The organism is Ramlibacter sp. (assembly GCF_041916345.1).
GTDB lineage: Bacteria > Pseudomonadota > Gammaproteobacteria > Burkholderiales > Burkholderiaceae_C > Ramlibacter.
The window spans coordinates 1-41495 of record NZ_JAYRZR010000033.1 but is presented as its reverse complement, the minus strand read 5'-3'; the positions used below and the strand labels follow the sequence as shown (position 1 = coordinate 41495).

Sequence of the window (41495 nt, the reverse complement as noted above, 5' to 3'; positions counted from 1 at the left end):
GTCCTTTTGCTGGCGTCCACCGTGGAGTTGCTCATGAGGTCCTCGAGGATCTTGTGTTGTGTCGCTGGATCAGGGTCAACCCGCGATTGTAGCGGAGCGGTCAAGCCCTCCATGAAGCACGAGACCTTGCCGCATACTCGGCGGCATCTCAACTCGTACCAAGGACTGTGGCCATGGGCATGCTCCAGGAATTCCGGCAATTCGCCGTCAAGGGCAACGTGATGGACCTGGCGGTCGGCGTCATCATCGGCGCGGCCTTCGGCAAGATCGTGGACTCCCTCGTCGGCGACGTGGTGATGCCGACGATCGGCGCCGTCATCGGCAAGCTCGACTTCTCGCAGTTCTTCGTCGTGCTCGGCAACGTGCCCCCGGGCACCGCCATGACGCTCGACGCCCTCAAGAAGGCCGGCGTGCCGGTGCTGGCCTGGGGCAGCTTCCTGACCGTGCTGGTCAACTTCGTCATTCTGGCGTTCGTCATCTTCCTCATGGTGCGGCAGGTCAACCGCCTGCGCAGCGAGACCCCGGCCGAGCCGCCGGCCGCGCCGCCGCCCCCGGCGGAGGACGTGCTGCTGCTGCGCGAGATCCGCGACGCCCTGCGCAAGCAGTGAACCGCCGGCGGGCGTCTCAGCCGCCCGCCAGGCGACGCGCCATCCGGATGGCGGCCAGCAGGCTGGCCGCATCGGCCACGCCGCGACCCGCGATGTCGTAGGCCGTGCCGTGGTCCGGGCTGGTGCGCACCAGGGGCAGGCCCAGGGTGACGTTCACGCCCTGCTCCACCCCCAGGTACTTCACCGGGATCAGCCCCTGGTCGTGGTACATCGCCACCACCACGTCGAACTCGCCCCGCCGCGCCCGCATGAAGACGGTGTCCGGCGCGAACGGGCCGTGCACGTCGCCGCCGGCGGCCCGCGCCGCCGCCACGGCCGGCCCGATCACCGTTTGCTCCTCGTCACCGAACAGGCCGTCCTCGCCGGCATGCGGGTTGAGGCCCGCCACCGCGATGCGGGGCGCGCGGCCGAGCAGCCGCCCGAGGGCCGCCTGGGTGATGCGGAGCGTGGTCGCCACGTTGTCGGGTGTCACTGCCTCGATCGCCTGGCGCAGCGACAGGTGGATGCTCACCAGCACGGTCCGCAGCTCGTCATTGGCGAGCATCATGCGAACCGGCATGTCCGCGACCGGCACGCCAGCCTGCGCGGCGGCCTCGGCCTGCAGCAGCTCGGTGTGGCCTGGATAGGCCACACCGGCGGCCGCCAGCGCCGACTTGTTCAGCGGCGCGGTCACCAGCCCGGCGATGTCGCCGGCCAGCGCGGCACGCGCGGCCCACACCACCGCCTCCGCCGCCAGTGCCCCACCCCGCGCGCTGGCCACGCCGATGGCGGGCAACTCCGAAGAGCGTGCCAGCGGCCCCGGTTCCAGCACTGGCAGGCAGCGAGGCGGCACCTGCGACAGATCGGCCACCGAGTCGATCCGTGCCACCGGCAGCGCCATGCCAGCCTCGGCCACCCAGGCGGCAGCGCGCCGCAGGCTGGCCACCTGGCCCACGACGAAGCAGCCCGCCACATCCGCCGGCGCCGACTGGAAGGCGCGCGCGATGATCTCGGGGCCGATGCCGGCCGGGTCGCCCAGGGAGATGGCCAGCGGCCGCCGGGGGGAAGCCATGGCGTCAGGCCGGGTTGTCGACGTCGACGAAGACGTGCTCGAGGCCGAAGCGCTCGGCCACGTGGGCGGCCACGGCCTGTACGCCGTAGCGCTCGGTGGCGTGGTGCCCGCAGGCGAGGAACGCGACGCCGCTCTCGCGCGCATAGTGCGCCTGGGGCTCCGAGATCTCGCCGGTGAGGAACGCGTCGACGCCGGCGGCGATGGCCGCCTCGAAGTACGACTGCGCGCCGCCGGTGCACCAGGCGACGCGACGGATCGGCCCGCCGGCGCCGGGCACGCAGATCACCGGGCGGCCCAGCGCGGCCTCGGCGTGGCGCGCGAGTGCGGCGGCATCGGCGAAGGCCGCGCCGCCCGCGGGTTCGCCCAGGCAGGCCAGATCCTGATCGCCGAAGCGGCCGGTCACGGCCAGTCCCAGCACGCGCGCCAGGCAGGCGTTGTTACCCAGCTCCGGGTGCGCGTCCAGCGGCAGGTGGTAGGCGAACAGGTTGATGTCGTGGGCCAGCAGCAAGGCCAGGCGCCGCTTCATCCAGCCGGTGACGCGGCCGTCCTGGCCACGCCAGAACAGGCCGTGATGCACCAGCACGGCGTCGGCACGCTCGGCGACGGCCGCCTCGATCAGCGCCAGGCTGGCCGTGACACCGGAGACGATGCGGTGGATCGCCGGCCGGCCCTCGACCTGCAGGCCGTTCGGGCCGTAGTCGCGGAAGCGCTCCGGCTGCAGCAGCTCGTCGAGCGCCTGCTGGAGTTGGGGCCTGGTCGTCATGGTTCGGCGCGTTCGGTGGGCGAAGCGTCGATTCTCCTACGGGTCGGCCCTATGCCGGGGCCGCCGCGCGCCGCAATAATGGGCTGCGGCCGGCCGTGGGCCCGCCGCCATCGGAAAGGGTGCATGAGCGCGCTGGAACTGGTGATCTGGAGCATGGCGCTGGGGGCGATCGCCACCGTCGGCGTGGCGCGCCTGGCCGACCTGCTGGTGCGACCCAGCGAGGCGCAGGTGCGTGCCGTGGCCTTCCACGCCACCGTCTTCCTGGTCGTGCTCGTGCTGTCCGGCGTGCTGGGCCACCTGGCCCAGTCAGCCGCCGAACGCCTGCATGTGCTGCAGGTGCTGGCCGGTCCGCTGGGGGTGGGCCTGGCGAACTTCTGGATCCGCGGCTGGCTGTCGGCGCACCAGCGCGATCGCCTCATGTCCATCGGCCTGCGCGTGGCGGCGCTGCTGCTGCCGCTGGGTGGCGTGGGCGCCGTGCTGCTGCTGCCTCGCGAGCTGCAGCTGCCGGCGGCCGCGGGCCTTTCGCTGGTGGGCAGCAGCATGACGCTGTGGCTCACCTTCCGCGGCTGGCTGATGGGCGACCGTCTCGCGCTGGTGATGGCCATCGGCTGCCTGCTCACCTTGCCGGCCATCGGCGGCATGTACGCGCTCGCGATGAACCTGTCCGACATCGGCCCGGCCTGGCAGGCGGTGTTCGCGCTGTGCGCCGCGCTCAGCAACGGGCTGGCCGGCTTCGTCCTCTGGCGGCGCGACCGCCACGAGTGGAAGGCGCGCCGCAACGAGAACGCCGAGCTGCCGATCGACCCGGTCACCAAGCTCCTGGGCGGCAAGGAGCTGGTGCGCAAGCTCATCGTCGCCCAGCGCCGGCGGCGCCGCACCCGGCGCGACGGCGCCGTGCTGGCCATCCTCATCTTCGACCTCGACCGCATCAGTGCGCAGGTGGGCAGCGCGGGCGTGCACGAGATGCTCATCACCATCGGCGGCCGCATCCAGCGGCAGGTGGGCGTGGTCAACCCGGTGGGCCGCTACTGGGAACGCTGCTTCGTGACGCTGGTGGAGGCGATCCATTCGCCGGCCTGGCTGCGCACGCTGGGCCTGCGCGTGGCCACCAGCCTGCGGCAGCCGGTGGAGGTGGCCGGGCTCGATGGCCAGCGCGTCAAGATCCGGCTCGACATCGGCGTGGGCGTCGTCCACCTGGTGCCCGGCCCGCTGGAGGTGGAGGACGTCCTGCACGACGCGGAGCAGATGGCAGAGGCCGCGCGCGGCATGCGGTCGCGCGCCGCGATCATGGACCCCACCACCGGCAAGGTGGTGCCGGTGGAGGTGGCCAACCTCGGCCCGCGGCGGCATCGCCACGGCGCCGCCGCGCACGCTGACGCCGTGCCGCATGCCGTACCGGGCGCGCACCGGCCCGCGCGCGGCTGAAGGCCGCCGGTCTACACTCGGCTTTTCCCGGTGCGGGCAACATGAAACGTCTCTGGCTGGTCTTCTCGCAGGCGGTCACGGTGCTGCTGGCGGCCTATTTCGTGGTCGCCACGCTCAAGCCCGACTGGCTGGGTCGGCGCCCCTCGCTGCCCGCGGCGGGCAACGTCTCCCTGATCGAGGCACCCGCGCCGGCGCCGGGCACGGTACCGCCCGGCAGCCTGCGTGCCGCCGCACAGCGCGCCGCCGCCGCGGTGGTCAGCATCAGCACCAGCAAGACCACCCGCCATCCCGGCTCCAACGACCCCTGGTTCCGCTTCTTCTTCGGCGACCAGGGCTCGGTGCCGCAGACCGGCCTGGGCAGCGGCGTGATCATCAGCGCCGAGGGCTTCATCCTCACCAACAACCACGTCATCGAGGGCGCGACCGAGATCGAGGTGGCCCTCAACGACAGCCGCAAGGCGCAGGCGCGGGTGATCGGCACCGACCCCGAGACCGATCTCGCCATCCTCAAGATCCAGCTCGACCGGCTGCCGGTCATCACCCTGGGCAACTCCGACGCGCTGCAGGTGGGTGACCAGGTGCTGGCCATCGGCAACCCGTTCGGCGTGGGTCAGACGGTCACCAGCGGCATCGTCAGCGCGCTGGGGCGCAGCCAGCTGGGCATCAACACCTTTGAGAACTTCATCCAGACCGACGCGGCCATCAACCCCGGCAACTCCGGCGGCGCCCTGGTGGACGTGAACGGCCACCTGATGGGCATCAACACCGCGATCTACTCGCGCTCGGGCGGCAGCATGGGCATCGGCTTCGCCATCCCCGTCTCCACGGCGAAGCTGGTGCTCGACGGCATCGTGCGCAACGGCGTGGTCACCCGCGGCTGGATCGGGGTGGAGCCGGCGGAGCTGTCCCCGGAGCTGATGGAGACCTTCGGCGTGAAGGCGCGCAAGGGCGTGCTGATCACCGGCGTGCTGCAGAACGGCCCGGCGGCCCAGGCCGGCATGCGCCCGGGTGACGTGGTGCTGCAGGTGGCAGGCCAGGAAACGGGCAATGTGTCCGAACTGCTGACCGCCGTGGCCTCCCTCAAGCCGGGCGTGCCGGCCACCTTCAGCGTGCAGCGACGCGAGGAATCCGTCGCGCTGACCGTCACCCCCGGCCAGCGGCCCAAGCCCCGCCAGGCCGCGCCGCGCTAGCGGCCGCGCCGCGACCGACCGCCCTTCGTCAGCTCTTGGGGTCGGCCTCGCCGGCCTGGGCGTCCTCGGGGGCCTTGGTGTGCTTGATGAAGAGCTGCGCCGCCCAGATGCCCACCTCGTACAGGATGCACATGGGAATGGCCAGCGCAAGTTGCGACACCACGTCCGGCGGGGTGATGATGGCCGCGATGATGAAGGCCAGCACGATGAAGTAGCCGCGGAACTCCTTGAGCTTCTCCACCGGCACCAGGCCCATGCGCGCCAGCACCACCACCACCACCGGCACCTCGAACGCGGCGCCGAAGGCGATGAACATGGTGAGCACGAAGGTCAGGTAGGCCTCGATGTCCGGCGCGGCGGTGATGCTCTTGGGCGCGAAGCTCTGGATGAAGGCGAACACCTGCCCGAAGACGAAGAAGTAGCAGAACGCCACGCCGATGAAGAACAGCACGGTGCTGGACACCACCAGCGGCATCACCAGCTTCTTCTCGTGCGAGTAGAGGCCGGGCGCCACGAAGGCCCAGACCTGGTAGAGCACCACCGGCAGCGCGATCAGGAAGGCCGCCATCAGCAGGATCTTCAGCGGCACGATGAACGGCGAGATCACCGAAGTGGCGATCAGCGTCGCGCCCTTGGGCAGGTGCGCGACCAGCGGCGCCGCGAGGATGTCGTACAGCGCGCCGGGGCCGGGATACAGCGCCAGCACCCCGGCCACCACGGCCACGGCGATGATCGCCTTGATCAGCCGGTCACGCAGCTCGACCAGGTGGGCGACGAATGGCTGCTCGGTGCCGGCCAGCTCGTCTTCCGGGTCTTTCGGGGATGTGGACATAGGGGGGCGGCCCGCGGCGCGGCGGACCGCGGCAGGGCGAGGCTCAGTTCAGCTTCTGCGGACGGTACTTTGCCACACGGGCCGCGCCGGACAGCGCGCGGGTGCGCACGCCGCTGCGGGCCTTGTACCAGTTGGGAACGGCGCCCTGCTTCACGCGCCACTTCTTCTTCGGGTGCCGGTACTCGGGGAACGCGGCCGGCTCCGGCAGGGCGGTGGCGGCAGAAGAGGCGGTCTCGGTCGCCTCCTGCCATTGCTTCTCGAAATCGGTGGTGGCCGACTGCACGGAGGACTCGACGTCGCGCGCGGCGGACTCCACCGAATCCTTCATCTTGCGCAGCTCGTCCAGCTCCATCGAGCGGTTCACCTCGGCCTTGACGTCGGCCACGTAGCGCTGTGCCTTGCCCAGCAGCGTGCCCACCGTGCGGGCCACGCGCGGCAGCTTCTCGGGGCCGATGACGATCAGCGCCACGGCGCCGATCAGCGCCATCTTGGACAAGCCCAGGTCGATCACGGGCGGCTCAGGACTTGGTCTTCGCCTCGACGTCGATGGTGGTCTTCTCGGGCGTCTGCGCGGCGGCCGTCACCTGGCCGGCCGGCGGCGTGGCCGCGTCGGCCTGAGGACTGGAGCCGTCCTTCATGCCGTCCTTGAAGCCCTTGACCGCGCCGCCGAGGTCGGAGCCGATGTTCTTCAGCTTCTTGGTGCCGAAGACCAGCACCACGATGAGCAGCACCACGAGCCAGTGCCAGATGGAAAACGAACCCATGGATTTCTCCTGTGACTGAAGGCGGATTCTAGACGCGCGGCCCGTGGCCGGCGGCCAGCGGGGGCATGGGCCGGCCGGCGGCTCAGCCCTTCTTCCAGGGACGCGGGCCGCCGATCACGTGCACGTGCAGGTGCTGCACCTCCTGCAGGCCGTCGTCGCCGGTGTTCACCACCACCCGGAAGCCGCCCTGCGGATAGGGGCGGCAGCCCTCCTGCAGCGCCAGCCGCGGGATCAGCGTCATCAGCCGGCCCATCAGGCCGGCGTGGCCCTCGTCGAGCTGGGCCATGGAGGCGATGTGCACCTTGGGAATGAGCAGGAAGTGCACCGGCCCCCAGGGGTTGATGTCGTGGAAGGCCAGGATCTCGTCGTCCTCGTGGACCTTGCGCGAGGGGATCGCGCCCTGGACGATCTTGCAGAAGATGCAGTTCGGGTCGTGCGTCATGGGAAAGGCAGGGCCAGCCGCTCAGCGCGGCGGGCGGTTGTCGTTGAAGCGCAGCCAGCCGCGGATGCAACGGTACAGGTACCAGATGCCCACGGCGGTGAAGGGCACCCAGGCCAGCGGAATGAGCAGGATGGTCAGCACCATCGCCATGGTGAGCATGCCGGCCAGCGCCAGCCACAGCAGCGTCCACCAGAAGGTGACGATCATGTAGGTGTGGTGGCTGGCGTAGAGGGCGTCCAGCTCGTCGGAGCGCTTGATGTAGTTCACGATCAGGGCAATGATCGCCAGCGTCCAGGCCGAGAAGGGCGCGATGGTGTGCAAGCCGTACAGCACGTGCATGACCGTGCGGTCCCCGGAGGTCTTGGCGTCCAGCGCGGCGTAGTCGGTCTCGGCCATGTGTCGTCCTTTCGTCCTGGCGTCGTTGCGCCCTGGCGTCTACAGGCTGCCGGCCTCGCGCTCGCGCGCGCGCCGCAGGGCTTTCTCTTCCAGGCCGCTCAGGCCTTCGCGCCGCTCCAGCTCGGCCACCACGTCGGCCGGCGCCAGGCCGTACTGGGCCAGCGCGATCATGCTGTGGAACCACAGGTCGGCCACTTCGCCCACCAGGCGCGCGGGGTCGCCGCCGTGCTCGGCGTCCTTGGCGGCCATCACCACCTCGGTCGCCTCCTCGCCGATCTTCTTGAGGATGGCGTCCGGCCCCTTGTGGAACAGGCGGGCGACGTAGCTCGCCTGCGGGTCGCCGCCGTGCGCCGGCTTTCGGCTCTCGATGACAGCGGCCAGCCGCGCCAGGGAATCGGTGTCGGACATGAGCGCTATCTGTAGATGGAAGCCGGATCCTTCAAGACCGGCTCGGCGGCGTGCCACGCGCCCTGCTCCAGGCGCTGGAAGAAGCAGCTGTGGCGGCCGGTGTGACAGGCGATCGACGGGTCGTGCCCGCGCTGGGTGACCTTCAGCAGCAGGACGTCGTTGTCGCAGTCCATGCGGATGTCGTGCACCTCCTGCACGTGGCCCGACTCCTCGCCCTTGAACCACAGGCGGCCGCGCGAGCGGCTGAAGTAGACGGCGCGGCCCAGCTCGGCCGTTCGGGCCAGGGCTTCGCGGTTCATCCAGGCGAACATCAGCACGTCACCGGTGGCGGCCTCCTGCGCGATCACGGGCACCAGGCCCTGCGCATCCCACTTGACTTCGTCCAGCCATTGCATGGCCGGATTGTCGCCCGAAACCGCGGGCGCGGCCTCACTGGCGCACGGGAATGCCGCGCTCGGCCATGCGGGCCTTGGCCTGGGCCACGGTGTACTCGCCGTAGTGGAAGATGCTGGCCGCCAGCACGGCGTCGGCACCGCCTTGCTGGATGCCGTCGGCCAGGTGATCCAGGTTGCCGACGCCGCCCGAGGCGATCACCGGCACCGGCACCGCGTCGCTCACGGCGCGGGTGAGCGCGAGGTCGAAGCCAGCCTTGGTGCCGTCACGGTCCATGCTGGTGAGCAGGATCTCGCCGGCGCCACGGCGCGCCATCTCGGTGGCCCAGGCCACCGCGTCGAGCCCGGTGTTGCGCCGGCCGCCGTGGCTGTACACGTCCCAGCCCGGGCCGCGCGCGGCCTCTTCCTCGGGCGTGCGGCGCTTGGCGTCGATCGCGACCACGATGCACTGGGCGCCGTACTTGGCCGAGGCGGCATCGATCACGGCCGGGTTGGCGATGGCCGCGGAGTTGAAGCTGGTCTTGTCGGCGCCCGCATTGAGCAGGCGGCGCACGTCTTCCACCGTTCGCACGCCGCCGCCCACCGTGAGCGGAATGAACACCTGCGAGGCCACGGCCTCGATGATGTGCAGGATGAGATCGCGGTCGTCGCTGGTGGCGGTGATGTCCAGGAAGGTCAGCTCGTCGGCGCCCTGCTCGTTGTAGCGGGCGGCGATCTCCACCGGGTCGCCGGCGTCGCGCAGTTCGACGAAGTTGACGCCCTTGACGACGCGGCCGCCGGTGACGTCCAGGCAGGGGATGATGCGCTTGGCGAGCAAGGGGGAGCCTCAGGCGGGGCGCAGCTCGTCGGCAAGCCGCTGGGCCTGCTCGAAGTCGAGTGCGCCGGAATAGACCGCGCGGCCGCAGATGACGCCTTCGATGCCTTCATCTTCCACCGCGCACAGGTTCTCGATGTCGGCGAGGGAGCCCAGGCCGCCGGACGCAATGACCGGGATGGTGAGCGACTGCGCGAGCTTGACCGTGGCCTCGATGTTGATGCCGGTCAGCATGCCGTCGCGGCCGATGTCGGTGTAGATGATCGACTCGACGCCCCAGTCCTGGAACTTGCGGGCGAGATCGACCACCTCGTGGCCGGTGAGCTTGCTCCAGCCGTCGGTGGCGACCTTGCCGTCCTTGGCGTCGAGGCCCACGATGACATGGCCGCCGAAGGCGGTGCAGGCGTCCTTCAGGAAACCGGGGTTCTTCACCGCGGCCGTGCCGATGATCACGTAGCGCAGGCCGGCATCGATGTACTTCTCGATGGTGTCGAGGTCGCGGATGCCACCGCCCAGCTGCACCGGGATGTCGTCGCCCACGGCCTTCAGGATGGACTTGATCGCCACCAGGTTCTGCGGCTTGCCGGCGAAGGCGCCGTTCAGGTCCACCAGGTGCAGGCGGCGGGCGCCGCGCGCCAGCCAGGTGCGCGCCATGGCGGCGGGGTCCTCGCTGAAGGTGGTGGCCTGGTCCATGTCGCCTTGTTTCAGGCGGACGCAGTGACCGTCTTTCAGGTCGATGGCGGGAATCAGGAGCATGGCGGCGAGACGCTCGTCACGTGGTGCGCGGCTGGTGGGGGCACCCTGGCCTCAGGGTGCCCAGTGCAGGAAGTTGCGATAGAGGTGGAGCCCCTGGTCAGCGCTCTTCTCAGGGTGGAACTGGGTCGCAAAAATATTATCGCGGGCGATGGCGGCGGTAAAGCGCACGCCGTAATCGGATTCCCCCACGCTGTGGCGCCCATCCGACGGACTGGCATAGAAGCTGTGCACGAAATAGAAGTAGCTGCCGTCGGGAACGCCCTCCCACAGGGCATGCGGCTGGCTCTGCCAGACCCGGTTCCAGCCCATCTGGGGCACCTTGAAGCGGCTGCCGTCGGGCTGCAGGCGCCCGGTGAGATCGAAGCGGCGCACCTCGCCATGGATCAGGCCCAGGCCGTCGGTGGGGCCTTCGGCGCTGCGGTCCAGCAGCATCTGCATGCCCACGCAGACACCGAAAAGGGGCTTGGAGGTCGCCGCCTCCAGCACGGACTCCAGCAGGCCGGACTCACGCAGTTCGCGCATGCAGTCGGGCATGGCCCCCTGGCCGGGCAGCACCACGCGCTCGGCCGCGCGCACCTCTTCCGGGCGGGAGGTGACGATCGCATGCAGGCCGCTGGCGGCCGCGACATGCTCGACAGCCTGCGAGACCGAGCGCAGGTTGCCCATGCCGTAGTCCACGACGGCGACGGTTCGGTTGCTCATGCCGGATGGGTCAGGTTCAGACGGGGCCGCGCAGCCTCAGAGGCTGCCCTTGGTGGAGGGGATCATGCCAGCCGAGCGCGGATCCGGCTCGGCGGCCGCGCGCAGGGCGCGCGCAAAGGCCTTGAACACGGTCTCGCACTGGTGATGCGCATTCTCGCCGCGCAGGTTGTCGATGTGCAGGGTGACGAACGCATGGTTGACGAAACCCTGGAAGAACTCGTGCGCGAGCTGGGTGTCGAAGGTGCCGATCATGCCGCTCTTGAAGGGCACGTTCATCACCAGGCCCGGGCGGCCCGAAAAGTCGATCACCACGCGCGAGAGCGCCTCGTCCAGGGGCACATAGGCGTGGCCGTAGCGGCGGATGCCCTTCTTGTCGCCGATGGCCTGCGCCACCGCCTGGCCCAGCGTGATGCCCACATCCTCCACCGTGTGGTGGCCGTCGATGTGCAGGTCGCCGTCGGCCAGGATCTCCAGGTCGATCAGGCCATGCCGGGCGATCTGGTCGAGCATGTGGTCGAAGAAGCCGATGCCGGTGGCCAGGCGCGACTGGCCGCTGCCGTCGAGATCGACCCGCACGGTGACGCGGGTCTCCGCGGTGTTGCGGACCACCTCGGCCTGGCGGCGCGCGGGCGCGGGGTTGTGCTGGGGAACGGGAAGGTGGCTCATAGGGCGGCCTGCAGGGCGGCCAGCATGCGCTCGTTCTCGGCGGCGGTGCCGACGGTCAGGCGCAGGCAGTTGGCCAGCAGTGGGTGCATTCTAGAAACGTTCTTGACCAGCACGCCGCGCTCGCGCATGCCGGCGAACGCGCGGTCGGCGTCGGGCACGCGCACCAGGATCATGTTGGCCTCGCTCGGCCAGGCCTTCACCTGCGGCATGGCGGCCAGCACGGTCTGGATCACGCCGCGCTGGCGCCGGATGTCCTCGGCCTGGCTCGCGAAGGTCTCCTGGTGGCCCAGGCAGAACAGCGCCGCCTCGGCGTTGAGCACCGAGATGTTGTAGGGCGGACGCACCTTGTCGATCTCGGCGATCAGCTCGCGCGGCCCCATGAGGTAGCCGATGCGCACGCCGGCCAGACCGAACTTGCTCATCGTGCGCATGAGCAGCACATGGCGGTGGCGGGCCAGGCGGCCGATCCAGCTGCGCGCGGCAAAGGGCTGGTAGGCCTCGTCGACCACCACGAAGCCCGGCGCAGCCTCGATCACGCGCTCGATCACCGCCTCGTCCCACAGGTTGGCAGTGGGGTTGTTCGGATAGGCCAGGTAGATGATCGCCGGCTGCTCGCGCTCGATCGCGGCCAGCATGGCGGCCTCATCGAGCTCGAAGTCGGGCGTGAGGTCGACGCCGGTGAACTTCAGGCCCTGCAGCTGGGCGCTCATCGCGTACATCACGAAGCCCGGCAGCGGCGCCAGGATGCCCGCGCCCGGCACGTCGCAGGCCATGGCCAGCAGCGAGATCAGCTCGTCGGAGCCGTTGCCCAGCATCAGGTCGTAGCCCTCGGGCAGGCCGGCGTGCGCGGCCAGCGCGCGCTTCAGGTCGGCCACGCGCTCGCCGGGGTAGCGGTTGAGCGCCACCTCGCCCAGGCGCTCGCCGAGCTGACGGCGCAGCTCGGGCGGCAGGGCATGCGGGTTCTCCATCGCGTCGAGCTTGATCAGGCCGCGGGCGTCCTGCACGGCATAGGCGTGCATCGACTGCACGTCCTGGCGGATCCATCGTCGGGGGTCGGTCATGGGGAGGTGAGGATGTCGGGGCCGGTCACGAAGGGGTTGAGGACCTGCACGCCGCCGAAGCGCTGGCCATGCTGGAGGTCTTCACTGAGCAGGTAGGCGCAACCGAGGTGCTGTGCCGAGGCAACGATCAGGCTGTCCCAGAAGTGCAGGCCGAAGCGCGCTTCCAGGGCCCAGGCGGACTCGACCGTCGCGGCGTCCACGTGCCAGGGATTCCACCCGATGAAGCGGCGCACCTTGGCACGGGCGTCCCCCATCGGCATGGGTGGCGCGATCTTGCGGGTGACGTTGACGTAGAACTCGTTGAGCACCTGGGTGCTCAGGCGCCCGGCCCGCTGCTCCCAGAGGACCTTGAGCCAATTGACCGCAGCGAGCTGCTTGTCACCCTGGGCCGGATCCTCCGCGTAGATGAGGACGTTGGAGTCCACGAAGACCGTGGTCGCCACGGCGTCAGGCCCCACCAGCGGGACCACGCTGGTAGAGGTCCTCGCGCCGCGGATAGGGCTTGCCGTCGGAGCGCCAGCTGCGTTCGTCGTTCAACCAGGCCTGGAAGGCTCGCTGGTAGGCGTCTTCATGGCGCATCTTCTCGGCCAGCATGTCTCCCACCAGGCGCGAGACGCTGGAGTTGCGCTTGGCCGCCTCCACCCGCACCCATTCGAGCACGGGCTCTTCCACGGTGATGGTGACGTTCTTCATGCCGCCGATCCTACACGAAATTCGTGGAACACGAACTTCGTGTAGAACTACGGCTTGGGCGGCAGGCGCATTTCGGCCGCGCGCGCATGGGCCTGCAGGCCCTCGCCATAGGCCAGCTCGGCCGCGATCACGCCGAGCTGCGCCGCGCCGGCCGCGCTGACCTCGATCAGGCTGCTGCGCTTCTGGAAGTCGTAGACACCCAGCGGGCTGGAGAAGCGGGCGGTGGTGCTGGTGGGCAACACGTGGTTCGGCCCGGCGCAGTAGTCGCCCAGCGACTCCGAGGTGTAGGCACCGAGGAAGATGGCCCCGGCATGGCGCAGCAGCGGCTCCCAGCGGTGCGGGTCGGCGCTGGCGATCTCCAGGTGCTCGGGTGCCACGCGGTTGCTGATGGCGCACGCTTCTTCCATGTCACGGGTGTGGATCAGCGCGCCACGGCCGTTGAGCGACCTGGCGATGATCCCGGCGCGCGGCATCTGCGGCAGCAGGTGGTCGATGGCGGCCTGCACGGCCTCGATGTAGCCCGCGTCCGGGCACAGCAGGATGCTTTGCGCCAGTTCGTCGTGTTCGGCCTGCGAGAACAGGTCCATCGCCACCCAGTCGGCTGGCGTGCTGCCATCGGCCAGCACCAGGATCTCGCTCGGGCCGGCGATCATGTCGATGCCGACCTGGCCGAACACGCGGCGCTTGGCGGCGGCCACGTAGGCGTTGCCCGGGCCGGTGATCTTGTCCACCCGCGGCACGGTGGCGGTGCCGTAGGCCAGCGCGCCCACGGCCTGGGCGCCACCGATGGAGAAAGCGCGTGTCACGCCGGCCAGATAGCCGGCGGCCAGCAGCAGCGCATTCTGGGCGCCGGGGTGCGGCACCACCATCACGATCTCGCGCACGCCGGCCACGTGCGCCGGGATCACGTTCATCAGCAGGCTGGACGGATAGGCGGCCTTGCCGCCCGGCACGTAGGTGCCCACGCTGTCCAGCGGCGTGACCTTCTGGCCCAGCAGCGTGCCATCCGCGTCGCGGTAGGACCAGCTCTCGCCACCGGCCTTCTTCTGCGCCTCGTGGTAGCTGCGGATGCGCGCGGCCGCGGCCTGCAGCGCCTCACGCTGGGCGGCGGGCAGGCTGTCGAAGGCCTGCTTCAGCGTGGCCTGGCTGATTTCCAGCCCGGCGACCGAGGCCACCTCCAGCTTGTCGAAGCGGCGGGTGTATTCGAGCACGGCCTCATCGCCGCGGCGGCGCACGTCCTGCAGGATGCGCGCGACCGTCTCCTCGACTTCCGCATCGGTCTCGGCAGACCAGTGCAGGCGGGCCTGGAAGGCGGCCTCGAAGCCGGCGTCGGCGGTGGTGAGGCGCAGGGGGCGTGCGGCGGGCGTAGCAGTCATGGCGAGGCGGTCAGGCCCGCTGGTCCACAGCGGCGGCGAAGATGTCGATCAGGCGGCGGATCGGCGCCTGCTTGAGCTTGAGCGCCGCCTGGTTCACGACCAGGCGAGAGCTGATGTCCATGATGCGCTCGACCTCGATCAGGTGGTTGGCCTTGAGCGTGCCGCCAGTGGACACCAGGTCCACGATGGCATCGGCCAGCCCGGTGAGCGGCGCCAGCTCCATGCTGCCGTACAGCTTGATCAGGTCCACGTGCACGCCCTTGGCGGCGAAGAACTCGCGCGCAATGCTCACGTACTTGGTGGCCACGCGCAGGCGCGCACCCTGGCGCACGGCGCTGGCGTAGTCGAAATCAGCGCGCACCGCCACGCTCACGCGGCACTGGGCGATGCGCAGGTCCAGCGGCTGGTACAGGCCCTGGCCGCCATGCTCGATCAGGGTGTCGCGGCCCGTCACGCCCAGGTCGGCGCCGCCGTACTGCACGTAGGTGGGCACGTCGGTGGCGCGCACCAGCACGACGCGCAGGTCCGGCTGGCTGGTGGCCAGGATCAGCTTGCGCGAGGTCTCGGGGTCTTCCAGCATCTGCACACCGGCGGCGGCCAGCAGCGGCAGCGTCTCGTCGAAGATGCGTCCCTTGGACAGGGCCAGCGTGATCATTTCACCCTCTCGATGTCGGCGCCGAGGGCGCGCAGCTTGTCTTCCATGCGTTCATAGCCGCGGTCCAGGTGGTAGATGCGGTCCACCAGCGTCTCGCCGTCGGCGACGAGGCCGGCGATCACCAGGCTGGCCGAGGCGCGCAGGTCGGTGGCCATGACGGTCGCGCCCGACAGCCGCTCCACCCCCTCGGTGACGGCGACCTTGCCGTCCACCTGGATGCGCGCACCGAGCCGGACCAGCTCGTTCACGTGCATGAAGCGGTTCTCGAAGATGGTCTCGGTCACCTTGGACGAGCCGGCCGCGACGCAGTTGAGCGCCATGAACTGCGCCTGCATGTCGGTCGGGAAGCCCGGGTATTCGGTGGTGCGGAAGCTCTGCGCCTGCAGGCGGCCGGTGGCCTGCACGCGGATGCCGCCCTCGACGGCCTGCACCTGCGCGCCAGCGGCACGCAGCTTCTCGATCACGGCTTCCAGGTGGTCGGCGCGCGCGCCAGCCAGCATCACTTCACCGCCTGCGGCCGCCACCGCGCACAGGAAGGTGCCCGCCTCGATGCGGTCGGCCACCACCTGGTGCGTGCAGCCGTGCAGGCGCCCCACACCCTGGATGCGGATGCGGCTGGTGCCATGCCCCTCGATGCGCGCGCCCATGGCGATCAGCATCTCGGCCAGGTCGGAGATCTCCGGCTCCTGGGCGGCGTTCTCCAGCACCGTCTCGCCTTCGGCCAGCGACGCCGCCATGAGGAAGTTCTCGGTGCCGGTGACGGTGACCATGTCGGTGGCGATGGCCGCGCCATGCAGCCGCTCGCGGCCCTTGGCCAGCTTGGCGATCATGTAGCCATGCTCCACCACGATGTCGGCGCCCATCATGCGCAGGCCCTTGATGTGCTGGTCCACCGGCCGCGAGCCGATGGCGCAGCCGCCCGGCAGCGACACCGTGGCCTCGCCGAAGCGCGCCAGCAGCGGCCCCAGCGCCAGCACGGAGGCGCGCATGGTCTTCACCAGCTCGTAGGGCGCCTCCGGGAAGTGCAGGTCGCTCGCATCGATCACCAGCGCGCCGTCGTCGCGCCAGTCGGCCCGCACGCCCATGTTGCGGATCAGCTTGAGCATGGTCGCCACGTCCTGCAGGCGCGGCACGTTGTGCAGGGTGACCGGCTCGGCCGTGAGCAGGGCCGCGCACAGCTCGGGCAGGGCGGCGTTCTTGGCGCCGGAGACGCGCACCTCGCCGTGCAGCGGCCGGCCGCCGCGGATCAGCAGCTTGTCCATGGGCTCAGCCTCCCTGCGCCGCCCACTCGTCGGGCGTGAGCGTCTGCATGGAAAGGGCATGCACCTCATCGGTGTGCATGCGGGTGCCCAGCGTGGCATAGACGCGCTGGTGCCGCTGCACGCGGCGCAGGCCGTTGAAGGCGGGCGAGACGATGACGGCGCTCCAGTGACGGCCGTCGCCCTCCACCTCGATGTGGTCGCAGGGCAGGCCGGCGGCGATGAGGGCGCGCAATTGGTCGGCGGTCATGGGCATCAGGAACGGATCTTGTAGCCGATGCGCAGCAGGTGAACCGCAATGCCGCTCACCACCAGCATGGCCGTGCCGACGATGGCGAGGCTGAGCCAGGGCGACACGTCGCTCACGCCGAAGAAGCCGTGGCGGAAGCCGTCGATCATGTAGAAGAACGGGTTGAGGTGGCTCACCTTCTGCCAGAACGGCGGCAGCGAGTGGATGGAGTAGAAGACGCCCGAGAGGAACGTCATCGGCATGATGATGAAGTTCTGGAAGGCGGCCATCTGATCGAACTTCTCGGCCCACAGCCCGGCGATCACGCCCAGCGCGCCGAGCATGCCGGCGCCCAGCAGCGCGAACACGATGATCCAGCCGGGCGCCGCGAACTGCAGCGAGGTGAACCACGAGGTGACGAAGAGCACGCCCAGGCCCACGCACAGGCCGCGCGCCATGGAAGACCCCACGTAGGCCACGAACCAGCTCCAGTGCGACAGCGGCGCCAGCAGCACGAACACCAGGTTGCCCATGATCTTGCTCTGGATGAGCGAGGACGAGCTGTTGGCAAAGGCGTTCTGCAGCACGCTCATCATCACCAGGCCGGGCACCAGGAAGGCGGTGTAGCCGATGCGGTCGTAGACCTTGACGTGGTCCTCCAGCACATGGCCGAAGATCATGAGGTACAGCAAGGCCGTCAGCACCGGCGCGGCGACGGTCTGGAAGCTCACCTTCCAGAAGCGCAGCACCTCCTTGTAGAGCAGCGTGCGCCAGCCGCCACCGGCCACGGGGGTGTCGCGGGCGGGCAGCTCGGCGGACAGGGGGGTCGTCATGCCACGACCTCCGGCTGGCCAGCGGCCATCACGTCCAGGAACACGTCTTCCAGGTCGGGCTTGCGGATCTCCACGTCCTCGGCGTGCACACCCGCCTCGCGCAGGGCGGCGAGATGGCGCTCGATCTCCTGCGCGTCATGCGCGGGCAGCTGCACGATGCGGCCGGTCACGCGGGCGCGGGCGGCCAGCGCAGGCGGCAGCGCGGCGTCGGCCTTGAAGCGCAGCACGTTGCTGGAGGCCGCCTTCAGCAGGGCCGAAGTCCGCTCCAGCGCGACCACCCGGCCGGCCTTGAGCATGGCGATGCGGCCGCACAGGGCCTCCGCCTCTTCCAGGTAGTGGGTGGTCAGCAGCACCGTGTGGCCTTCGCGGTTGAGACGCGCGATGAACTGCCACAGGGTCTGGCGCAGCTCCACGTCGACGCCGGCCGTGGGTTCATCAAGCACGATCACCGGCGGCCGGTGCACCAGCGCCTGCGCCACCAGCACGCGGCGCTTCATGCCGCCGGAGAGCTGGCGCATGTTGGCGTTGGCCTTGTCGGCGAGGCCCAGGCTCTGCAGCAGCTCGTCGACCCAGGCGTCGTTGTGGCGCACGCCGAAATAGCCGGACTGGATGCGCAGCGCCTCGCGCACGGTGAAGAAGGGGTCGAACACCAGCTCCTGCGGCACCACGCCGAGCTGCCGGCGCGCCTGCGCATAGTCGGCCTGTACATCGTGGCCGCGCACCAGCACCCGCCCCGAAGTGGCGCGTACCAGGCCGGCGAGCACGCTGATCAGCGTGGTCTTGCCGGCGCCGTTGGGGCCGAGCAGGCCGAAGAACTCGCCCTCCTCGATGTCGAAGCGCACGTTGTCCAGCGCCTGGAAGCCGCCGCGCGCGGTGACGTAGGTCTTGCTGACCGATTGGAAGGAGATGGCTGGCATGGGGAACCGGGCATTTTACCGGGGGCACCCGGTCCGCGCAGGCCGCGCGCCAGCGGTGGGCGCACTCAGGCTTCCGGCGGCGCGGGCAGCAGTTCGGCCACGCCGTAGAGGCCGGCCAGCTCGCGCAGGCGGTGCGGCAGGCCGCGCACGGCAAAGGTCTTGCCCAGGGCCAGCGCTTCGCGCCGGCAATCCAGCAGCACGGCCAGCGCCGAGGAATCGAAGTGGCGCAGCGCCGATGCGTCCGCCACGGCCTGCGGCCCCGGCTCGGCCCGCAGCGCCTGCGCCAGCATGCGGCTGCAGGGGCCGGCCTGGGCATGCGTCAGCTCCGCGGGCAGGACAAGCAGGGCGGCCATGGCAGGAGGCGTCAGCCCTTGCGGGCGCTGTTGGCCTTGTTTCGATCGGCCAGCGAGGTGATCAGGCCGTCGATGCCCTTGGCATTGATCTCCTGGGCGAACTGGCTGCGGTAGGTCTCCATCAGCCACACGCCCAGCACGTTGAGGTTGTAGATCTTCCAGCCCGCGCCCTGGCCGGGCGTCTTCTCCAGGCGGTACTCCAGCTGGATCGGGTCGCCGCGGCCGCGGATCTCGCTGCGCACGACCACCTCGGTGTCGGTGGGCGCGGCACGCAGCGGCTTCATCTGCACGGTCTCATCCTCGATCTGGCTCAGCGCGCCCGCATAGGTGCGCACCAGCAGCAGCTTGAATTCGTCCTGCAGGCGCTTCTGCTGCTCGGGCGTGGCCTGCCGCCAGGCCGGCCCGACCGCGGCGGAGGTCATGCGCTGGAAATTGACGTTGGGCATGATGCGGCTGTCGACGATGGCCATGACCTTGGCGAGGTCGCCGGTCTTCACGCCCTTGTCGGCCCGGATGGCTGTCAGGACTTCGTCGGAGATGCGCCGGATCAGGGCGTCGGGGGCCTCGTCGGCGGCGCGCACGCCGATCGGCAGGCCGACGGCCCAGCCACCCACTGCCAGGGCGGACCAGCCGCCGAATTCACGTCGCTTCATGTGCATCCTCTTGTTTCCATGGTGCGCGCAGCGGCGCGCACGGGGATAGATCCTCAACGCGGCGCGGGGTTCACTTCCGGCTCGCTGGCGCGCGGATCGTCCTCGCCCTCGTAGACCTCGGCGCGCCGACGCTGCAGGTACGCATCACGCGTGAAGCTGTACTTGTCCAGCGCGGCCTCCTCCAGCACGATGCCCACGCGCAGCAGGTTGGCGCGCCGGTCCACCGCGCGCAGGGTATAGGTGGCGTGCCGGACATCCGGGTTGCCGATGCGCTGGGCCAGGTCCAGCCGGCGGTCCACCGGCATGCCGGCGGCGTCGCGCAGGGTGGAAGGGCCGAAGAACGGCAGCACCAGGTAGGGTCCGGGCGGGACGCCCCAGTGGCCCAGCGTCTGGCCGAAGTCCTCGCTGTGGCGGTCGATGTTGAACGAGCTGGCCACGTCGAACAGGCCCAGCACGCCGAACAGGGAGTTGATCTGCACGCGCGCCAGGTTGTCGGCCGCGTTCTGCAGCTTGAACTGCAGCGCGCTGTTGACAAAGGACCAGACGTCGTTGAGGTTGCCGAAGAAGTTGGAGACGCCGGTACGCACCAGGGGCGGCACCTGCTCGCGGTAGACCGTGGCCACCGGCTTGAGCAGCATGGCGTCGACCCCGTCGTTGAACTGCGAGACCGAGCGGTTCAACGGCTCCCACGGATCGCGCGGGTTGCCGCTGGACACGGTGGCGCAACCGGACAGCCACACGGTCGCCAGCACGGCGATCATCGCCGCGCGCGCCGGACGGATCTGGTCGAGGTTCATTTCTTCGGTGTCGTCCCTGGGGTGGCGGGGCCTTCGGCCGCCTTGCTGTAGAGAAACTGCCCGATCAGATTTTCCAGCACCACGGCGGACTGCGTGTTTGCAATCGTATCGCCGGCCGCCAGGTTCTTCTCGTCCGCGCCGGCCTCGATGCCGATGTACTGCTCGCCCAGCAGGCCGCTTGTGAGGATCTTGAGCGAACTGTCCTTGGGAAACTGGTAGCGGCTTTCCAGCGAGAGCGTCACGCGGGCCTGGAACGACTTGTCGTCGAACGTGATCGATTCCACGCGGCCGACGACCACGCCGGCGCTCTTGACCGCCGCACGCGGCTTGAGGCCGCCCACGTTGTCGAACTTCGCGGCCACCCGGTAGTTGGACTCGAAGCTCAGGTTGAGCAGGTTGGCCGACTTCAGGGCCAGGAAGACGAGGGCCGCCAGCCCGATCAGCACGAACAGGCCCACCCAGATGTCGTTCTTGGATCGTTCCACGAGATTTCTCCTAGATGCTGAACATCATCACGGTGAGGATGAAGTCCAGCCCGAGCACGGACAGCGAAGAGATCACCACCGTGCGGGTGGTGGCACTGGACACGCCCTCGGGCGTGGGCTGCGCCTCGTAGCCCTGCAGCAGCGCCACGAAGGTGACGGCGACGCCGAACACGAAGCTCTTGACCACGCCGTTGCCCACGTCCTTGAACACGTCGACGCCGCCTTGCATCTGGCTCCAGAAGGCGCCGGCGTCCACGCCGATCAGCAGCACGCCGACCACGTAGCCGCCCAGCACGCCCACGGCGCTGAACACAGCCGCCAGCAGCGGCATCACGATCACGCCGGCCCAGAAGCGCGGGGCCAGCACGCGGCTGACCGGGTCCACCGCCATCATCTCCATCGCCGCCATCTGCTCGCCGGACTTCATGAGGCCGATCTCGGCGGTGAGCGAGGCGCCCGCACGCCCGGCGTACAGCAGCGCGGTGATGACCGGCCCGAGTTCCCGCACCAGGCTCAGCGCCACCAGCAGGCCCAGCGCCTCGGAGGAGCCGTAGCGCTGCAGCGTGTAGTAGCCCTGCAGGCCCAGCACGAAGCCCACGAACAGGCCCGAGACGGTGATGATGGCCAGCGAGTAGTTGCCCAGGAAGTGGATCTGGTCGCGCACCAGCCCGAACCGGCGCATCGTGGGGCCGAACAGCAGCACCAGGCGTGCCAGCAGGCGCGCGCCGTAGCCCCACTGGGCCATCATGGTTCGCGTTGCATGCCCCACGTCGGCCGGGTGCCACCACCTCATCGCAGGCCTCCGCCGAAATCCTCGGCCACGCCAGGCCCGGGATAGTGGAACTGCACCGGCCCGTCGCTCAGCGCATTGACGAACTGCACGACCAGCGGATCCTTCGAGGCGCGCACGTCGTCCGGCGTGCCTTGCGCCGCGATGCGGCCGTTGGCGATGACGATCACCTGGTCGGCCATGTGGAAGGTCTCGGGGATCTCGTGCGAGACCACGAGACTGGTGATGCCCAGCGTGTCATTGAGCTGGCGGATCAGGCGCGCGGCGGTGCCCAGCGAGATCGGATCCAGCCCCGAGAACGGCTCGTCATACATGACGAGATCCGGGTCCAGCGCAATCGCACGCGCCAGGGCCACGCGGCGGTTCATGCCGCCGCTGATCTCCGAGGGCATCAGGTCGCGCGCACCGCGCAGGCCCACGGCCTGGAGCTTCATCAGCACGATGTCGCGGATCAGGGTTTCGGGCAGGTCGGTGTGCTCGCGCAGCGGGAAGGCCACGTTGTCGAACACGCTCATGTCGGCGAACAGCGCGCCGAACTGGAACAGCATGCCCATGCGCCGGCGCACCGCGAATAGGCCCTCCCGATCCAGCGCGCCGACATCGGTGCCGTCGAACAGCAGCTGGCCGCCCTGCGGCCGCACCTGCCCGCCGATCAGGCGCAGGGTCGTCGTCTTGCCGCCACCGGACGCACCCATGAGCGCGGTCACCTTCCCGCGCGGGATGGTGAAGCTCACGTTGTCGAGGATGCGGCGCTCGCCGTAGCCGAAACTCAGGTTTCGGCATTCGACCAGCGCCGGAGCGTCCTGGGGATTCATCCGGAGGATTTAGGGGAAACCCCGGATGATACTGACCCGGCAGCGGCCGGGCTGCCATGGGGTCAACGCGGCAGGTCGCTGAATCCCATCAGGAATTCATCCACCGCCCGCGCGGCCTGACGGCCCTCGCGGATGGCCCAGACCACCAGCGACTGGCCCCGGCGCATGTCGCCGGCGGCGAACACCTTGGGCACGTTGGTCACGTAGCCGCCCTGGAACTCCGTGCTGGCGCGGGCGTTGCCGCGCGCGTCGCGCTCGACGCCGAAGCCTTCCAGCACCGTCGCGACCGGGCTCACGAAACCCATGGCCAGCAGCACGAGATCGGCGGCGTATTCCTTCTCGGTGCCGGGGATCTCGACGAACTTGCCGTCCTTGAACTCGACGTGCACGGTCTTCAGGCCGGTGACCTTGCCTTTGGCGCCGACGAACTCCTTCGTGGCGATGGCGAACTCGCGCTGGCACCCTTCCTCGTGGCTGGAGCTGGTGCGCAGCTTGTACGGCCAGTAAGGCCAGGTGAGGGGGCGGTTCTCCTCCTCGGGCGGCTGGGGCATGAGCTCGAACTGCACCACGCTCTTGGCGCCATGCCGGTTGCTGGTGCCCACGCAGTCGCTGCCGGTGTCACCGCCGCCGATCACGATGACGTGCTTGCCGTCGGCGCGGATCTGGCCCTTCATCTTGTCGCCGGCATTCAGCTTGTTCTGCTGCGGCAGGAATTCCATGGCGAAGTGGATGCCGTCCAGGTCGCGGCCGGGCACGGGCAGGTCGCGCGACTGCTCCGCGCCGCCGGTCAGCAGGATGGCGTCGAACTCCTTCTGCAGCTGCTCGGGCGTCACCGTCTCCTTCGCCCAGTTCGTGACCTTCGAACCCGCGGGCAGGGCGCCGACCATGACGCCGGTGCGGAACACCACGCCTTCGGCCTTCATCTGCTCGACGCGGCGGTCGATGTGCGACTTCTCCATCTTGAAGTCGGGGATGCCGTAGCGCAGCAGGCCGCCGACGCGATCGTTCTTCTCGAACACCGTCACGTCATGGCCGACGCGGGCGAGCTGCTGCGCGGCGGCCAGACCGGCCGGGCCGGCGCCGACCACTGCGACCTTCTTGCCGGTGCGGTGCTTCGCGGGCCGCGGCTTCACCCAGCCGTTCTCCCAGGCGCGGTCGATGATGGCGTGCTCCAGCGACTTGATGCCCACCGCGTCGTCGTTCACGTTCAGCGTACAGGCGGCCTCGCACGGGGCGGGGCAGATGCGGCCGGTGAACTCCGGGAAGTTGTTGGTGGAATCGAGCACCGCGAAGGCGTTCTGCCAGTCCTGGCGATAGACCAGGTCATTGAAGTCGGGAATGACGTTGTTGACCGGACAGCCCGAGTTGCAGAACGGCGTGCCGCAGTCCATGCAGCGCGCGCCCTGCACCTTGGCCTGCTCGTCGTCGAGGCCGATCACGAATTCCTTGTAGTGCTTCACCCGCTCGGTGACGGGCTTGTAGCCCTCCTCGATGCGGCCGTATTCCAGGAAGCCGGTGACTTTTCCCATGTTCTCGTCCTCGAATCGTTTACTTGGCCGCGGCCGTCTCGTGCTTCATGGCCACGTGCGCGTTGTTGCCGGTGCTGGCGAGCTCCACCTCGCGCTCGTACATCTCGCCCAGGGCGCGCTTGTACTCGTTGGGGAAGACCTTCACGAACTTCTGGCGCGCTTCCGCCCAGTTGTCCAGCAGCTCGCGCGCGCGCTTGCTGCCGGTCCAGCGGTTGTGCTCCTCCAGCAGCTTGCGGATGATCTGCTCGTCGGTCTGGTCGCGGTGCAGCTTGCTGCGGCCTACGGACGCCTGCTGCTCGGCGTGGGTCCCCACGCGCTCCAGCGAGACCATGGCCGTGTTGCAGCGGCTGGCGAACTGGCCGTCCTCGTCGTACACGTAGGCGATGCCACCCGACATGCCGGCGGCGAAGTTGCGGCCGGTCTTGCCCAGCACCATCACCGTGCCGCCCGTCATGTACTCGCAGCCGTGGTCACCGGTGCCTTCGACCACCGCTGTCGCACCGGAGAGGCGCACGGCGAAGCGCTCGCCCGCCACGCCGCTGAAGAAGGCCTCGCCGGAGGTGGCACCGTACAGCGCGGTGTTGCCGATGATGATGTTCTGCGTGGCGACACCGCGGAAGTCGATGCTGGGACGCACCACCACCCGCCCGCCGGACAGGCCCTTGCCGGTGTAGTCGTTGGCGTCGCCGATCAGGTAGAGCGTGACACCGCGGGTCAGGAAGGCGCCGAAGGACTGGCCGCCCGTGCCTTCCAGCTGGATGCGGATGGTGTCGTCCGGCAGGCCTTCAGGGTGCACCTTCGTGACCGCGCCCGACAGCATGGCGCCCACGGAACGGTTGACGTTGCGCGCCACCTCGATGAACTGCACCTTCTCGCCGCGGTCGATGGCGGCGCGGGACTTCTCGATCAGCACCCGGTCCAGGCTCTTGTCGAGACGGTGATCCTGCTCCTCGCAGTGGAAGCGCGGCACGTCCGCCGGCACCTTGGGCTGCGCGAACAGGCGCGTGAAGTCCAGGCCGCGTGCCTTCCAGTGGGCGATGCCCTTGCGCGTGTCGAGCAGGTCCGCGCGGCCCACCAGATCGTCGAACTTGCGGATGCCGAGCTGCGCCATGATCTGGCGCACTTCCTCGGCGACGAAGAAGAAGTAGTTGACCACGTGCTCGGGCTTGCCCGAGAACTTCTTGCGCAGCACCGGATCCTGCGTGGCCACGCCCACCGGGCAGGTGTTGAGGTGGCACTTGCGCATCATGATGCAGCCCTCCACCACCAGCGGCGCGGTGGCGAAGCCGAATTCGTCGGCGCCGAGCAGCGCACCGATGACGACGTCGCGGCCGGTCTTCATCTGGCCGTCGGTCTGCACGCGGATGCGGCTGCGCAGGCGGTTCAGCACCAGCGTCTGCTGCGTCTCGGCGAGACCGATCTCCCAGGGCGAGCCCGCGTGCTTGATCGACGACCAGGGCGAGGCACCCGTGCCGCCGTCATGGCCCGCGATCACCACGTGGTCGGCCTTGCACTTGGCGACGCCCGCGGCGATGGTGCCGACGCCGACCTCGGACACCAGCTTGACGCTGATGGAGGCGTGCGGTGCCACGTTCTTCAGGTCGTGGATCAGCTGCGCGAGATCCTCGATCGAGTAGATGTCGTGGTGCGGCGGCGGGGAGATGAGGCCCACGCCCGGCACCGAGTAGCGCAACTTGCCGATGTACTTGGAGACCTTGCCGCCGGGCAGCTGGCCGCCCTCGCCCGGCTTGGCGCCCTGCGCCATCTTGATCTGGATCTGGTCGGCCGAGGCGAGGTATTCCGCCGTCACGCCGAAGCGGCCGGAGGCCACCTGCTTGATGCGCGAGCGCAGCGAGTCGCCCTCCTTCAGCGGGATGTCGACCTCCACGACGTCGCGGCCGATGATCTCGGCCATGGTCTGGCCGTTGCGGATCGGGATGCCCTTGAGCTCGTTGCGGTAGCGCGCAGGATCCTCGCCACCTTCGCCGGTGTTGCTCTTGCCGCCGATGCGGTTCATGGCGATGGCCAGCGTGGAGTGCGCCTCGGTGGAGATGGAGCCGAGCGACATGGCCCCGGTGGCGAAGCGCTTGACGATGTCCGCGGCGGGCTCCACCTTGTCCAGCGGGATGGCCCGCGCGGGATCGACCTTGAACTCGAACAGGCCGCGCAGCGTCATGTGGCGGCGGCTCTGGTCGTTGATGATCTGCGCGTACTCCTTGTAGGTGCTGAAGTTGCCCGCGCGCGTGCTGTGCTGCAGCTTGGCGATGGCATCGGGCGTCCACATGTGCTCCTCGCCGCGGGTGCGCCAGGCGTACTCGCCGCCGGCGTCCAGCATGCCGGCGAGCACGGGGTCGTCACCGAAGGCCGCCTTGTGCATGCGGATCGCTTCCTCGGCCATCTCGAACACGCCGATGCCCTCGACGCGGCTGGCGGTGCCGGTGAAGTACTTCTCGATCGTGTCGCTGTTGATGCCGATGGCCTCGAAGAGCTGGGCGCCGCAGTAGGACATGTAGGTCGACACGCCCATCTTGGACATGATCTTCGACAAGCCCTTGCCGATCGCCTTGATGTAGTTGTAGATGGCCTTGTCGGGGTTCAGGTCACCCGGCAGGTCCTTGTGGATGGAGACCAGCGTCTCCATCGCCAGGTAGGGGTGCACGGCCTCGGCGCCGTAGCCGGCCAGCACGCCGAAGTGATGCACCTCGCGCGCGGAGCCGGTCTCCACCACCAGGCCGGCAGTGGTGCGCAGGCCTTCGCGGATGAGGTGCTGGTGGATGGACGACAGCGCCAGCAGCGCCGGGATCGCCACCTGTCCCGGCCCGACGCCGCGGTCGCTGATGATCAGGATGTTCTTGCCTGACTTGAGCGCGTCCACCGCCTCGGCGTTGAGCGAGGCGAGCTTGGCCTCCACGCCCTCGCGGCCCCAGGCCAGCGGGTAGGTGATGTCCAGCGTGTAGCTGCGGAACTTGCCGTGGGTGTGCTTCTCGATCTCGCGCAGCTTCGCCATGTCGGCGAAGTCGAGGATCGGCTGGCTCACCTCCAGCCGCATCGGCGGGTTGACCTGGTTGATGTCCAGCAGGTTCGGCTTGGGGCCGATGAAGGACACCAGCGACATCACGATCGCCTCGCGGATCGGGTCGATCGGCGGGTTGGTCACCTGCGCGAACAGCTGTTTGAAGTAGTTGTACAGCGGCTTGTTCTTGTCGGACAGCACGGCCAGCGGGCTGTCGTTGCCCATCGAACCGATGCCCTCCTCGCCCGTCTGGGCCATGGGCGACATCAGGAACTTGATGTCCTCCTGCGTGTAGCCGAAGGCCTGCTGGCGGTCCAGCAGTTCCACCGTGCTGGCCGTGGCCTGGCCGGAGGTGTCGGACAGGTCATCGAGGCGGATGCGCAGGTTCTCGATCCACTGCTTGTAGGGCTTGCTGTTCGCGAGCGAGGACTTCAGTTCCTCGTCGTCGATCATGCGGCCCTGCTCCAGATCGATCAGGAACATCTTGCCGGGCTGCAGCCGCCACTTGCGCACGATGCGGTTCTCGGGCACGGGCAGCACGCCGGATTCGGAGGCCATGATGACCAGGTCGTCGTCCGTCACGCAGTAGCGCGAGGGGCGAAGGCCGTTGCGGTCCAGCGTGGCGCCGATCTGGCGGCCGTCGGTGAACACGATGGAGGCCGGGCCGTCCCAGGGCTCCAGCATGGACGCGTGATACTCGTAGAAGGCCTTGCGGCGCTCGTCCATCGTGGTGTGCTGCTCCCACGGCTCGGGGATCATCATCATCACCGCCTGCGCCAGCGGGTAGCCGGCCATGGTGAGCAGTTCCAGGCAGTTGTCGAAGGTGGCGGTGTCGGACTGGTCGGCGAAGCTGATGGGGTAGAGCTTCTTCAGGTCCGCGGCAAGCACGGGCGAGGACATCACGCCCTCGCGCGCACGCATCCAGTTGTAGTTGCCCTTGACGGTGTTGATCTCGCCGTTGTGCGCGACGTAGCGGTACGGGTGAGCCAGCGGCCACTCGGGGAAGGTGTTGGTGGAGAAGCGCTGGTGCACCAGGCCCAGGGCCGAGATGCAGCGAGGGTCGCGCAGGTCCTTGAAGTACACCCCCACCTGGTCGGCCAGCAGCAGGCCCTTGTAGATGATGGTGCGGCTGGAGAAGCTGGAGACGTAGTACTCCTTGGAGTGCTTCAGGCGCAGCTTCTGGATGGCGGCGCTCGCCGTCTTGCGGATCACGTACAGCTTGCGCTCCAGCGCGTCCTGCACGATGACATCGTTGCCGCGGCCGACGAACACCTGGCGGATGATCGGCTCCTTCTTGCGCACGGTGGGCGACATCGGCATGTCGGCATCCACCGGTACGTCGCGCCAGCCCAGCAGCACCTGGCCCTCGGCCTTGATGGCGCGCTCGAGTTCCTGCTCGCAGGCCAGCCGCGAGGCATGCTCCTTGGGCAGGAACACCATGCCGATGCCGTACTCGCCGGGCGGGGGCAGCTCCACCCCCTGCTTCGCCATCTCTTCGCGGTACAGCGCATCCGGGATCTGGATCAGGATGCCGGCGCCATCGCCCATCAGCTTGTCGGCGCCGACGGCGCCCCGGTGATCCAGGTTCTCCAGGATCTTCAGCGCCTGGCCCACGATGGCGTGGCTCTTCTCGCCCTTGATGTGGGCCACGAAGCCGACGCCGCAGGCGTCATGCTCGTTCGCGCCCGCGTACAGGCCTTGTTCTTGCAAATGGGCGATCTCGGCAGCCGTCGTCATGGCGCACTCCTGTTGGGTAGCTCGGGGAAACCCGAATCTACTGCACCGCACCATGCCTGCCAAGCAAAATAATTGGGGTCAGATTCCAATTACTCAGGGCTTCATGTCGCCGCCTCTTTAATTGGGGACAGATCAATCGTCCGCGGCCGGAGGCCGGCCTGCCTTGGACCGGACCAGACGCCGGGCCGTCCGCACCTGCAGGTCCGCCACGTAGTCGGCTTCGCCCAGCGCCCAGCCACCCAGCACCGAATCAGTGAGCGCACGCTGCTGCGCATCGCTCAGGCCGGTGCGGACCAGCTCCGCATAGGCGGCTTCACGGGCGAAGGGGGTATTGCCCAGCTCCCACCACAGGCCATGCGGCGTGACGAGCCGGTCGACCCGACGGCCTGCGTAGTGCGCGTGGCTGGACCAGGGGTACGCGGCCGGATCGGCCACCATGCCTGCACGCACCGGATTCAGGTCGATGTAGACCATGCACGCTAGCAAGTAGCGTTCCGCCTGGATCAGCGTGGATCGGTAGCGACCCTCCCACAGGGTGCCGGTACGGCCATGGCGACGGTTGAACTGCCGCACGTAGGAGCGCCCCACCGCCTGCATCAGCGCAGGCACCCCCTCCTGCGTGTCCGGCGTGGCCAGCAGATGGAAGTGATTGCTCATCAACACGTAGGCGTGCAGGGCGACACGCTGGGTGCGGGCATGTTCGGCCAGCAGATCGAGCAGCAGCTCGTAGTCGGCGCGGTCGGTGAAGATCGGCTGGCGGTTGTTGCCGCGCTGCACGATGTGATGGGGATACCCAGGAACGGTCAGGCGGGGCAGACGGGCCATCGGCCCATCATAAATTGGAATCTGACCCCAATTATTGGAGCGCGGGGAAGCGGACCGGGCGCAGGTCTTCCAGGCCGAACTGGGCCAGGATGGCGGTCAGGCGGTCGGCGGCGGCGCGCTTGCGCTGGCCGGTCCAGCGGGCCAGGATCAGCTCGTTCTTCAGGCTGTGCTCCCAGCCGACCAGCTCGGTCACGGTGACCTGGTAACCCATCGCCTCCAGGTACAGGCAGCGCAGCACATTGGTGACCTGGCTGCCCAGCTCTCGGGTGTGCAGCGGATGCCGCCACAGCTCGGCCAGCGGCGTGCGGGCCAGTGCCAGGGCCTTGTGCTGGCGCAGGCTGGCGGCGACCTCGGCCTGGCAGCAGGGCACGAGCGCGATGGCACGCGCCTGCTTGCGCAGCGCAAAGGCGATGGCATCGTCGGTCGCGGTGTCGCACGCGTGGAGCGCCGTGACCACGTCGAAGCGCTCCGGCAGGCCGGGGGCGTCCGCCGCATCCGCGGCGCTCAGGTGCATGAAGTGCATGCGCTCGAAGCCCAGCCGTTCGGCCAGCGCCCGCGCGCGCTCGACCAGATCGGCGCGGGTCTCGATGCCATAGACCTCGCCCTGCCCTGCAGCCCGGAACACCAGGTCATGCAGCATGAAGCCGAGATAGGACTTGCCCGCGCCGTGATCGGCCAGACGCACCGGCTGCGGGCCGCCCGGCAGCTCCTCGATAAGCGCCTCGATGAACTGGACGAGGTGCAGCACCTGCTTGAGCTTGCGGCGCGAATCCTGGTTGATGCGACCGTCGCGGGTGAGGATATGCAGCTCGCTGAGCAGGGCCAGCGACTGGCCGGGCCGCAGCTCGAGCTGGGCGCGCACCTCATCGGCAGGCGCTGGCCGCGGCGCCCGCGCCGCCGGCGCGCCTGACCGCCCGCGGGCCGATTCCTCCACGCGGCGCTTCATGACGAAGGCCCGACGTCCAGCGCCCGCCAGCCTTCCGGGCCCAGCTCGCGCAGGCAGCGGATGTTGGCCTCGTAGACGGCCGCGGCGTCGGGAAAGGCCGCCACGGCGCGGTCGATGCTGGCCTCGCGCAGCAGGTGGAGTGTGGGGTATGGCGCCCGGTTCGTCGCGTTGGCGATGTCATCCTCGTCGGCATCGGCGAATACGAAGGCCGGGTGGAAGTGCGCGACCTGCACCACGCCCTCCAGGCCTTCGCGCCGCACGATGCGCTCGGCCTGCCCGACCAGGGCATGGAAGCGGTGGAAGTCGTCCTGGCCCGACGGAACGATCAGGAGGGTGGTGTCCCGATCCGCCGGATCGGCCGCCAGCAGCGCCTGGAGTTCGTCGCGGAAGACACGCAGCACCGCCTGCGCATCACCCTCCGTCGCCACGGCGTAGTGGACCTGGCCCTTGGCGTGCACGCCCTTGGCGAACGGGCAGAGGTTCAGCCCGATGACGGCGCGTTCCAGCCAGCGCCTGGTGTCGGCGATGGCGGTGGCGGCGTCGGTCACGACGGCCTCAGACAAAGCCACTGGGCTGCGCCACGATCCGCTTGGCCAGTTCGTCCATCGAGTCATGCCCGATGCGATGCACCGGCCAGGGGATGACGGCGACCTCGAAGCCCAGCGTGTTGAGCAGCCGGAAGACGATCTGCGACTTGTCCGCGTCGGTCGTGGCGATCACCGAGCCACGGGTCTGCGTGATGTACTCGAAGCGGATCTCCAGCAGCGTGTTCTTCTCGGGATGCCGCACTTCCTTGCGCTCATGCCGCACGGGGCCCATGGCGAGACGCGACTCGATGCGCTGCAGGTCCGTCGGGAAATTGGCGCGCACGATGCCGCCCACCGGCTCGCCGATCTGGGGCACGACGTCCCAGCCCATGGAGATGTAGTCGATGACCTCGCGGTTCAGCATCATCTTGCGCCGCACGTCGACCCGGAAGTCGCGCAGCTTCATCGCGGGCCATGGCGTCTTGCCGTCGAGGGTGAAGGCGGGCCCGGGCGGCTGGATGACGGACAGCTGCTTGGCCAGGTCCTCCAGGTAGTGCATGACGAAGCGGGCCGCCTTGTCCGTCGCGACGCAACGCTCCTCGGCCTGCTGGTCCTGCTCGATGCGCAGCGTCTGCAGGGACTTGGCCTGGGTCTTGAGCTGGTTGAGGAAGCTCATGGTCGCGAGGGTTGAATGGTGCAGCTGGATTCTAGCCCTGCGCCTTGCGCGGGGCAGCCTCCAGCCACCGCGCGATGCGCCAGGTGACCGCCAGTCCGCACGCGGCGAAGGCCGCCGTGACCCACCACGCCACCTCCCAGCCACCGGCCCGCGCAGCCACCCAAGCCACCAGCGGCGGTCCGGCGAACTGCCCGAAGGCGGAACACTGCTGCATCCAGCCAACGGTGGTGGAGACGGTGGAATCATCGGGCGCCATCCGCACGGCCAGTGAGAACAGCGTGCCGGGGACCAGCCCGCCGACAGCGGAGAACAGCAGCACGCCGCTGAAGCGGACGGCGGCGACCATCGGCCCGGATTCCGTGGTCCAGGGCGCAAAGGCGATGGCCGCGCCCGCGATCATCGCGACGTAACCCGCCTGCATCAGCCGCGGCGGCGGGATGCCCCGGTGCAGCAGCCGGCCGGCGCCGATGTTGCCCGCCATGTTGACCGCCGCGGCGGCCGCGGTGGCAAAGGCGGCGACGGTCCCTGCCCAGCCAGCTTGCGCATAGATGGTGGGCAAGAAGCCGATGACGGCGAGCCACTGTCCCGAGTAGGTGGCGAACCCCAGGGCCGGCAGCCAGGGGCCGAGGCTCGACAGCGTGCGGCGCAGCCTTCCACGCCCACCGGGGACAGCCCCCGAGCGGGTGGCCGCCGTCTCGCGCGAGGGATCGGCCGGCAGCCCCCAGGCCAGCCACGCCATCATGCCGCCCGACATGGCGGCCAGCAGCAACCACCACGCCGACCAGCCGGCCAGCGCGATGACCGCCGGCCCGGCCAGCAGGGCCAGCGCCGTGCCGGTGGGCATGTAGGCCCCCCAGAAGCCAAGCATCCGGCTCAGGTGGGTCACCGGCACATAACGCCGCAGCAGGCCGGGCGCGGGCAGGGAGACCAGCAGGAACCCGAAGCCCTCGAGCGCCCGCAGCGTGAGCAGCGCGGTCGCGGATTGCGCTGCCGCGCCCAGCGCACTGGCCAGCGACAGCAGCAGCAGCCCGATGAGCATGGCGCGACGCCCGCCCAGGTTGTCCGCCAGCGCGCCCAGCACCAGGCCGAGCGTCATGCCCGCCACCTGCACCATGGACAGCAGGAAGCCCGCCTGCACCAGCGTGACGCCCAGCGCGTCGCGCAGCACCGGCAGCGCCGGCGGCAGCTTGCCGATGTGCAGGGCCGCACAGACGCCGGCGAGGATCACCAGCCAGGCCGGACCGACCGCCCCCCTCACGTCGCGGCCAGGAGCTTGCGCCCGGTCAGGCGCTCGTGCTCGCGCAGCGCGAAGCGGTCGGTCATGCCGGCCACGTAGTCGGCCACCGCCCGCGGGCGATCCGGCTGGGCCGCGAAGCCCGCCTGCATCTCGGCCGGCCTGGAACGGTAGGCCTCGAACAGGTCGCGCACCACCTCCTGCGCCTGGGTGGTGGTCTCCATCACGCGTGGGTGGCGATACAGGTTGGCGAACAGGAAGCGCTTGAGCGCCACGGAGGCCTCGCGCAGCGGCTCGCTGAAGCGGACGATGGGCCCGGCGGCGCGCGCCGCGTCCGCATCCGCGGGCGCCACCGCCTGCAGGCGCTCGCGCGTGGCGTCGATCACGTCATAGACCAGGGCACTGAGCATGCGCCGGATGCTCTCATACAGCAGGCGGCGACCCTGCAGATCCGGATGCTCGGCACGCGCCTGCGCGCAATGCAGGCCGAACAGCGGCACCTGCGCGACCTGCTCCAGCGTGATCAGGCCCGAGCGCACGCCGTCGTCGATGTCATGCGCGTTGTAGGCGATCTCGTCGGCCAGGTTGCACAGCTGCGCCTCCAGCGAGGGCTGCGTGCCGTCGAGGAACCGGCGCGCCACGCCGCCGGGCTCCACCTGCTCCAGGTGCTGCGCATGGACGCGGGAGCAGTGCTTGAGGATGCCCTCGCGCGTCTCGAAGCTCAGGTTCAGGCCATCGAAGGCCGGATAGCGTTCTTCCAGGCGGTCCACCACGCGCAGGCTCTGCAGGTTGTGCTCGAAGCCGCCCAGGCCCTGCATGCAGGCATTCAGCGCGTCCTGGCCGGCGTGGCCGAACGGTGTGTGCCCCAGGTCATGCGCCAGCGCGATGGCCTCCACCAGGTCTTCGTTCAGGCCCAGCGGCCGCGCGATCGAGCGCGCCAGCTGCGCCACCTCGATGGAGTGCGTGAGCCGCGTGCGGAACAGGTCGCCTTCATGATTGAGGAACACCTGCGTCTTGTAGACGAGGCGCCGGAACGCCGTGGAATGGACGATGCGGTCCCGGTCGCGCTGGAAGTCGGTCCGGGTGGGCGCCGGCGCCTCCGGGTGGCGCCGCCCGCGGCTGCGCGCGGGATCGCTGGCATAGGGCGCGAGCGTCATGCGCCCGGCGTCCGTCAGCGGGTGCAGGCGGCCAGCACCTCGCCGACCTGCGCATCGGTGGCGGGCCGCACGCCCGCGCGGCCCGGTGCCTCGATCACGACGAAGCGGATCTGCCCGGCCTCGGCCTTCTTGTCCACGCGCATCAGTTCCAGGTACCGGGCGGTGCCCAGCGCCGGCCCGATGACGGGCAGCCCCGCGCGCTCGATCAGCCGGGTGACCCGATCGACCAGTGCCGCATCGACCAGGCCCAGCGCACGCGAGAGATGCGCCGCCATGACCATGCCGCAGCCGACCGCTTCGCCATGCAGCCACTGGCCATAGCCCAGGCCGGACTCGATGGCGTGACCGAAGGTGTGGCCGAAGTTGAGGATGGCGCGCAGGCCGCCCTCGCGCTCGTCCTGGCCGACCACCCAGGCCTTGATCTCGCAGCTGCGCCGCACCGCATGCGCGAGCGCTGCCGCATCACGCGCCAGCAGCGCAGCCAGGTTCGCCTCGATCCAGTCGAAGAAGGCCATGTCGGCGATCGGCCCGTACTTGATGACCTCCGCCAGGCCGGCGATCAGCTCGCGCTGCGGCAGCGTCGTGAGGGTCTCCAGATCGCACACCACCTGCTGCGGCTGGTAGAACGCGCCGATCATGTTCTTGCCCAGCGGGTGATTGATCGCCGTCTTGCCGCCGACCGACGAGTCCACCTGCGCCAGCAGCGTGGTGGGCACCTGGACAAACGGCACGCCCCGCATGTAGCATGCCGCCGCGAAACCGGCCATGTCACCGACCACGCCGCCGCCCAGCGCGAACAGCACGGTCTTGCGATCGCAGGCCCGCGCCAGCAGGCTGTCGAAGATGAGATTGAGCGTCGACCAATCCTTGTGGGCCTCGCCGTCGGGCAGTTCGACGGTGTGCACGCGGGCGAAGCGCTCGCCCAGCGCGGCACGAAGCCGTGCGGCGTAGAGCGGCCCCACGGTGGTGTTGGTCACGATCAGCGCATCGGCTCTGCCGGGCAGGGCGGCCCAGGTGGCCGGGTCGTCCAGCAGCCCGCGACCGATCAGGATGTCGTAGCCGCGCTCGTCGAGATCGATGCGGACCGTCTGCGCAACGGCCTGGGAGGAAGCGTCCATGCCGCCAGTTTAAGGCGACGGCGGCACCTGCCCGGCGAGCTCGAGCTGCATGAGGATCATGTTGACCAGCGTCGGCACCGAGGGCCGGCCGGTCTCGATGATGAAGTGGGCCGTCTCGCGATACAGCGGATCGCGCAAGGCATACAGCTCGCGCAGGCGCCCCAGCGGGTCCTGCACCTGCAGCAGCGGCCGGCTGCGGTCGTGGCGGGTGCGCCGAAACACCTCCTCGGGCGAGGAGTGCAGGTAGATCACCTGGCCTTGGTCCCGCAAGGCCTTGCGGTTGGCCTCCCGCAGGACGGCGCCACCGCCGGTGGCCAGCACGCAAGGCGGGCCGACAGCGAGTTCCGCGATGACTTGCTGTTCGACATCCCGGAACGCGTCTTCGCCCTCCCGGGCGAAGAAATCACGGATGGTGCAGCCCAGCCGCTCCTCGATGACGTGGTCGGAATCGAAGAACGGCAACCCGAGCCGTCGAGAAAGCAAACGCCCGACAGTGGACTTGCCACTGCCGGGCATTCCGACCAGGATGGGGGTCAGTTGGGGTCCGTGCAGCTGGACCCCGTGCCGAACGGGCTGATGGAGCCGGCAGGTGCAACTGCTTCGTTGGTGAAGTCGGTTGCGATACCCTGCAGGTCGAACGCGTAGGTCCGCACGGACTCGGTGCCCGCCACGACCGCACGCGCCGACAGGGTACCGCCCACCCAGGGCACGTAGTTCTCGCCGTAGTAGACCTTGAACGTCACGAAGCCATTGGCCCCCGTCGTCACGGAAGACGGCGCCACCACCGACGGCAGCCCCGGCTCCAACTTGCCCGAGTTGTTGATGTCCTCACCAGGATCGCGCACCCCGTTGCGATTCACATCCTCGTTGAGGCAGAAGGCAGTGGCAGAGCGTTCCCAGCTCTTGCCGTTCCAGGTCAGCGTCCCCTTGGCGTAATAGTCGGGCACATAGCCCAGCGTCAGCACGCGATTGGCCACCGGCGCACCGTTGGAATCGGTGACGTAGACCGAGAACGTCTTCTCGTAGGTCGTCTGGTCAAGCTGGCCGACCTCGTTGCCTTCCGCGATGGAAATGAACAGCGCCTGCGTGCTCACCGTCATGACCGCCGTGCCAACTGCGGTCGAATTCTGTGCCGTGGCCTGAAGCAGGACCTCGTTGTTGCCGGTCGGCTGCGGCCCGGAAATGAACTGCGCGGAAGCCGTACCGGCCGAGTCGGTCACCGCCGAGCCCGGGGAAATCGTGCCGATGCTGGCGTCCTTGATGGCGGTGAAGTTCACGACGCGCCCAGCCACAGGATTGCCTGCCGGGTCACGAACCGTGGCTCGCAGGGTGGCCTGATTGGTCGTGCTGGTTCCGGTGTTGGGCGGTATCGCACCGGGGTTCGCTTGCAGCGACACCGTGTCAACGACAGTCGCCACGTACACGATCGGCAGCGTCACCTGGGACGAAGTCGTCTGCGCGAGCACATTGGCGGGGCCCGTCGTCGTGGAAGACAACACCGTGGACACACGACCGTTGCTGTCGGTCATGGCCGCGACAGGCGACACGGAACCGCGCGTCGTGCTGAAGGTCACCGTCTGGCCCGACAGGGGAACACCGGATCGGAGCACTCGAACCGTCATGGTCTGAGTCGCCCCGATGGAGACCGTGCTCGAGGCAACCGGCGACTCGATCCGGAATTCGTCAGAGCTCACGCTGATCGAAGTGGAGATGGAAGTCCCCAGGCCGGTGACCGTCAACTTGTCGTTCCCCGATCGCGTCCCGGTGTAGGTGAAGGTGCCCGCACCCTGGCTGTTGGTCGTCACCGTGGTCGGAGACACGGATCCGCCGAGGCTGGATGCCACCGTCAACTGGGCATTCGGCACCGCCTGGCCAGCGGAGTCAGCCGCCCGGACCGTGAAGACGGTGGAACCGTTCAACAGAATGGAGCTGTCACCCGAGAGGGTGATCGCGGTTCCGACCACGGGAACCTTCACATCCTTGGACACGGTACCGGCCTTCAGAGTGACCGTGATGTCCCGGTTGGCGCGATCTGCACCAGGCGAGAGGCTGACCGTCGTGATGGCCTCCCCAGCGGCACCCGTCGACGGCGTGGGTGAACCACCCTGGATGTTGCCCGACGTGGCCGCGAAGGTCACGGTCTGGAGCGGCATCGCGACATTGTTGGCATCCTTCACGACCACCGTGAAGCTGATCGACGAATTCGCAGCGGATGTCAGTTCCGGTGCGGACGTGAACACCTCGATCGCAGCCGGCACGGGCGCCGTCGTGGTGCCGCCACCGCCCGTACTGCCATTCGTGGTGCCGGCGCTGCCGCCTCCCCCGCCGCAGGCTGCCAGACCGGCCGCCAGCAGCAGCCCCCCCAGGAACTTCAGTTGTCGGATCATTGAAGTGAGTCCTCTTTGCAAGATAGTTTCGTTCAGCGGGCAGCGGAGCGGTCAGCCACCATCTTCGGGGTGATGAAGACCAGCATTTCCTGCTTGTTGCTTTCGCGGCGCCGGTTCTTGAACAGGTTGCCGACGGCCGGCAGGTCACCCAGCAGCGGTACGCGCGCCTCGGTCTCGGTCTCGGTCAGCTCGAAGATGCCGCCGATGACCACCGTGCCGCCATTCTCCACCAGCACCTGCGTCTTGATGTGCTTGGTGTTGATCGCGATACCGGCCGCCGTGGTCTCGCCGCGGCTGTCCTTGTTGATGTCCAGGTCCAGGATGATGTTGCCTTCGGGCGTGATCTGGGGCGTGACTTCCAGCTTCAGCGTGGCGCGGCGGAAGGCCACCGAGGTGGCGCCGCTGGAGGTGGCCTGCTGGTACGGGAACTCGGTACCCTGCTCGATCAGCGCCTTGGTCTTGTCGGCCGTGACGATGCGCGGGCTGGAGACCAGCTTGCCCTTGCCATCGGCCTCCAGCGCGGAGAGCTCCAGGTTCAGGAAGCGGTTGGCGGCGGAGCTGAACAGAGAGATCGCGAAGCTGGACGCATTGAAGCCCCCCACGCCCACGGCCGGCAGGTTCACGAAGTTGGTGTTGACCGTGTCCAGCGCGGACACGGATTCCAGCGTGGTGCCGCTGACGGCGTTGTAGGTACCGCCGAAAGCCACCCGGTTGTTGCCGCCGAGGGCGTAGCCGGGGTCACCGCCGCGCAGGCCGCGCAGGTCGCTGCCGCCCAGGCGCACGCCCAGCGACTTGCCGAAGGTGTCGGAGGCCTCGACGATGCGCGCCTCGATCAGCACCTGGCGCACCGCAATGTCGAGCTTGCCGATCAGCTGCTGCACCTGCTCCAGCTTGGAGGGCACGTCGGTCACGAACAGCTGGTTGGTGCGGGGTTCGGCGATGGCGCTGCCGCGCGAGCTGAGGATGCGCGCCGAGCCCTGGCCCGTGAGCTGGGTGGCGATGTCGGCCGCCTTGCTGTAGTTCAGCTGGAACGACTGGGTGCGCACCGGCTCCAGGTTCTGGATGGCCGCGTTGGCTTCGAGCTCCAGCTTCTCCTTGGCCGCGATCTCCTCCTTGGGGGCGATCCACAGCACGTTGCCGGACTTGCGCATGCCCAGGCCCTTGGCCTGCATGATGATGTCGAGCGCCTGATCCCAGGGCACGTCCTTCAGGCGCAGCGTCACCGCGCCCGTGACGGAATCGGAGGTGACGACGTTGAAGTTCGTGAAGTCGGCGATCACCTGCAGCAGCGAGCGGACCTCGATGTTCTGGAAGTTCAGCGACAGCTTCTCGCCGGTGTAGCCGGGGCCCTGGGACAGCTTGTTCGGGTCGATCTTCTGCGGCCGCACTTCCACCACGAACTGGTTGTCGCTCTGGTAGGCGCTGTGCTCCCACACGCCCTTGGGCTCGATCACCACGCGCACGCGGTCACCGGCCTGGAAGGTGCTGACGTTCTGGATCGGGGTGCCGAAGTCCGTCACGTCCATGCGGCGACGCAGGCCTTCCGGCAGCGACGACTTGAGGAACTCGACCACCAGGTTCTGCCCCTGCTGGCGGATGTCCACGCCGACCTGGTTGCTGGGCAGGTCCACGATCAGCCGGCCCGCGCCATCCGGGCCGCGGCGGAAGTCCATGTCCTTGATGGGCATGGCGTCGCGGTTGCGGCTTTCGGCGAAGTGCTGCGCCGAGCCACCGCCCGCGGCCGTGGCCGAGGTGGGCTCCAGCGTGACCAGCAGCGCCTTGCCGTCGATGCGGGCCTGGTAGTTGGCGGGCGACTTGAGGTTGAGGACGAGGCGGGCTCGGTCCGACGTCTGCACGACGTTCACCGATCGCAGGTTGCCGACGTTCAGCTCCACCGCGTTGCGACCGAGCCCGTTCGTGGCACCCGGCACGTCCAGCGCGATGCGCGCCGGCGCCTGGATGGCGAAGCCGGACGGAACGGCCGAGAGCGGCTCCGAGAATTCGACGCGCACCACCTCGGAGCCGCCCTGGACGGCTCCGCTGATGTTCTGCACCGCCGGAGCGGCCCGCGCCGACAGCGACCAGGCCGAAGCCAGCACCGCTGCCGCGATGAAAAGCCCTCGCCAACTCCGAGTGTTGCTCTTGTTCATTTGGACCTCTCTTGCAATTGCAGTGTCTGGGTACGCTCGATCCACTCACCGGCGGCATCCTGCACCAGCTCGCGCAGCACGACCTCGGTCTCGCCCACCTTCGTGATGCGCCCGTAGTTCTGGCCCAGGTAGTTGCCGGGGCGCACCTGGTACAGGAGGTTGTCCACCCGTACCAGCGCGACGGGCTGCCCCATCTTCATCAGGCTGCCGACCATGGTCACGGCGTCCAGCGGGAAGGCTTCCAGGGGTTCCTTGCGGCGGTTCAGCTCCGGCGCGAGCAGGGCCGCGCTGGTCGAGCCGCTCTGCTGCGCCTCGCGCTTGAGCGCCTGCGCCAGCTTCTGGTTGCTGAACGGCTCGGTGCCGGTCTCGGACGTGTACGCCTGCGGCGTGAACTTCTTCGGCTCCGGAATCGGCTGCACCTGCGGCTTGGTGATCGCCCGCTGGTCGTTCATCCACTTCTGCACCTCGTCCGTGTCAGAGGTGCCACAGGCCGTCAGGGTGGACAACGCCACCACCGACGCCATCAGGAGGCTGCGGCTTCTCATTTCTTCGCTCCCTTGGGCGCCGCCTTGCGCTGCGCGGCCACCTCATCGCCGTCCAGATAGCGGAAGGTCTTGGCCTGCGCATCCAGCGTGAGATTGCCGTCGCGCGCCGGCACGATGACGAGGTTGTTGAGCGTCACGATGCGCGACAGGTGAGCGATGTCCGAGGCGAAGGACCCGATGTCGTGGTAGCGGCCGGAGACGCGCACCGAGATGGGCAACTCGGCGTAGTACTCCTTCACGCTGACCTGGCCGGGACGGAACAGGTCGAAGGTGAGGCTGCGGCCCAGGCCGGCCTGGTTGATGTCCGACAGCAGCGCATCCATCTCGGCCTTGCTGGGCAGCTGCTTCTCGAGCTGGGTCACGTATTGCTGCACCTGCTCGCGCTGCTTGCGCAGGGCATCGAGGTTGACGGCCTGCGCCAGCTTCTTCTTGTAGTCGTCGCGCAGCGTCTCTTCCTTCTTCTGCTCGGCGGCCAGTTCGTCGGCGGAGTTGGTGAGCCACACGAACCACAGCGCGACGACGATGCCGACGGTGAGTGCGAGGCACAGCAGGGCCTTGGGGACGATGGGCCAGGAGGCCGGGTCGTTGGGGTTGAGGCCGCGGAACTGCGAGGCGATGCTGTCCTTCAGCGCGGCGGAGTCCATCTTGGGCATGGAGGTGGCCATGGTTCAGTCCGTTCTCGGGGTCACGGCTTCTTGGCCGAGGCGGCGGGAGTGGCCGCCGCGGCCACCGTGGTGGGCGCTGCGGCCGAGCCGGCGGGGCGCGGGGCGCTGCCCGCCGCCACCGGCGCCGGCAGCGGCGTCGCGGCCGCCACCGTGATGACCGTGCCGGCCGCGGAGGCCGCCTTCGCGGCCTCGCTGGCGCGCAGCAGCTTCACGCGGATGCTGAAGTTGGAGACGCGCCGCGTCTCCTTCGGGCCCACCGCGACGTTGCCGGCGACGATTTCCACCAGCTCGGGGCGTGCCAGCCAGGGTGTGCCCGAGCCGAGGTTGCGCAGCAACTCCGACACACGCTCGTTCGACTGCGCGACGCCGCCGATGGCTACGTTGTCGTTGGTCTGCTGCATGCGGGTGAGGTACACGCCATCGGGCAGCTGCTTGACCAGTTCGTTCAGCAGGTGCACCGGCATGTTGCGATCGGCCTGCAGGTCTTCCACCGCCTGCTGGCGCGCCCGCAGCGCGGCGATCTCGGCCTGCAGCGTGGCGATGTCCTTGATCTGCGCCTCGAGCTTCTTGATCTCGTTCTGCAGCAGCCGGTTGCGCGCCTGCTGGTTGGAGATCTGCGCTGCGTACCAGAGGTAGACGCCGCCGGCGATGAGCACGCCGACGAAGGCGGCCGCCCCAAGCGAGGCATAGAAGGCCTCGCGCCTGCGCTTGCGTGCCGCCTCGCGGTGCGGCAATAGGTTGATGAGGATCACTGCAGGAACCTCCGCATGGCCAGCCCGCACGACGTGAGGTAGGAAGGCGCCTCGCGGCGGACCTTCTTCTCGCGCACACCGTCGCCGATCTGCATGCCCTGGAACGGGT

Annotated in this window: 47 protein-coding genes; 3 read left to right on the top strand and 44 right to left on the bottom strand. The window is 69.0% G+C overall.

The genetic code is table 11. The features are described 5' to 3' along the window. The first annotated feature begins 173 nt into the window (after positions 1–173). A complete protein-coding gene (mscL, locus tag ACE3T5_RS10915) occupies positions 174–608 on the top strand; it encodes a large conductance mechanosensitive channel protein MscL (protein WP_374667450.1) in 435 nt (144 codons plus the stop codon). Between the two features lie 16 nt (positions 609–624). On the opposite strand, the gene pdxA is transcribed toward mscL, so the two are convergent. Both pdxA and ACE3T5_RS10905 read right to left on the bottom strand, forming a co-directional pair. After that, positions 625–1659, bottom strand: coding sequence for a 4-hydroxythreonine-4-phosphate dehydrogenase PdxA (gene pdxA, locus ACE3T5_RS10910; RefSeq protein WP_374667448.1), 1035 nt, complete (start codon positions 1657–1659; stop codon positions 625–627). A 4-nt stretch (positions 1660–1663) separates the two neighbouring features. Next, complete coding sequence (locus ACE3T5_RS10905) at positions 1664–2422, bottom strand: Nif3-like dinuclear metal center hexameric protein (protein WP_374667446.1); 759 nt, start codon at positions 2420–2422, stop codon at positions 1664–1666. Between the two features lie 123 nt (positions 2423–2545). Between ACE3T5_RS10905 and ACE3T5_RS10900 the strand changes: the two genes are divergently transcribed. Further along, a complete protein-coding gene (locus tag ACE3T5_RS10900; RefSeq protein WP_374667443.1) occupies positions 2546–3847 on the top strand; it encodes a diguanylate cyclase domain-containing protein in 1302 nt (433 codons plus the stop codon). A gap of 41 nt (positions 3848–3888) precedes the next feature. Continuing rightward, positions 3889–5037 carry a S1C family serine protease gene (locus ACE3T5_RS10895; protein ID WP_374667441.1) on the top strand — a complete coding sequence of 383 codons (1149 nt, stop codon included), beginning with the start codon at positions 3889–3891 and terminating at the stop codon, positions 5035–5037. A gap of 28 nt (positions 5038–5065) precedes the next feature. On the opposite strand, the gene tatC is transcribed toward ACE3T5_RS10895, so the two are convergent. From tatC to pilM, 42 genes are all read right to left on the bottom strand, one after another. Further along, complete coding sequence (gene tatC / locus ACE3T5_RS10890; protein WP_374667439.1) at positions 5066–5869, bottom strand: twin-arginine translocase subunit TatC; 804 nt, start codon at positions 5867–5869, stop codon at positions 5066–5068. 43 nt (positions 5870–5912) lie between these two features. Beyond that, positions 5913–6380 (bottom strand): Sec-independent protein translocase protein TatB, encoded by a 468-nt coding sequence (gene tatB, locus ACE3T5_RS10885; RefSeq protein WP_374667437.1) that lies wholly within the window; start codon positions 6378–6380, stop codon positions 5913–5915. Between the two features lie 7 nt (positions 6381–6387). Beyond that, entirely contained in the window at positions 6388–6633 is a 246-nt protein-coding gene (gene tatA / locus ACE3T5_RS10880) for a Sec-independent protein translocase subunit TatA (protein ID WP_374667435.1), read from the bottom strand. Positions 6634–6715: 82 nt separating this feature from the next. Then, a complete protein-coding gene (locus tag ACE3T5_RS10875; RefSeq protein WP_374667432.1) occupies positions 6716–7075 on the bottom strand; it encodes a histidine triad nucleotide-binding protein in 360 nt (119 codons plus the stop codon). Positions 7076–7096: 21 nt separating this feature from the next. Next, positions 7097–7471 carry a DUF4870 family protein gene (locus ACE3T5_RS10870; protein WP_374667430.1) on the bottom strand — a complete coding sequence of 125 codons (375 nt, stop codon included), beginning with the start codon at positions 7469–7471 and terminating at the stop codon, positions 7097–7099. Between the two features lie 39 nt (positions 7472–7510). After that, the gene (locus ACE3T5_RS10865) at positions 7511–7879 is read right to left on the bottom strand and encodes a phosphoribosyl-ATP diphosphatase (protein WP_374667428.1); all 369 of its coding nucleotides are present in this window, start codon (positions 7877–7879) and stop codon (positions 7511–7513) included. A 5-nt stretch (positions 7880–7884) separates the two neighbouring features. After that, entirely contained in the window at positions 7885–8274 is a 390-nt protein-coding gene (gene hisI, locus ACE3T5_RS10860) for a phosphoribosyl-AMP cyclohydrolase (RefSeq protein WP_374667426.1), read from the bottom strand. Between the two features lie 34 nt (positions 8275–8308). Continuing rightward, on the bottom strand, positions 8309–9088 hold the full coding sequence (hisF, locus tag ACE3T5_RS10855; RefSeq protein ID WP_374667424.1) for an imidazole glycerol phosphate synthase subunit HisF: 780 nt from the start codon (positions 9086–9088) through the stop codon (positions 8309–8311). A 9-nt stretch (positions 9089–9097) separates the two neighbouring features. Further along, positions 9098–9841: a 1-(5-phosphoribosyl)-5-[(5-phosphoribosylamino)methylideneamino]imidazole-4-carboxamide isomerase gene (hisA, locus tag ACE3T5_RS10850; RefSeq protein ID WP_374667422.1), complete on the bottom strand. Its 744-nt coding sequence runs from the start codon at positions 9839–9841 to the stop codon at positions 9098–9100. Positions 9842–9892: 51 nt separating this feature from the next. After that, positions 9893–10543 (bottom strand): imidazole glycerol phosphate synthase subunit HisH, encoded by a 651-nt coding sequence (gene hisH, locus ACE3T5_RS10845; RefSeq protein WP_374667419.1) that lies wholly within the window; start codon positions 10541–10543, stop codon positions 9893–9895. Positions 10544–10579: 36 nt separating this feature from the next. Further along, positions 10580–11209, bottom strand: a complete 630-nt coding sequence (gene hisB / locus ACE3T5_RS10840; protein WP_374667417.1) for an imidazoleglycerol-phosphate dehydratase HisB — start codon at positions 11207–11209, stop codon at positions 10580–10582. Then, positions 11206–12270 (bottom strand): histidinol-phosphate transaminase, encoded by a 1065-nt coding sequence (hisC, locus tag ACE3T5_RS10835; protein ID WP_374667415.1) that lies wholly within the window; start codon positions 12268–12270, stop codon positions 11206–11208. Before hisC ends, hisB begins: the two co-directional genes overlap by 4 nt. Beyond that, positions 12267–12740: a PIN domain-containing protein gene (locus ACE3T5_RS10830; RefSeq protein ID WP_374667413.1), complete on the bottom strand. Its 474-nt coding sequence runs from the start codon at positions 12738–12740 to the stop codon at positions 12267–12269. Before ACE3T5_RS10830 ends, hisC begins: the two co-directional genes overlap by 4 nt. After that, complete coding sequence (locus ACE3T5_RS10825; protein WP_374667411.1) at positions 12718–12963, bottom strand: CopG family transcriptional regulator; 246 nt, start codon at positions 12961–12963, stop codon at positions 12718–12720. Before ACE3T5_RS10825 ends, ACE3T5_RS10830 begins: the two co-directional genes overlap by 23 nt. A 47-nt stretch (positions 12964–13010) precedes the next feature. Further along, positions 13011–14339, bottom strand: coding sequence for a histidinol dehydrogenase (gene hisD / locus ACE3T5_RS10820; RefSeq protein WP_374667407.1), 1329 nt, complete (start codon positions 14337–14339; stop codon positions 13011–13013). A gap of 10 nt (positions 14340–14349) precedes the next feature. Then, the gene (hisG, locus tag ACE3T5_RS10815) at positions 14350–14994 is read right to left on the bottom strand and encodes an ATP phosphoribosyltransferase (protein WP_374667405.1); all 645 of its coding nucleotides are present in this window, start codon (positions 14992–14994) and stop codon (positions 14350–14352) included. Continuing rightward, a complete protein-coding gene (gene murA, locus ACE3T5_RS10810; protein ID WP_374667403.1) occupies positions 14991–16256 on the bottom strand; it encodes a UDP-N-acetylglucosamine 1-carboxyvinyltransferase in 1266 nt (421 codons plus the stop codon). The genes hisG and murA overlap by 4 nt, the downstream gene beginning before the upstream one ends. A gap of 4 nt (positions 16257–16260) precedes the next feature. Continuing rightward, a complete protein-coding gene (locus ACE3T5_RS10805) occupies positions 16261–16503 on the bottom strand; it encodes a BolA family protein (protein WP_374667401.1) in 243 nt (80 codons plus the stop codon). Positions 16504–16508: 5 nt separating this feature from the next. Next, entirely contained in the window at positions 16509–17315 is an 807-nt protein-coding gene (locus ACE3T5_RS10800; RefSeq protein WP_374667399.1) for an ABC transporter permease, read from the bottom strand. After that, entirely contained in the window at positions 17312–18232 is a 921-nt protein-coding gene (locus tag ACE3T5_RS10795) for an ABC transporter ATP-binding protein (protein WP_374667397.1), read from the bottom strand. The genes ACE3T5_RS10800 and ACE3T5_RS10795 overlap by 4 nt, the downstream gene beginning before the upstream one ends. Before the next feature lie 65 nt (positions 18233–18297). After that, on the bottom strand, positions 18298–18576 hold the full coding sequence (locus ACE3T5_RS10790; RefSeq protein WP_374667456.1) for a lipid asymmetry maintenance protein MlaB: 279 nt from the start codon (positions 18574–18576) through the stop codon (positions 18298–18300). 20 nt (positions 18577–18596) lie between these two features. Beyond that, the gene (locus ACE3T5_RS10785) at positions 18597–19244 is read right to left on the bottom strand and encodes a phospholipid-binding protein MlaC (protein ID WP_374667395.1); all 648 of its coding nucleotides are present in this window, start codon (positions 19242–19244) and stop codon (positions 18597–18599) included. Between the two features lie 47 nt (positions 19245–19291). After that, the gene (locus ACE3T5_RS10780; protein WP_374667393.1) at positions 19292–20035 is read right to left on the bottom strand and encodes a VacJ family lipoprotein; all 744 of its coding nucleotides are present in this window, start codon (positions 20033–20035) and stop codon (positions 19292–19294) included. Then, positions 20032–20520, bottom strand: a complete 489-nt coding sequence (mlaD, locus tag ACE3T5_RS10775) for an outer membrane lipid asymmetry maintenance protein MlaD (protein WP_374667391.1) — start codon at positions 20518–20520, stop codon at positions 20032–20034. Before mlaD ends, ACE3T5_RS10780 begins: the two co-directional genes overlap by 4 nt. Positions 20521–20530: 10 nt before the next feature. After that, positions 20531–21313, bottom strand: a complete 783-nt coding sequence (gene mlaE / locus ACE3T5_RS10770; protein ID WP_374667389.1) for a lipid asymmetry maintenance ABC transporter permease subunit MlaE — start codon at positions 21311–21313, stop codon at positions 20531–20533. Further along, positions 21310–22125, bottom strand: a complete 816-nt coding sequence (locus tag ACE3T5_RS10765; protein WP_374667387.1) for an ABC transporter ATP-binding protein — start codon at positions 22123–22125, stop codon at positions 21310–21312. The genes mlaE and ACE3T5_RS10765 overlap by 4 nt, the downstream gene beginning before the upstream one ends. Positions 22126–22187: 62 nt before the next feature. Then, on the bottom strand, positions 22188–23654 hold the full coding sequence (locus ACE3T5_RS10760) for a glutamate synthase subunit beta (RefSeq protein ID WP_374667385.1): 1467 nt from the start codon (positions 23652–23654) through the stop codon (positions 22188–22190). 19 nt (positions 23655–23673) lie between these two features. Then, positions 23674–28404, bottom strand: a complete 4731-nt coding sequence (locus ACE3T5_RS10755; protein ID WP_374667383.1) for a glutamate synthase-related protein — start codon at positions 28402–28404, stop codon at positions 23674–23676. Between the two features lie 132 nt (positions 28405–28536). Beyond that, the gene (locus ACE3T5_RS10750) at positions 28537–29229 is read right to left on the bottom strand and encodes a transposase (RefSeq protein ID WP_374667381.1); all 693 of its coding nucleotides are present in this window, start codon (positions 29227–29229) and stop codon (positions 28537–28539) included. Between the two features lie 31 nt (positions 29230–29260). Further along, a complete protein-coding gene (locus ACE3T5_RS10745; protein WP_374667379.1) occupies positions 29261–30175 on the bottom strand; it encodes an SAM-dependent methyltransferase in 915 nt (304 codons plus the stop codon). Next, positions 30172–30789 (bottom strand): DUF1415 domain-containing protein, encoded by a 618-nt coding sequence (locus ACE3T5_RS10740; protein ID WP_374667377.1) that lies wholly within the window; start codon positions 30787–30789, stop codon positions 30172–30174. Before ACE3T5_RS10740 ends, ACE3T5_RS10745 begins: the two co-directional genes overlap by 4 nt. Next, entirely contained in the window at positions 30731–31378 is a 648-nt protein-coding gene (locus tag ACE3T5_RS10735; RefSeq protein ID WP_374667375.1) for a hypothetical protein, read from the bottom strand. Before ACE3T5_RS10735 ends, ACE3T5_RS10740 begins: the two co-directional genes overlap by 59 nt. Positions 31379–31409: 31 nt before the next feature. Then, entirely contained in the window at positions 31410–32636 is a 1227-nt protein-coding gene (locus ACE3T5_RS10730) for a CynX/NimT family MFS transporter (RefSeq protein WP_374667372.1), read from the bottom strand. Next, positions 32633–33769: a deoxyguanosinetriphosphate triphosphohydrolase gene (locus ACE3T5_RS10725; RefSeq protein ID WP_374667370.1), complete on the bottom strand. Its 1137-nt coding sequence runs from the start codon at positions 33767–33769 to the stop codon at positions 32633–32635. The genes ACE3T5_RS10730 and ACE3T5_RS10725 overlap by 4 nt, the downstream gene beginning before the upstream one ends. 14 nt (positions 33770–33783) lie before the next feature. Next, positions 33784–34887: a 3-dehydroquinate synthase gene (gene aroB / locus ACE3T5_RS10720; RefSeq protein WP_374667368.1), complete on the bottom strand. Its 1104-nt coding sequence runs from the start codon at positions 34885–34887 to the stop codon at positions 33784–33786. A gap of 9 nt (positions 34888–34896) precedes the next feature. Then, entirely contained in the window at positions 34897–35424 is a 528-nt protein-coding gene (locus tag ACE3T5_RS10715; RefSeq protein WP_374667454.1) for a shikimate kinase, read from the bottom strand. Continuing rightward, positions 35421–37274, bottom strand: coding sequence for an Ig-like domain-containing protein (locus ACE3T5_RS10710; protein WP_374667366.1), 1854 nt, complete (start codon positions 37272–37274; stop codon positions 35421–35423). Before ACE3T5_RS10710 ends, ACE3T5_RS10715 begins: the two co-directional genes overlap by 4 nt. 32 nt (positions 37275–37306) lie before the next feature. Next, entirely contained in the window at positions 37307–39424 is a 2118-nt protein-coding gene (gene pilQ, locus ACE3T5_RS10705; RefSeq protein ID WP_374667364.1) for a type IV pilus secretin PilQ, read from the bottom strand. Next, a complete protein-coding gene (locus tag ACE3T5_RS10700; RefSeq protein ID WP_374667362.1) occupies positions 39421–39969 on the bottom strand; it encodes a pilus assembly protein PilP in 549 nt (182 codons plus the stop codon). Before ACE3T5_RS10700 ends, pilQ begins: the two co-directional genes overlap by 4 nt. Beyond that, the gene (locus ACE3T5_RS10695) at positions 39966–40634 is read right to left on the bottom strand and encodes a type 4a pilus biogenesis protein PilO (protein WP_374667360.1); all 669 of its coding nucleotides are present in this window, start codon (positions 40632–40634) and stop codon (positions 39966–39968) included. The genes ACE3T5_RS10700 and ACE3T5_RS10695 overlap by 4 nt, the downstream gene beginning before the upstream one ends. Before the next feature lie 20 nt (positions 40635–40654). Further along, positions 40655–41386 (bottom strand): PilN domain-containing protein, encoded by a 732-nt coding sequence (locus ACE3T5_RS10690; RefSeq protein ID WP_374667358.1) that lies wholly within the window; start codon positions 41384–41386, stop codon positions 40655–40657. Next, on the bottom strand, positions 41383–41495 hold a 113-nt coding region (pilM, locus tag ACE3T5_RS10685; protein WP_374667452.1), incomplete at its 5' end, for a pilus assembly protein PilM. The genes ACE3T5_RS10690 and pilM, both read right to left, overlap by 4 nt.

Excerpts from the sequence above, each read along its gene's own strand:
- tatC (WP_374667439.1), bottom strand. The coding sequence starts at position 5,869 with ATGTCCACATCCCCGAAAGACCCGGAAGACGAGCTGGCCGGCACCGAG.
- hisC (WP_374667415.1), bottom strand. The coding sequence starts at position 12,270 with ATGACCGACCCCCGACGATGGATCCGCCAGGACGTGCAGTCGATGCAC.
- mscL (WP_374667450.1), top strand. The coding sequence starts at position 174 with ATGGGCATGCTCCAGGAATTCCGGCAATTCGCCGTCAAGGGCAACGTG.
- ACE3T5_RS10805 (WP_374667401.1), bottom strand. The coding sequence starts at position 16,503 with ATGACCGCCGACCAATTGCGCGCCCTCATCGCCGCCGGCCTGCCCTGC.
- hisA (WP_374667422.1), bottom strand. The coding sequence starts at position 9,841 with ATGCTCCTGATTCCCGCCATCGACCTGAAAGACGGTCACTGCGTCCGC.
- pdxA (WP_374667448.1), bottom strand. The coding sequence starts at position 1,659 with ATGGCTTCCCCCCGGCGGCCGCTGGCCATCTCCCTGGGCGACCCGGCC.
- ACE3T5_RS10895 (WP_374667441.1), top strand. The coding sequence starts at position 3,889 with ATGAAACGTCTCTGGCTGGTCTTCTCGCAGGCGGTCACGGTGCTGCTG.
- hisI (WP_374667426.1), bottom strand. The coding sequence starts at position 8,274 with ATGCAATGGCTGGACGAAGTCAAGTGGGATGCGCAGGGCCTGGTGCCC.
- ACE3T5_RS10765 (WP_374667387.1), bottom strand. The coding sequence starts at position 22,125 with ATGAATCCCCAGGACGCTCCGGCGCTGGTCGAATGCCGAAACCTGAGT.
- ACE3T5_RS10865 (WP_374667428.1), bottom strand. The coding sequence starts at position 7,879 with ATGTCCGACACCGATTCCCTGGCGCGGCTGGCCGCTGTCATCGAGAGC.
- hisH (WP_374667419.1), bottom strand. The coding sequence starts at position 10,543 with ATGAGCAACCGAACCGTCGCCGTCGTGGACTACGGCATGGGCAACCTG.
- hisB (WP_374667417.1), bottom strand. The coding sequence starts at position 11,209 with ATGAGCCACCTTCCCGTTCCCCAGCACAACCCCGCGCCCGCGCGCCGC.
- hisG (WP_374667405.1), bottom strand. The coding sequence starts at position 14,994 with ATGATCACGCTGGCCCTGTCCAAGGGACGCATCTTCGACGAGACGCTG.
- ACE3T5_RS10700 (WP_374667362.1), bottom strand. The coding sequence starts at position 39,969 with ATGAGAAGCCGCAGCCTCCTGATGGCGTCGGTGGTGGCGTTGTCCACC.
- ACE3T5_RS10780 (WP_374667393.1), bottom strand. The coding sequence starts at position 20,035 with ATGAACCTCGACCAGATCCGTCCGGCGCGCGCGGCGATGATCGCCGTG.
- ACE3T5_RS10710 (WP_374667366.1), bottom strand. The coding sequence starts at position 37,274 with ATGATCCGACAACTGAAGTTCCTGGGGGGGCTGCTGCTGGCGGCCGGT.
- ACE3T5_RS10740 (WP_374667377.1), bottom strand. The coding sequence starts at position 30,789 with ATGACTCGATGGACGAACTGGCCAAGCGGATCGTGGCGCAGCCCAGTG.
- ACE3T5_RS10735 (WP_374667375.1), bottom strand. The coding sequence starts at position 31,378 with ATGAGCTTCCTCAACCAGCTCAAGACCCAGGCCAAGTCCCTGCAGACG.
- pilQ (WP_374667364.1), bottom strand. The coding sequence starts at position 39,424 with ATGAACAAGAGCAACACTCGGAGTTGGCGAGGGCTTTTCATCGCGGCA.
- ACE3T5_RS10785 (WP_374667395.1), bottom strand. The coding sequence starts at position 19,244 with ATGCACATGAAGCGACGTGAATTCGGCGGCTGGTCCGCCCTGGCAGTG.
- ACE3T5_RS10795 (WP_374667397.1), bottom strand. The coding sequence starts at position 18,232 with ATGCCAGCCATCTCCTTCCAATCGGTCAGCAAGACCTACGTCACCGCG.
- murA (WP_374667403.1), bottom strand. The coding sequence starts at position 16,256 with ATGGACAAGCTGCTGATCCGCGGCGGCCGGCCGCTGCACGGCGAGGTG.
- ACE3T5_RS10875 (WP_374667432.1), bottom strand. The coding sequence starts at position 7,075 with ATGACGCACGACCCGAACTGCATCTTCTGCAAGATCGTCCAGGGCGCG.
- tatA (WP_374667435.1), bottom strand. The coding sequence starts at position 6,633 with ATGGGTTCGTTTTCCATCTGGCACTGGCTCGTGGTGCTGCTCATCGTG.
- ACE3T5_RS10750 (WP_374667381.1), bottom strand. The coding sequence starts at position 29,229 with ATGGCCCGTCTGCCCCGCCTGACCGTTCCTGGGTATCCCCATCACATC.
- aroB (WP_374667368.1), bottom strand. The coding sequence starts at position 34,887 with ATGGACGCTTCCTCCCAGGCCGTTGCGCAGACGGTCCGCATCGATCTC.
- ACE3T5_RS10870 (WP_374667430.1), bottom strand. The coding sequence starts at position 7,471 with ATGGCCGAGACCGACTACGCCGCGCTGGACGCCAAGACCTCCGGGGAC.
- ACE3T5_RS10755 (WP_374667383.1), bottom strand. The coding sequence starts at position 28,404 with ATGACGACGGCTGCCGAGATCGCCCATTTGCAAGAACAAGGCCTGTAC.
- mlaE (WP_374667389.1), bottom strand. The coding sequence starts at position 21,313 with ATGAGGTGGTGGCACCCGGCCGACGTGGGGCATGCAACGCGAACCATG.
- ACE3T5_RS10725 (WP_374667370.1), bottom strand. The coding sequence starts at position 33,769 with ATGACGCTCGCGCCCTATGCCAGCGATCCCGCGCGCAGCCGCGGGCGG.
- ACE3T5_RS10695 (WP_374667360.1), bottom strand. The coding sequence starts at position 40,634 with ATGGCCACCTCCATGCCCAAGATGGACTCCGCCGCGCTGAAGGACAGC.
- hisD (WP_374667407.1), bottom strand. The coding sequence starts at position 14,339 with ATGACTGCTACGCCCGCCGCACGCCCCCTGCGCCTCACCACCGCCGAC.
- ACE3T5_RS10825 (WP_374667411.1), bottom strand. The coding sequence starts at position 12,963 with ATGAAGAACGTCACCATCACCGTGGAAGAGCCCGTGCTCGAATGGGTG.
- ACE3T5_RS10900 (WP_374667443.1), top strand. The coding sequence starts at position 2,546 with ATGAGCGCGCTGGAACTGGTGATCTGGAGCATGGCGCTGGGGGCGATC.
- ACE3T5_RS10800 (WP_374667399.1), bottom strand. The coding sequence starts at position 17,315 with ATGACGACCCCCCTGTCCGCCGAGCTGCCCGCCCGCGACACCCCCGTG.
- ACE3T5_RS10905 (WP_374667446.1), bottom strand. The coding sequence starts at position 2,422 with ATGACGACCAGGCCCCAACTCCAGCAGGCGCTCGACGAGCTGCTGCAG.
- ACE3T5_RS10745 (WP_374667379.1), bottom strand. The coding sequence starts at position 30,175 with ATGAAGCGCCGCGTGGAGGAATCGGCCCGCGGGCGGTCAGGCGCGCCG.
- ACE3T5_RS10760 (WP_374667385.1), bottom strand. The coding sequence starts at position 23,654 with ATGGGAAAAGTCACCGGCTTCCTGGAATACGGCCGCATCGAGGAGGGC.